The sequence below is a fragment of the Serratia nevei genome (assembly GCF_024160145.1).
Lineage (GTDB): Bacteria > Pseudomonadota > Gammaproteobacteria > Enterobacterales > Enterobacteriaceae > Serratia > Serratia nevei_A.
Genome location: NZ_JAMYWQ010000009.1, coordinates 1 through 56,316, shown reverse-complemented (window position 1 = coordinate 56,316; position 56,316 = coordinate 1). Strand labels below are relative to the sequence as shown.

Sequence of the window (56,316 nt, the reverse complement as noted above, 5' to 3'; positions counted from 1 at the left end):
ATCTGTTCGACGAATTCGCCGGCAAGCATAAAGAACACCTCGGCACCGGTGACGTGAAATATCACCAGGGCTTCTCCTCCGACGTGGAAACCGAAGGCGGCATGGTTCACCTGGCGCTGGCGTTCAACCCGTCGCACCTGGAGATCGTCAGCCCGGTGGTCATGGGCTCGGTTCGCGCCCGTCGCGATCGTCTGGACGAAGCGCGCAGCAACATGGTGCTGCCGATCACCATCCACGGCGACGCCGCCATCACCGGCCAGGGCGTGGTTCAGGAAACCCTGAACATGTCTCAGGCTCGCGGTTACGAAGTGGGCGGCACCGTGCGTATCGTCATCAACAACCAGGTTGGTTTCACCACCTCCAACCCGCTGGATGCGCGCTCTACCGAATACTGCACCGACATCGCCAAAATGGTTCAGTCGCCGATCTTCCACGTTAACGCGGACGATCCGGAGGCCGTGGCCTTCGTCACCCGCCTGGCGTTGGATTTCCGTAACACCTTTAAGCGTGACGTAATGATCGATCTGGTCTGCTACCGTCGCCATGGGCACAACGAGGCCGACGAGCCGAGCGCCACCCAGCCGGTGATGTATCAGAAGATCAAGAAACACCCTACGCCGCGCAAAATCTACGCTGACGTTCTGACCGAGCAGAAAGTGGCCAGCCTGGAAGATGCCACGGAAATGGTCAACCTGTACCGCGACGCGCTCGACCGCGGCGATTGCGTGGTTGAAGAATGGCGTCCGATGAACCTGCACTCCTTCACCTGGTCACCGTACCTGAACCACGAGTGGGACGAAGAGTACCCGAGCAAGGTTGAGATGAAGCGCCTGCAGGAACTGGGCCGCCGCATCAGCACCGTGCCGGAAGCGATCGAAATGCAGTCGCGCGTGGCGAAAATCTACGCGGATCGCGCCGAGATGGCGGCGGGCAACAAGCCGTTCGACTGGGGCGCCGCCGAAACGCTGGCCTACGCCACCATGGCGGATGAAGGCATTCCAATCCGCATCTCCGGCGAAGACGCCGGCCGCGGTACCTTCTTCCACCGTCACGCGGTGGTGCACAACCAGAAAAACGGTTCGGTCTACGTCCCGCTGGCGAACATCCACAGCGGCCAGGGCGAATTCAAGGTCTGGGACTCCGTGCTGTCCGAAGAAGCGGTGCTGGCGTTCGAATACGGCTACGCGACGGCGGAACCGCGCACGCTGACCATCTGGGAAGCGCAGTTCGGCGACTTCGCCAACGGCGCGCAGGTCGTTATCGACCAGTTCATCAGCTCCGGCGAGCAAAAATGGGGCCGTATGTGCGGCCTGGTGATGCTGCTGCCGCACGGCTATGAAGGCCAGGGCCCAGAGCACTCTTCCGCGCGTCTGGAACGCTATCTGCAGCTGTGCGCAGAGCAGAACATGCAGGTGTGCGTCCCGTCCACGCCGGCGCAGGTTTACCATATGCTGCGTCGTCAGGCGCTGCGCGGTATGCGCCGCCCGCTGGTGGTGATGTCGCCGAAGTCGCTGCTGCGTCACCCGCTGGCAATTTCTTCGCTGGACGAACTGGCCAACGGCACCTTCCTGCCGGCGATCGGCGAGATCGACGACTTGGATCCGAAAGCGGTCAAGCGCGTCGTGCTGTGCTCCGGCAAGGTCTACTACGACCTGCTGGAACAGCGTCGCAAGAACGAGCAGAAAGACGTGGCCATCGTGCGTATCGAGCAGCTGTATCCGTTCCCGCATCAGGCCGTGCAGGCCGTGCTGGAGCAATACTCGCACGTGCATGATTTCGTCTGGTGTCAGGAAGAGCCGCTGAACCAGGGCGCCTGGTACTGCAGCCAACACAACTTCCGTGAAGTGGTGCCGTTTGGGGCTTCTTTACGTTACGCAGGACGTCCGGCCTCCGCTTCTCCGGCGGTGGGCTATATGTCCGTACACCAGAAGCAGCAGCAGGCTCTGGTGAACGACGCGCTGAATATTGACTAATGTTCGCTCGCTTGCCGGCCGAGGGGCCGGCAAGCAGATGATAAAAAACTTAAGGGAAAGCTAAATGAGTAGCGTAGATATTCTGGTTCCTGACCTTCCTGAATCGGTTGCCGATGCGACCGTAGCCACCTGGCACAAAAAACCGGGCGACAGCGTGCAGCGTGATGAAGTTCTGGTTGAAATCGAAACCGACAAAGTCGTGTTGGAAGTACCGGCCAGTGAAGCGGGCATTCTCGATGCCATCGTGGAGGAAGAGGGCGCGACCGTGCTGTCTCGCCAGCTGCTCGGCCGCATCCGTCCGGGCGACAGCTCCGGCAAGCCGACCGCTGAGAAGAGCCAGGAGAAAGAAGCCACGCCTGCGCAGCGCGCTACCGCGAGCCTGGAAGAAGAAAGCAATGACGCGCTCAGCCCGGCGATTCGCCGCCTGATTGCCGAACACGATCTCGATGCCGGCGCTATCAAAGGCACCGGCGTGGGTGGCCGCATCACGCGTGAAGACGTGGAAGCGCACCTGGCCAAAGGCGGCGCCGCTGCCAAACCGGCCGCCGCCGCTGAAGCCGCACCGCAGCCTGCTCTGGCCGGCCGCAGCGAAAAACGCGTGCCGATGACCCGCCTGCGCAAACGCGTCGCCGAGCGTCTGCTGGAAGCGAAGAACAGCACCGCGATGCTGACCACCTTCAACGAAATCAACATGCAGCCGATCATGGACCTGCGCAAGCAGTACGGCGAAGCCTTCGAGAAGCGCCACGGCGTGCGTCTGGGCTTCATGTCCTTCTACATCAAGGCAGTGGTTGAAGCGCTGAAGCGCTTCCCGGAAGTGAATGCGTCGATCGACGGTTCCGACGTGGTTTACCACAACTACTTCGACATCAGCATCGCGGTTTCTACCCCGCGTGGCCTGGTGACGCCGGTACTGCGCGATGTAGACGCCATGAGCATGGCTGACATCGAGAAGAAAATCAAAGAGCTGGCCGTTAAGGGCCGCGACGGCAAACTGACCGTGGAAGAGCTGACCGGCGGTAACTTCACCATTACCAACGGCGGCGTATTCGGCTCCCTGATGTCCACCCCGATCATCAACCCGCCGCAGAGCGCCATCCTGGGCATGCACGCCATCAAAGATCGCCCAATGGCGGTCAATGGTCAGGTGGTGATCCAGCCGATGATGTATCTGGCGCTGTCTTATGACCACCGCCTGATCGACGGTAAAGAATCCGTCGGTTATCTGGTGACGGTCAAAGAGATGCTGGAAGATCCGGCTCGTCTGCTGCTGGACGTCTAGTAACCCTTGCCGGGCGCGGCATGCCGCGCCCGCACTCTGTGCTATGTGGCCGGAAAACCATGCGGTTTGCCGCGTAATAATGGTCCGGCTAAAAACCTTCAGAACTGAATGGATAGAACATCATGAATTTACACGAATATCAGGCAAAACAGCTGTTTGCTCGGTATGGCATGCCGGCACCAACCGGTTACGCCTGTACCACTCCGCGTGAAGCAGAAGAAGCCGCATCCAAAATCGGCTCCGGCCCGTGGGTGGTGAAATGTCAGGTTCATGCTGGCGGCCGCGGTAAAGCGGGCGGCGTTAAAGTCGTCAACAGCAAAGAAGATATCCGTGCTTTCGCGGAAGCCTGGTTGGGCAAACGTCTGGTGACTTACCAGACTGACGCGCTGGGCCAGCCGGTTAACCAGATCCTGGTTGAAGCGGCGACCGACATCGATAAAGAACTGTACCTGGGCGCCGTCGTAGACCGCGCGACCCGTCGCATCGTGTTCATGGCGTCTACCGAAGGCGGCGTGGAAATCGAGAAAGTGGCGGAAGAAACCCCTGAACTGATCCACAAAATGACCATCGATCCGCTGGCGGGTCCACAGCCTTATCAGGGCCGTGAGCTGGCCTTCAAACTGGGCCTGACCGGTAAGCAAGTCAGCCAGTTCGCCAAGATCTTCATGGGCCTGGCGACGCTGTTCCTGGAGCGTGACCTGGCGATGGTTGAGATCAACCCGCTGGTGATCACCAAGCAGGGCGATCTGGTATGCCTGGACGGCAAACTGGGCGCCGACGGCAACGCCCTGTTCCGCCAGCCGGAACTGCGTGAAATGCGTGACCCTTCCCAGGAAGACGAGCGCGAATCCCGTGCGGCTCAGTGGGAGCTGAACTACGTTGCCCTCGACGGCAACATCGGCTGCATGGTTAACGGCGCCGGCCTGGCGATGGGCACCATGGACATCGTTAAACTGCACGGCGGCGAACCGGCCAACTTCCTGGACGTAGGCGGCGGCGCGACCAAAGAGCGCGTGACCGAAGCGTTCAAAATCATCCTGTCCGACGACAAGGTGAAAGCGGTTCTGGTTAACATCTTCGGTGGTATCGTACGTTGCGATCTGATCGCCGACGGCATCATCGGCGCAGTGGCCGAAGTGGGCGTTAACGTCCCGGTGGTGGTGCGTTTGGAAGGGAACAACGCCGAACTGGGCGCCAAGAAACTGGCGGACAGCGGCCTGAATATCATTGCTGCGACCAGCCTGACTGATGCGGCTCAGCAAGTTGTTGCAGCAGTGGAGGGTAAATAATGTCCATTTTAATCGATAAGAACACCAAAGTAATTTGCCAGGGCTTCACCGGTAGCCAGGGGACTTTCCACTCCGAACAAGCTATCGCTTACGGCACCAAAATGGTTGGCGGCGTAACCCCGGGCAAAGGCGGCACTCAGCACCTGGGCCTGCCGGTGTTCAACACCGTGCGCGAAGCGGTTGAAGCGACTGGCGCGACGGCCTCCGTGATCTACGTTCCAGCACCGTTCTGCAAAGACTCCATCCTGGAAGCGATCGATGCCGGCATCAAACTGATCATCACCATCACCGAAGGCATCCCGACCCTGGACATGCTGACCGTGAAAGTGAAGCTGGACGAAGCCGGCGTGCGCATGATCGGGCCGAACTGCCCAGGCGTGATCACCCCGGGCGAGTGCAAAATCGGCATCATGCCTGGCCACATCCACCTGCCGGGCAAAGTGGGCATCGTTTCCCGCTCCGGTACCCTGACCTATGAAGCGGTGAAACAAACCACCGATGCCGGTCTGGGCCAGTCCACCTGCGTGGGCATCGGCGGCGACCCGATCCCGGGCTCCAACTTCATCGATATCCTGAAGATGTTCCAGCAGGATCCGCAGACCGAAGCGATCGTGATGATCGGTGAGATCGGCGGCAGCGCTGAAGAAGAAGCGGCAGCTTACATCAAAGAACACGTCACCAAACCGGTTGTCGGCTATATCGCCGGCGTGACCGCGCCGAAAGGCAAGCGTATGGGCCACGCGGGCGCCATCATCGCCGGCGGCAAAGGCACGGCGGACGAGAAGTTTGCTGCGCTGGAAGCGGCGGGCGTGAAAACCGTTCGCAGCCTGGCGGACATCGGCGACGCGGTAAAAGCGGTGCTGAAGCGCTAAGAATTTAGTACGAAATAACAATATCTCGACATGTTTGGCCACCCATTGGGTGGCCTTTTTTATGGGTGAAGATCAGAAGTTGTTGAGCGCCTTGATCAAGGCGATCCGATCCTGCAGCCGGCGCTGTTGCACCGGATCCGCAGCGGCTTGCCGCTGCTGCTCCAGCGAGGTGAGGGCGGCGCGGTAATCGTCGGTGCTGCGGAACAGCGCGTCTTTGACATTGATCGACGCGATGTTGGTGTAGCGGCCGTCGTCGGTGGTCGGCACCTGGATAACGCCCTCATTGAGCAGCCGTTTGACGATCGCCCGCTGCGGTTCGTAACCCTCCATGCCGATCAGCTTCCAGCGCTGCGGCGGCACGCCCTGATAGTGGCCGTGTTTCACCTCCGTCAGGTAGCGCAGGGTCAGATGGCGAATAGTGCCTTCTTCTTCACCGTATTGCGCTTTGCTGTCGAACAGCACCGGGAAGGATTGCCCCGCCAGCGCGCCACCCTTTTGCGTCAGGTGGCCCATGCGGTAACTGTTCATGCCCAGGCGGATCGGCATATCGTCGGTGACCGGCGTGCCGTCCGTCAGACGCAGAGCGACGATGCGCGAGCCGGCAGGTTGGCGCAGGTCGATGGTGTAAGTGACGCCGTCGAAGAAATCGTTGGTGGAATATTTGGACGAACGCCGCGCCGGGTTAAAACTGTAGGTGACGTCGCCCGGATGCAGCTGATTGAAGTAGCCGGCGGACCACTCCATGTAGCGTTTAAGCGCTTTGCCGTTGAGCTGATACACGGTGATCTCGCCGCCGGCGTATTGGTAGTTAAAGGCGATGTCCTTGGCCTTGATGTCGCCGACGTCCAGCTTGGCGCGATCGTTGTCGATCTGCAGGGCGATCACCTGCGCCAGCGGCGCATAGTGGCGGGCGGCCTGCTGGAACAGCGCGCTGATGCCGGTGTCCTGCACGTGCACCTGGGGAATGCCGCGAAATTCGTCGGCGGGTACCAGATCGCTGCCGCTCAGCTTCGCCACGACCCGGTTGGCGTTGGCGCGCAAAATGTCATGGTACGGCTGGTAGAGCGCTTGCATGGCGCTGTCCGGCGACAGCCCTGTGATCGGGTAGGTGTAGCTGTTTTTGTCGATCAGTGTGAATTTGCCGTCGCGGCGTTCAAACTGCAGATCGATGCGCGACAGCGCGCGGCCGTATTTATCCGGCTCGGTGATGATGACGCCGTTAACCACCGCTTTGTCGATCTTCACATGCATATGGCCGGCGACGATCGCCGCCAGCTCCGGGTTGGCGTTGGCGATGTCGGCCACGCCGGTGCCCGGGCGCTGATTTTCGTTGTCGATACCCATATGCGCCACCAGCACGATGGCGTCGACCTGGCCGTCGATTTGCCGGATGACCTGTTTCACCGCCTGCACCGGATCGGTGAAGTTCAGCCCTTTGATGCGATCGGTGCCCTTGGCGAATTCTGCGGTCATCGGCGTGTCCATGCCGATAATGCCGATCTTCACGCCCTGACGCTCGACGATGGTGTAGGCGGGCAGATAGGGGTTGCCGTTGTCCCAGACGATATTGCCCGCCAGCGCCGCGCCCTTGAACTGCTTGAGCGAGGTGGCCAGCACCGGCAGGCCGAAGTCGAACTCGTGGTTGCCCATCACCCAGACGTCGTAATTGAGCGCGTTGAGGCCCAGCATCATCGGGCTGACGGCCTCATGCTTGAAGGTTTCGACGAAGTTGCCCTGAATGGTGTCGCCGGCGTCCACCAGGATCAGGTTAGGCTGCTCGGCCCGCACCGTTTTGACCTGGGTGGCTATCTGGCTCAGGCTGCCCGCCAGATTTTCCGTGTCGCCGGCATAGTCCCAGGGCACGAAGGTGCCGTGCAGATCGGAGGTGCCCAGCAGGGTGATATTTACCGTTTCGGCGGCCATGACGTTTCCCGAGAGTCCCAAGACAGAGGCAAAGATGATTTTTTTCATAAGTTATTGTCGCTCAATGAAATTTTAACATAAGTGGTCATTTTGCTACAAAATCGTAACCTTTACGATCCCATCGCGAGAAATAGACTAATATTGGAGAGAGATTTGTTGTTTTGTGACTGCTGTCACTGTCACGGCTTATTGGAAATAAAAGGTTAATTATGTCGCATAATAAGCGCGTAATAATACAATGGCGGTTCTTTTAAATTACATTTATTTAACACAAAAATATCATTAAAAAACAATTAAACCATTGCGCAACATGACCCTAAGAAAATTATGCGAAATGTGCTGATGAATATGGAAATAAGATGCGGATAGGCTTAAATTGTCTCAGATCAAATTAGCCCGAAGTACCTCTTTCGGCTAAGATTTGACCTGTAACCAAAAGTCTAACCCACGTCACGTAAAAACCTATTTATTGTGTGGGATTGGGCGAGTATCATCCATATTGTGATTATGGATGGTTGATCTTGTTGCATTTGTTACCCGTTGTCGGTTTTCAGTGGCGTGCTTGTCGGCGGCCCGAGGGGCTATTGGCCGAGTGTGCGGTTGAAAGCGGAGAAGCTGGATCAAATTTGTTGTGTTTAAGGGCATTCACTGCGGGGCGTTACTGGCGGCTTTGAAAGAAGCGTGCCGATAACCGCGTGTCGGAGTCTTCCTGCGAGGAGCAAGGAGTCAAGATGTTTGATATTGTCGAACTGTCGCGCTTACAGTTTGCTTTAACGGCGATGTACCATTTCTTATTTGTCCCATTAACGCTCGGTATGGCGTTCTTGCTGGCAATTATGGAAACGGTATATGTCCTGTCTGGCAAACAAATCTATAAAGACATGACCAAATTCTGGGGAAAGTTATTTGCGATTAACTTTGCTCTGGGTGTGGCCACCGGTTTGACCATGGAGTTCCAGTTCGGGACTAACTGGTCGTATTTCTCTCACTACGTCGGCGATATCTTCGGGGCCCCTCTGGCTATCGAAGGTTTGATGGCGTTCTTCCTTGAATCGACGCTGGTCGGCCTGTTCTTCTTCGGCTGGGATCGTCTGAGCAAGGTGCAGCACATGGCGGTAACCTGGTTCGTGGCCCTCGGCTCCAACCTGTCCGCGCTGTGGATCCTGGTCGCCAACGGCTGGATGCAGAACCCGATCGCGTCGGATTTCAACTTCGAAACCATGCGCATGGAGATGGTCAGCTTCTCCGAACTGGTGCTTAACCCGGTTGCGCAGGTGAAATTCGTTCACACCGTGGCGGCCGGCTACACCACCGGCGCGATGTTCGTGCTGGGCATCAGCGCTTACTACCTGTTGAAAGGCCGCGACATCGCCTTCGCCAAGCGCTCCTTCGCCATCGCCGCCAGCTTCGGTATGGCTGCGGTACTGTCGGTGATCGTGCTGGGTGACGAATCCGGTTACGAAATGGGCGACGTGCAGAAAACCAAACTGGCTGCCATCGAAGCGGAATGGGATACCCAGCCGGCACCGGCGTCCTTCACCCTGTTCGGCATTCCCGATCAGGACAAGATGGAAAACTCCTTCTCTATTCAGATCCCGTATGCGCTTGGTTTGATCGCCACCCGCTCCACGGACACTCAGGTCACCGGCCTGAAAGATCTGATGGCGCAGCATGAAGTGCGTATCCGCAACGGCATGAAAGCCTACCAGCTGCTGGAAGAGCTGCGCGGCGGCAACACCGATCCTGCGGTGCGCGCCGAATTCAACAAAACCAAGCAAGATCTGGGCTACGGCATGCTGCTGAAGCGCTATACCCCGAACGTCAGCGACGCGACGGAAGCGCAGATCCAGCAGGCGACCAAGGACTCCATTCCACGCGTGGCGCCGCTGTACTTCGCCTTCCGCATCATGGTGGCCTGTGGCGTGCTGATGCTGTTGATTATCGGCCTGTCGTTCCTGAGCGTGGTGCGCGGTCGCATCGGCCAGAAAAAATGGCTGCTGCGCGCGGCGCTGTATGGCCTGCCACTGCCGTGGATCGCGGTGGAAGCCGGCTGGTTTGTAGCGGAGTACGGCCGTCAACCGTGGGCGATTGGTGAAGTGCTGCCGACGGCGGTCGCCAACTCTTCGCTGACCGCGGGCGACATTCTGTTCTCGATGGGGCTGATCTGCGGCTTGTACACCCTGTTCCTGGTGGCTGAAATGTACCTGATGTTCAAGTTTGCGCGTCTGGGTCCAAGCAGCCTGAAAACCGGCCGCTACCACTTTGAACAACCGACTGCCGCCGTGCAGGAAGCGCGCTAAACAGGAGTCCACGTATGTTTGACTATGAAGTACTGCGATTTATCTGGTGGGTGCTGGTTGGCGTACTGCTGATCGGCTTCGCCGTCACCGACGGTTTCGACATGGGCGTCGGTATCCTGGTGCGCATCATCGGTAAAACCGATACCGAACGCCGGGTGATGATCAACTCCATCGCCCCGCACTGGGACGGTAACCAGGTGTGGCTGATCACCGCCGGCGGCGCGCTGTTTGCCGCCTGGCCGATGGTGTACGCAGCGGCCTTCTCCGGCTTCTACGTCGCCATGATCCTGGTGTTGGCCGCCTTGTTCTTCCGCCCGGTCGGTTTCGATTACCGTTCCAAGCTGGAGAGCAGCCGTTGGCGCAACATGTGGGACTGGGGCATCTTTATCGGCTCCTTCGTGCCGGCAGTGGTGTTCGGCGTGGCGTTCGGCAACCTGCTGCAGGGCGTGCCGTTCCACGTGGACGAGTACCTGCGCCTGTTCTACACCGGCAACTTCTTCCAGCTGCTGAACCCGTTCGGCCTGTTGGCGGGCGTGGTCAGCCTGACCATGCTGGTCACCCAGGGCGCGACCTATCTGCAGATGCGCACCACCGGCGAGATCCACCTGCGTTCACGCGCCGCGGCGCAGATCGCGACGCTGATCATGGCGGTGTGCTTCCTGCTGGCGGGCGTGTGGCTGGTAAAAGGTATCGACGGCTACGTCATCACTTCGGCGCTGAATACCCTGGCGGAATCCAACCCGCTGCGTAAAGAAGTGGCGCATCAGGCCGGCGCCTGGCTGATCAACTTCAACAAGTATCCGCTGCTGTGGGCGTTGCCTGCGTTGGGCGTGGTGCTGCCGTTGTTCACCATTCTGTTCTCGCGTCTGGAGAAAGGCGCGCTGGCGTTCGTCACCTCGTCGCTGACCATCGCCTGCGTCATCCTCACCGCCGGGGTCACCATGTTCCCGTTCGTGATGCCGTCCAGCACCGTGCCTAACGTCAGCCTGACCATGTGGGACGCGACGTCGAGCCTGTTGACGCTGAAAGTGATGACCGTCGTGGCGGCGATCTTCGTGCCTATCGTTTTGGCGTACACCAGCTGGTCGTACTACAAAATGTTCGGTCGCCTCGACAAGAACTACATCGAAAACAACAAGCATTCGCTGTACTAAGGATAAGGAGCTAAACCATGTGGTATTTTGCCTGGATTCTCGGAACGCTTCTTGCCTGCGCCTTCGGCATCATCACGGCGCTGGCGCTTGAGCAGAGCGAAGCGACCAAAGCTCAGCAAGACGGCAAGTGATGAGCTCGTCCGTGATTGACAAGCTGTACGCTGTCACCGACAAGGGCCCGATCCGGGCCCTTTCCCTGGTGCTGGCGTTGATTTTGGCGGGATGCGTGTTCTGGGATCCGACGCGTTTCGCCGCCAAAACCAGCTCGCTGGAGATTTGGGAAGGGCTGTTGCTGATTTGGGCGGTGTGCGCCGGGGTGATCCACGGTTTCGGATTCCGCCCGCAGCGCAGCCTCTGGCGCGCCTTTTTCGCGCCGCTTCCCGCAATTGTGATCCTGTGCGCAGGATTACTTTACGTTTCTTTATAATCTCCCCGATGTCCCCACGTTATGGGCCCTCACGGCCCATAATTATTTTCATTCCCATCTTGTAACCCATTCCCAACCCGATCCGTCTTGCGTATAGTAGCAGCGTTAAATTGCATTGCTGGGAAGTAGAGTGAGTAATACGTTGTTTCGATGGCCGGTTCGCGTTTACTACGAGGATACCGATGCCAGTGGTGTGGTCTATCACGCCCGCTACGTCGCCTTTTTTGAAAGAGCGCGCACAGAGATGCTGCGTCAGCACAACTTTCATCAACAGCAGCTGCTCAGTGAACAAGTCGCTTTTGTCGTCCGGCGCATGACGGTGGATTATCTGGCTCCGGCTCGTCTCGACGAGCAACTGGAGGTCCAGAGCGAAATCACCTGTCTGCGCGGGGCTTCTCTCACGTTTGCTCAACGCATTGTCAATTCTGACGGGGCCCTACTGAGCCAGGCAGATGTCCTGATTGCCTGTATTGATCCACACCAAATGAAGCCAAGAGCGCTTCCTAAGTCTATTGTCGCGGAGTTTAAGCAGTGACTGACATGAACATCCTAGATTTATTCTTGAAGGCGAGCCTGCTGGTTAAGCTTATCATGTTGATTTTGATATGCTTCTCGGTAGCCTCCTGGGCGATCATCATTCAGCGCACCCGCATCCTCAATGCGGCGACGCGTGACGCCGAAGCCTTTGAAGACAAATTCTGGTCCGGTATCGAGCTTTCCCGTCTGTATCAGGAAAGTCAGGCGCGTCGCGATAGCCTGACCGGTTCCGAGCAGATCTTCCATTCCGGGTTCAAAGAGTTCGCCCGCCTGCACCGCGCCAACAACCATGCGCCGGAGTCGGTGATCGAAGGGGCGTCGCGCGCGATGCGCATTTCGATGAACCGCGAGCTGGAAACGCTGGAAACCCATATTCCGTTCCTCGGCACCGTCGGTTCGATCAGCCCGTATATCGGCCTGTTCGGCACCGTGTGGGGGATCATGCACGCCTTTATCGCGCTGGGCGCGGTGAAGCAAGCCACGCTGCAGATGGTGGCGCCGGGTATCGCCGAAGCGCTGATCGCCACCGCGATCGGTCTGTTCGCCGCCATCCCGGCGGTAATGGCCTATAACCGTCTCAACCAGCGCGTCAACAAGCTTGAGCAGAATTACGACAACTTTATGGAAGAGTTCACCGCTATTCTGCATCGTCAGGCCTTCTCCAGCGACAGCAAATAAGTAGGAGGTAGCATGGCGAGAGTACGTGGACGTAGTCGGCGCGAGCTGAAGTCCGAAATTAACATCGTTCCGCTGCTCGACGTGTTGCTGGTGCTGCTGCTGATCTTTATGGCAACCGCGCCAATCATCACGCAGAGCGTGGAGGTTGACCTGCCGGACGCCACCGATTCCAAAACGGTGTCCAGCGATGACAATCCGCCGGTGATCCTCGAGGTTTCCGGCGTAGGTCAATACACCCTGGTGGTGGATCACAACCGTATGGAGCTGCTGCCGCCTGAGCAAGTCGCGGCCGAAGCCAAGTCGCGTTTGGCGGCTAACCCGAAAACGGTCTTTTTGATCGGCGGTGCGAAGGAAGTCCCTTACGATGAGATTATCAAGGCATTGAATATTCTCCATCAGGCGGGCGTGGCTTCCGTGGGGCTGATGACCCAGCCGATCTGACCGTAAGGCGAACGGCAACCCGGTTCCTGCGCTGCGGCCCAGGAACCCCGTATAAGCAACACCAGTTTTTGGGAATCTATTTTGGTAAAGGCAACTGAGCAAAACGATAAGCTGAACCGCGCCGTTATTGTTTCGGTCGTTCTGCACTTCATATTGATTGCCCTGCTGATTTGGGGATCGCTGCAGGAAAAGGTCGACATGGGCGCCGGCGGTGGCGGCGATGGCACCGTGGTGGGCGCAGTGATGGTCGATCCTGGCGCGGTGGTGGAGCAATACAACCGCCAGCAGCAGCAGAGCAACGATGCGCAGCGTGCCGAGAAGCAGCGCCAGAAAAAGGCGGAGCAACAGGCCGAAGAGCTTCAGCAGAAGCAGGCGGAGCAACAGCAGCGCCTGAAAGAGCTGGAGAAAGAGCGTTTGGCGGCGCAGGAGAAAGCTGCGCAGGACGCCAAGGCGCAGGCTGAGCAACAGCAGAAGGCAGCGGAGCAGCAGAAACAGGCCGCCGAGCAGCAAAAAGCGGCGGAAGCCGCCGCAGCCAAGGCTAAAGAGCAACAGAAGGTCGCCGAAGCCGCCGCCGCCAAGGCGAAGGCCGAAGCGGAAAAGGTCGCCAAGGCGCAGGCGGACGCGCAGAAGAAAGCCGAAGCGGAAGCCAAGAAAGAAGCGGCCGCCGCTGCCGCCGCCAAGAAACAGGCGGAAGAGGCGAAGAAAGCCGCGGCGGCTGCCGCAGAGCAAAAAGCCGCAGAAGCCGCGGAGAAGAAAGCGGCCGCTGAAGCCGAGAAGAAAGCCGCAGCGGAAGCCGAGAAGAAGGCTGCCGCCGAGGCAGAGAAGAAAGCGGCCGCCGCTGAGAAAGCTGCGGCAGCCAAGAAAGCCGCAGCGGACGCCAAGAAGAAGGCCGCCGCTGAGGCTGCGAAACAATCGGATGAAGTTAGCGAGCTGTTTGGCGGCCTGGCGGACGGCAAGAACGCGCCGAAAGGCGGCGGTGCTAAATCGAAAGGTGATGGTAAACCGGCCGGGCAGGGCAATGCCAAGGCGGCTGGGGCCAGCGGGGCGGATTTGGCCAGCTACGGTAACCAGATAAAAATTGCGGTGCAGAACAAGTTCTATGATTGGGACTCATACAAGGGACGTACTTGTACGTTGAGAATCAATATGGCCCCTGATGGTCTCGTGATTGGTGTGAAAGTGGAGGGTGGCGATCCTGCACTTTGCCAAGCAGCTGCAGCGGCAGCTCGGCAGGCGAAAATGCCTAAACCACCAAGTAAAGAGGTTTACGAGGTATTTAAAAATGCACCAATTGATTTTAATCCTCGGTAACGACTTCTCTGGCGGTGTATGAGGTGTTTAAGAATGCTCCCCTTACGTTCAAGCCGCAATAATGGTTGTTTGAGCTGAGTAAGATCACAGGGATGTACTAAGGTAACCAACAGGGATTATGTAGTTTTACGTAAGTTGGTTTGTTAAAATTCTGCTAATTTATCGCAGGCATCCCGCCTGGATAAGGGAGATGAGATGAAGCAGGCATTTCGAGTAGCGCTAGGTTTTTTAATTCTGTGGGCGTCCGTGCTGCACGCGGAAGTTCGCATTGAAATCACCCAAGGGGTCGACTCCGCTCGTCCGATTGGCGTGGTGCCGTTTAAATGGGCGGGCCCAGGCACGCCGCCGGAAGATATCGGCAAGATTGTCGGCGCGGATCTGCGCAACAGCGGCAAATTCAACCCGATCGACGTGGCGCGCATGCCGCAGCAACCGACCTCCGCGTCTGAAGTGACGCCGGCGGCCTGGACTGCGCTGGGTATCGACGCCGTGGTTGTCGGCCAGGTTCAACCTGGCGCCGACGGCAGCTACCTGATCTCCTACCAGCTGGTGGACACCTCGGGTTCGCCGGGCACCGTATTGGCGCAGAACCAGTATAAAGTGACCAAACAATGGTTGCGTTATTCTGCGCATACCGCCAGCGACGAAGTGTTCGAGAAGCTGACCGGCATCAAGGGCGCGTTCCGTACCCGTATCGCCTACGTCGTGCAGACCAACGGCGGGAAATTCCCGTATGAGCTGCGCGTAGCGGATTACGACGGTTACAACCAATTCACGGTGCACCGTTCGCCTGAGCCGCTGATGTCGCCGGCCTGGTCGCCGGACGGCAGCAAACTGGCTTACGTGACCTTCGAGAGCGGCCGTTCCGCGCTGGTGGTACAGACCCTGGCTAACGGCGCAATCCGCCAGATCGCCTCGTTCCCGCGCCACAACGGTGCGCCGGCGTTCTCGCCGGACGGCAGCAGGCTGGCCTTCGCGCTGTCCAAGAGCGGCAGCCTGAACCTGTACGTGATGAACCTCGGCTCCGGCCAGATCACGCAGCTGACCGACGGCCGCAACAACAACACCGAACCGGCCTGGTTCCCGGATGGTCAGTCTCTGGCATTTACCTCCGACCAGGGCGGGCGTCCGCAAATTTATAAAATCAGCGCCAGCGGCGGTGCCGCACAGCGTCTGACGTGGGAAGGCTCTCAGAACCAGGATTCTGAAGTCAGCTCCGATGGCAAATTCCTGGTGATGGTGAGCACCAACAGTGGTGCACAACACATCGCCAAACAAGATCTTGGATCGGGCGCCGTTCAGGTTTTGACCGGCACCTTCCTGGATGAAACGCCTAGTATTGCGCCAAACGGCACCATGGTGATCTATAGCTCCACGCAAGGTATGGGCTCCGTGTTGCAGTTGGTGTCAACTGATGGGCGTTTCAAAGCGCGTCTTCCGGCAACTGATGGACAGGTCAAATTCCCTGCCTGGTCGCCGTATCTGTGATGCATGTGTAAATATGTATGGCAAACTATAAAAGGATCAAAGAAATGCAACTGAACAAAGTGCTGAAAGGGCTTCTGCTGGCACTGCCAGTTCTGGCTGTAGCAGCTTGTAGTTCTAACAAAAGCGCAAACAACGACCAATCTGGTATGGGCGCTGGCACTGGTATGGAAAACGGCAGCAGCAACCTGTCTTCCGAAGAACAAGCTCGTCTGCAGATGCAAGAACTGCAGAAGAACAACATCGTTTACTTCGGCCTGGACAAGTATGACGTAAGCTCCGAATTCGCTCAGATGCTGGACGCGCACGCTGCATTCCTGCGTAACAACCCGTCTTACAAAGTGACCGTTGAAGGCCACGCTGACGAACGCGGCACGCCGGAATACAACATCGCTCTGGGTGAGCGCCGTGCTAACGCCGTTAAAATGTACCTGCAGGGTAAAGGCGTTTCCGCTGACCAGATCTCTATCGTTTCTTACGGTAAAGAAAAACCAGCAGTACTGGGCCACGACGAAGCGGCTTATGCTAAAAACCGTCGTGCCGTTCTGGTTTACTAAGAGAATCGCATGAACAGTAACTTCAGACGTCACCTGTTGAGTCTGTCGTTACTGGTTGGCGTAGCGGCCCCCTGGGCCGCTACTGCCCAAGCGCCAATCAGTAATGTCGGCTCCGGCTCGGTCGAAGACCGCGTCACCTCACTTGAGCGCATCAGCAATGCTCAAGGCCAACTTTTAAACCAACTCCAGCAACAACTCTCTGACAACCAACGCGACATTGATTCTCTCCGTGGGCAAATCCAGGAAAGCCAGTATCAGTTGAATCAGGTGGTTGAACGCCAGAAGCAAATCTATCAGCAGATGGATAGCCTCAGCCAGGGCGGCGCTCAAAGCGCTTCTGCGGCCGCGGGCGCTGCCGGCGGGGCAGCCGCAGGCGCATCTTCCGATGCGGGCGGCAGCGCACCTGCAGCCGCTTCTGCCACGCCGAGCGGTGGTGATGAGAACAGCGACTACAACGCCGCTGTTTCTCTGGCGCTGGAAAAAAAACAGTATGACCAGGCGATTTCCGCCTTTCAGTCCTTCGTAAAACAGTACCCGAAGTCTACCTATCAGCCCAACGCCAACTATTGGCTGGGCCAGTTGTTCTACAACAAGGGTAAAAAAGACGACGCGGCCTACTATTTTGCGGTGGTGGTGAAGAATTACGCTAAATCACCGAAGGCGCCGGACGCCATGTACAAGGTGGGTATCATCATGCAGGAAAAAGGGCAGGCCGATAAAGCCAAAGCCGTGTTCCAGCAGGTGATTAAACAGTACCCAACCAGTGCGGCGGCCAAACAGGCGAAAAGTCGCGTAGGCGGTTAACAGTCAGAAAAATGAGCCCAGAAGTTAGTCGATTTGACCGATTTCTGGGCTCATTCGCGTGAAGAACAAGCAGTTGAACGCATCAGTAAAAAATTTAGGTTGCGCTGCCAAGATAAATTAGTAATATATGCCGCCGTTGCCAAGACATCTTGCAAGATGTTAAAGCGGCAGGGAAATTGGGTCGTTAGCTCAGTTGGTAGAGCAGTTGACTTTTAATCAATTGGTCGCAGGTTCGAATCCTGCACGACCCACCAATTTTGAAGCAAGAAATGAAGTGGAATCGGGAAGGATAACATCACGAAGTGATGGCCCGTCAGGGCGAGGCCAAAGGCCGAGTCATCCTGCACGACCCACCAATTTCTGAAGTAGCAGTAACCACAACAGTGGGTGATTAGCTCAGTTGGTAGAGCATCTCCTTTACACGGAGGGGGTCGGCGGTTCGAGCCCGTCATCACCCACCACTGTTATGGGTCGTTAGCTCAGTTGGTAGAGCAGTTGACTTTTAATCAATTGGTCGCAGGTTCGAATCCTGCACGACCCACCATTCTTTAAGAATGGTTGCGATAGAGAATCGTAAAGGATGAGAACCGTAAAGGTTCGAGTCTCGCGAAGCGAGACAACATCACTCCGGTGATGGCCGCAAGGGCGAGGCCAAAGGCCGAGTTATCCTGCACGACCCACCATTCTTTAAGAATGGCAGCTTCAGAATCGGTTTGATGTGGCAAAGTAAAGGTCCGAGTCGAGTACCCGTCGAGTTGTCCTGAACATCCCCATCCTTGTTTTCCGCGAGTCGGTTCCAATAGCCTATTCGCCATCAGCAGTAAACCACATCAGTGGGTCGTTAGCTCAGTTGGTAGAGCAGTTGACTTTTAATCAATTGGTCGCAGGTTCGAATCCTGCACGACCCACCACGCTTTAATAGAGCAAGGTGTTAAATCGTCAGGATGAGAACCGTAAAGGTTCGAGTCTCGCAAAGCGAGACAACATCACTCCGGTGATGGCCCGAAGGGCGAGGCCAAAGGCCGAGTTATCCTGCACGACCCACCACGCTTTGATCGAGCAAGGTGTGAAAAATAGCAGTACCACAGCAGTGGGTGATTAGCTCAGTTGGTAGAGCATCTCCTTTACACGGAGGGGGTCGGCGGTTCGAGCCCGTCATCACCCACCACACTGCGGGTCGTTAGCTCAGTTGGTAGAGCAGTTGACTTTTAATCAATTGGTCGCAGGTTCGAATCCTGCACGACCCACCAATTCAGAAAAAAGCGCCTTTTGGCGCTTTTTTCGCATCTGCGCCACCTAAACCCTACTTAATCTTCTTGCCGACAGAGTTCACCGAGTCGTGCAGGATGAAGAACCGTAGAGGTTCGAGCATCGCGCAGCGATACGACAACGCGCAGCGTTGCCCGCAGGGTGAGGCCACAGGCCGAATCAATCCTGCACGACCCACCATTCTTTAAGAATGGTTGTGATAGAGAATCGTAAAGGATGAGAACCGTAAAGGTTCGAGTCTCGCGAAGCGAGACAACATCACTCCGGTGATGGCCCGCAAGGGCGAGGCCAAAGGCCGAGTTATCCTGCACGACCCACCAATTCAGAAAAAAGCGCCTTTTGGCGCTTTTTTCGCATCTGCAGCACCTTAACCTACATTACCTACATTCGTGCTTTCTCGTTTCAACACCGCCCCGTCGGGATCTGGACTCTTCCCTGAGCGTTATACGCCCTCGCCAAGCCATTATTCGCTGTTAGCTACGTCGCCAATGTCTGTATTTTTAATCTATTAAACAATAGGTGCGCAAATATGAAAATATCAGCGGACTTTTCGCGCGGTTTTAGGTATTTTGTTTAGTATATAAAACGAAGGGCGTTGCGGCAGGCGATACTCATGCGGCAGGCGCCCAGCCTAGCATGAGATTGCAGCGATGAGTGAAATGTTTGATGTCAACGCGGCGGTGTATCCCTTCCCGCCCAAACCGGTGCCGCTGGACGCAGCGGAAAAAGCCTTTTATCGCGAGAAGATCAAAACCCTGCTCAAGCAGCGCAATGCGGTGATGGTCGCCCACTATTATACCGATCCGGAAATCCAGGCGCTGGCGGAAGAAACCGGCGGCTGCGTGGCGGATTCGCTGGAAATGGCGCGCTTCGGCAGCGCCCATCCAGCCTCCACGCTATTGGTGGCCGGCGTGCGTTTCATGGGGGAAACCGCCAAGATCCTCAGCCCGGAAAAGCAGGTGCTGATGCCGACGCTGTTTGCCGAATGTTCGCTGGATCTGGGCTGCCCGGAAGAGGAATTCCATGCATTTTGCGACAGCCATCCCGATCGCACCGTGGTGGTCTATGCGAACACCTCGGCGGCGGTCAAAGCGCGCGCCGACTGGGTGGTCACTTCCAGCATCGCCGTTGAACTGATTGAACACCTGGATAGTCTGGGCGAGAAGATCATCTGGGCGCCGGATCGCCATCTTGGCAACTATGTGCAGAAACAGACCGGCGCCGACGTGCTGTGTTGGCAAGGGGCCTGCATTGTCCATGACGAGTTCAAGACCCAGGCGCTGCGGCGCATGAAGGCGCTTTATCCGCAGGCGGCCATCCTGGTGCATCCCGAATCGCCTCAGGCAGTGGTCGAGCTGGCGGATGCGGTGGGGTCTACCAGCCAACTGATTCAGGCGGCGAAAACATTGCCGCATCAACAGCTGATCGTCGCCACCGATCGCGGTATCTTTTACAAGATGCAGCAGGCCTGCCCGGACAAGGAGCTGTTCGAAGCGCCGACCGCCGGGGAAGGGGCGACCTGCCGCAGCTGCGCGCATTGCCCGTGGATGGCGATGAATGGCCTGAAGGCGATTGCCGAAGGGCTGGAGCAGGGGGGCGCACAGCATGAGATCCACGTGGACGCCGCGCTGCGCGAGAAGGCGCTGGTGCCGCTGAACCGCATGCTGGATTTCGCCGCTCAGCTTAAGATGCAGGTTAAAGGCAACGCTTAACCGTTTAAAAGGATGACCTCATGAGCTTCTTCAGTACCAGCAATATTCTGGTGCATATTCCGCTTGGCGCGGGCGGTTACGATCTGTCGTGGATCGAAGCCATCGGCACGCTGTTCGGGTTGCTGTGCATCTGGTACGCCAGCAAGGAAAAAATCATCAACTACCTGTTCGGCCTGATCAACGTCACGCTGTTCGCGGTGATTTTCTTTCAGATCCAGCTGTATGCCAGCCTGCTGCTGCAGCTGTTCTTCTTCGGCGCCAACATTTACGGTTGGTATGCCTGGAGCCGCCAAACCCAGGATAATCAGGCTGAGCTGCAGATCCGCTGGCTGCCGCTGCCGAAAGTGTTGGCCTGGGCGGCGGTTTGCGTCATCGGCATCGGCCTGATGACCTTCAATATCGACCGCGTGTTCGCCTGGCTGACGCAGATCGCGGTAGCGGTGATGCAAGGGCTGGGGCTGAACGTGCAGCTGCCTGAGCTGCAGCCGGACGCGTTCCCGTTCTGGGATTCGGCGATGATGGTGCTCTCCATCGTGGCGATGATCCTGATGACGCGCAAGTACGTGGAAAACTGGCTGCTGTGGGTGGTTATCGATGTCATCAGCGTGGCGATCTTCGCCTACCAGGGGGTGTACGCGATGGCGCTGGAGTATGTCATTCTGACGCTGATCGCCCTGAACGGCTCCTGGCTGTGGATCAAGAGCGCCGGGCGCAACCATTCCAACCCGCTCTCTTCCGCACCGTAACAACGCAGAGGGCGCCGTGATGGCGCCCTCTTGGCTTAGTGACGATGTCCCAGGTGGGAGTGCGCTTCGGCATGTGAGTGTTCACTCGGCTCCGGCGCCCGGTTGATACCACAGTCCGGCGTCTCGCAGTGCTGGTACTCCATCTGAATGGTCACGTGGCCAATCCTGTAGTGTTCCAACAGATAAGCCTGAATGCGTTGCAACAGCCCATCGTGGTCATGAGGCGGGATCACCTGTGCATGCAGCGTCATCAGTTTCTGTTCGCCGATCTGCCAGACATGCACATGATGGATGTTGCGCACTTCCGGGATATTCAGGCACAGATCTTTTTGCAGCTTGGCGATATCGACCTCCTGCGGCGTGCCTTCCAGTAACTCGTGGAAGCTCTCTTTCAGCAGCCGCCAGGCGCTGCGCAGCACCAGACAGGAGACCAGCACCGACAGGATCGGGTCAATCGGCGTCCAGCCGGTGGCAAGAATGACGATGGCGGCGACGATGGCGCCCACCGAACCGAGCAGGTCACCCAGCACATGCAGCGCGGCGGCGCGCACGTTGATATTTTTCTCTTCGCTGCCGCGATGCAGCAACCAGAAGGCGAACAGGTTCGCCAGCAGCCCCGCTACGGCGATGATCAGCATCGGGGTACCCATCACCGGCTGCGGTTCGAAGAAACGCCGTATCGCCTCCCACAGGATGAATACCACGATCACCAGCAGCGCCGCGGCGTTGAGGAAGGCCGCCAGAGTAGTCAGGCGCAGATAGCCGAAGGTGTGGCGTGCGTTGGGTTTGCGCTGGGAGAAGTGCACCGCCATCAGCGCCACCAGCAGCGCGGCGGCATCGGTCAACATATGCCCGGCGTCGGCCAACAGCGCCAGCGAGCCGGACCACAGGCCGCCGACCACTTCGGCCACCATGAAGACGGCGGTGACTAAAAAAGCGGTCAGTAGGCGTTTACTATTACTGTCTTTCGGCAGGTGTACGTGTGGTGTGTCCGACATTATTCATCCTTATGCATAGCGAAAGAGGGGGCGGTGGCGAGCAGAGCGTCCAGCTCCGGTTCTATCTGCGCCACTAACGCCTTTAATTTAGTATAAGCGGCGGCGGCAAGCTCGCCCCGACGTGCGGTCTCCACCAGCTGCTGGCACAGCTGCGCGGCTGCCGGCAGCTGCAGCATCAGCAGGCTGCCCTTGATACGGTGTGCCGCCTGCTCCAGGCGCGGCCAGTCGTGCGCGGCGACGGCGTCCGCCAGCCGTTGCCGGTCTTGCCGCAGCGTATCGCCGAGCGTCTGCGCCAGCCTGTGCAGCATGGCGCGATCGCCACCCGCCATTTCGGCCAGCGTTTGCCTCAGGTCAGTAAGGACTGACTTTTCTTCCTGATTCTGCGGTTGCTGAGCCAATACCTGGCCGATCGCCGCCAGCGAAATCGGTTTGGTCAGGAAGTGGTCGATCGCCACCAGCCCCGGCGGGATGCGGGTAAACTCCTGCACGTCTGCTGAGCAAAGCACGATGCGGCAAGGCGGGCGTTGCCGCCGTTGTTCGTCGCGGCGGATCAGCCTGGCCAGCGTCAGGCCGTCCGGGCGCGGCATGTTATAGTCGATAAACAGCAGATCGAACGGTTGCCGGCGCTGGGCCTTCAACAGCGCATAGCCGTGTTCAAAGCGGGCAGGCTGTAGCCCGAAGTGGCGCAGCTGGCGTTCCAGCAACAACAAATTGGTGGGGTGATCGTCGATCAGCGCGGTACGCAAGGTGGAAGATGGCAGAGCAAAGGTGTGCTCCTCCGGGGCGACAACCGGCGCCGCCCCACTCAGCTCGACCGGTATCGCGATCTCGACGCGGGTGCCGATGCCCGGCTGCGAGTGCAGCTCGATGCGGCCGCCCATCTGCTCGACGATCTCTTTGCAGATAGACAGCCCCAAACCGGTGCCTTGCACCGAGATGCGTTGCGCGCCGCGCGCGCGGTAAAACGGTTGGAACAGCTTGCCTATCTCATCGGCGGCGATACCGCAGCCGCTGTCGTTCACCGTCAGATGCAATTCCCCCTGCCGCTCATCCTGCGCGCGCCAGCCGATCTCGACCTGAATGGCGCCGCGCGGCGTGAACTTTATCGCGTTGTTTATCAGGTTGTTAGCCACCTGAAGTAAACGCTCACCATCAATAATCACCGCCTCCGGCAGCGCCGGATCCGCCACCACGCTCAGCGTCAACGGCCGTTCGCCGATCAGCGGCCGGTAAAGGGCGTCGATGCGCGCTACCCAGGGGCGCAACGCTACCGGTTTCGGTGCCAGCGTCAGCGAACCGGTTTCCAGCCGGGCGTGATCCTGCAGGTCGTTGAGCAGGTTGAGCAGCGAAGAGGCCGAACTGTAGATCACCGGCAGGCCTTCCGGCGCGGGCTGGCGTTTGAGTTCCAGCTCCAGCAGGCCAAGGATGGCGTGCATCGGCGTGCGTAGCTCGTGGCTGACGGTGGCGAGGAATTTGCTCTTCATGCGGTTTTCCGCTTCGGCGCGGCGGCGGGCATGCTCGAGCTCTTCGCGTTCGCGTTTTTCACGGCGCTGCAGCATGAAACGGCGCAGCGTCAGCGCCAGCAGCAGCACGGTGGCGGCACCGAGCAGCGCCAGCAGCCAGGTGGTCTGCGGCGGCATGCGGTTGTCGTTCACCGCATCGATCAGGTTGCTGCGATCGACGATCCACTCGTCGCGCAGCGATTGCAGAGTGTCCGCCGGGATCTGCATCAGGTTCTTATCGAGGATCGCCAACAGAAGAGGTTGATCGCGGCGCACGCCGAAGGCCACCGGATAGGGGATGTTGTTGGCGGCGAAGGCCAGCTTGATGGCGCCGGAATAGCGCGACAGCGCCAAAAAGTTGGCGGAGATGACGTTATCCACCAGCGCATCCAACTGGCCGTTGGCCAGCGCGTCGTACAGGGATTTACTGTCGGCGAAGCTGATGGTTTGTTCCTGCTCCGGCACCAGCCCCTGTGCCAAATCGCCCTGTAGCACGCCGATGCGCTTACCGGCCAAATCGCTCCAGGTCGAGATGCCGTTGGCGTACTGGCCGACGTAAACGCCCCACAGCGAACGGTGGATCGGCATGCTGGCGCTGTAGCGCACCTTGACGCCGCGCGCCAGCGGCAGGGCGGCGCGGAAGCTGGCCTGGCCGGACTGCACCAGCCGATCGGCCTGCTCGGCGTTGCGCGCCCACAGCGGTGCGAAACGCAGCCCGGTGTTTTGCGCGATGATGTTGAGAATGTCGATGGCGTAGCCACGCGGCTGGCCGTCGGAGCCGCGGTAGGCGAACGGAAAGTTGTTTTCGATGGCGGCGTAGTAAACCACGCGGTGGCTCGCCACCCAATTCTTCTCCATCGTCGTCAGATCGGCATTGCCGGTGTCGAGGTAGCTGGGGATCTTTTTGCTCCAGCGGCTCTGCAGGGCATTCATCAGCTCCATCGGCGCATTGGTGATGGCGGTGTCCAGCGTGTCGATCAGCCGCGAGTCGGCGGCGGCGAACACGAAGGAGAGGTTGCCCAGGTTCTCGTTGCTTTCAATCTGATAGAGCTGGCCGAGCTGCAACTGGTCGATAATAAAGCTGGCGCTGGCCTCGTCGGCGATAAAGTAGTCGCTGCTGCCGTTGAGCAGCGAGTAAACCGCCTGCAGGTTGTTGTCATAGCGCTGGATCTGTGACGCCACGGCCTGCAGCGCGCCGCCGGACTGCATGTCGGTCAGCGCGCCGATCGCGACGCGGGCGTTGGCGGAATTGAGCATCACCGGCCGATCGTTGCTGCGATCGCGCAACACGCGCAGGTTACTGACGTAGTAGGGCTGAGAGATCGCCAAGCCGTGCAGCGCTTCACTCTGCGGGATGCCGTACAGCAGATCGATCTTGCCGTCGTGCAGCGCCTGCTCCAGCTGCGTCAGGTCGGCAAAGCCGTATATGGCGAAGCGAATGCCGGTCACCTGCTGGATATAGCCGAGGTAGTCGGCGTTCAGTCCATACAGATCGTCGTCCACGATGATGTTGTACGGGCTGGTGTTCTCACTGATGATGCCGACGCGCAGCGTGCGGTCGCGCCAGGGATTTTTTTCGCCGACGATCAGCATGTTCTCGGGGGTATTCAGGTTGCTGACCAGCTGATAGCGCACCGGCTCCCCCGCCTGCGCCAGACCGCACCATAGGATCAGCAGCAGCAGGGCGCGGCGCATCATGGCGCCAGCTCTTTAAACACCGCCACCAGCTCCAGCAGGTTGCCGGCGCCGGTTTTGCGCTGGATGTTTTTCTTGTGCGTGCTGACGGTCTTGTTGCTGATGTGCAGCCGATCGGCGATCTGCAGATTGGACAGCCCCTGGCTCAGCAAGCCCAGCACCTCGAGTTCCTTGGGCGTGAGCAATCCGCCGTCCGCGGCCGGCGCCTCTTCGGCCAGCGCGGCGGCGGGGAAGCTGGTTTCACCGTCCAGCACCTGCTCGATCGCCTGCACCAGCTGCGCCAGCGAGCTGCCTTTATTGACGAAACCGTTGGCGCCGGCGGCATGGGCCATGCGCGCATAGACCTCGGCCTCCTGCGCGGTATAGATCAGGATCGGCTGCTGCGGGTAGCGGCGGCGGATTTTTTTCAACAGCTGCAGCCCGTCGACCTGCGGCAGGCCGATATCCAGGATCACCAGGCCGAAAGCGGCCTCGGCCAGCCGGGCCAGCGCCTGAACGTCGTCCTGTGCCGCCTGCAGGCGGTAGGCGCGTGAGGATTTCATTAGCGCCGCTTCCAGTGCGACATGAACCACCGGGTGGTCATCAACTAATAACAAAGAGGGCATGTTCAACTCGGGTCGCTTTATATTCCGAACGCTAGCATAGCGAAAAAGGAGGCTCTGTGCTCCCCTGATGAAACAGCACAATCTGCTGTTAATTTGGCGGTTCCAGCGGAGGGGGGCAAAGGTGATTTACAGCGCCATCCCCACAGGCTAGATTGTTGGGATCTACACCGTTACGCACTGCGAAATACCCCTCGATACCGAATGGAAAAGCTATGAATTACCAAAACGACGATTTACGCATTAATGATATTAAGGAACTCCTGCCGCCGGTGGCTTTGCTGGAGAAATACCCGGCCACTGAACGTGCGGCAAAGACGGTGTCTCAGGCCCGCAGCGCAATTCACAATATCCTCCGCGGCAGCGACGATCGCCTGCTGGTGGTGATTGGCCCTTGTTCTATCCACGATACCCAAGCCGCTAAAGAGTACGCGGGGCGCCTGCTGGCGCTGCGTGAAGAACTGAAGGGCGAGCTGGAAGTGGTGATGCGCGTGTACTTCGAGAAACCGCGCACCACCGTGGGCTGGAAAGGCCTGATCAACGATCCGCAGATGGACAACAGCTTCAACATCAACGACGGCCTGCGCCTGGCGCGCAAGCTGCTGGTAGAGATCAACGACAGCGGCCTGCCGGCCGCCGGCGAATTCCTCGACATGATTACGCCGCAGTACCTGGCGGATCTGATGAGCTGGGGCGCCATCGGCGCGCGCACCACGGAATCGCAGGTGCACCGCGAGCTGGCCTCCGGTCTTTCTTGCCCGGTCGGTTTCAAAAACGGTACCGACGGCACCATCAAGGTGGCGATCGACGCCATCAACGCCGCCGGCGCGCCGCACTGTTTCCTGTCGGTAACCAAGTGGGGCCACTCGGCGATCGTGAACACCAGCGGCAACGGCGACTGTCACATTATTCTGCGCGGCGGCAAAGAGCCGAACTACAGCGCGGCGCACGTGAAGGACGTCAAAGCCGGCCTGAGCAAAGCCGGGCTGCCGGCGCAGGTGATGATCGACTTCAGCCATGCCAACAGCAGCAAACAGTTCAAAAAGCAGATGGACGTGAGCGCTGACGTTTGCGGGCAGATTAGCGGCGGTGAAAAAGCGATCATCGGCGTGATGATCGAAAGCCACCTGGTAGAAGGCAACCAGAACCTCGAAAGCGGCGAACCGCTGGTTTACGGCAAGAGCGTGACCGACGGTTGCATCGGCTGGCAGGACACCGAAACCGTGCTGCGCGATCTGGCGGCGGCGGTGAAAGCGCGACGCGGTTAATCGCGAAAATGACAAGGGCCCGGCAGCGGGCCTTTTTTTATCTTGATCATCATAATTCTATATATCCCGCTAATTTAAGGCCTACAATTGATAAGCTAATTAAATCATTAGGCGACTCCCTTCGCATTATTCCTATTTAATAAAAGAATAATTGTCACTGCTCATGGCATTGTGCTTATATAAGGCGATTTTTTATTCCACAAACCCCGCATGACAAATAAGCGGGGAGTGGTATGGCCTATTACTTTCAGGAAGAAAGAATGATGACAAGCAATACCTCGCAGCCGCTGGGGCTGCACCGGCTTAAATTCCACGGGAAAGGTGGCGAGTACTTCGCTATTTGGTTGGTCAACGCATTATTGACCATCGTGACCCTGGGCATCTATTCCGCCTGGGCGACGGTGCGTCGGCGTCGTTATTTTTACGGCAACACGGAATTGGACGGCGATCGTTTCGATTACCATGCGCAACCGCTGCAAATTCTGAAAGGGCGACTGTTGGTGATCGGCAGCATCATCGTGTTTTATCTCCTGCTGGCGATGGTACCCATGCTGGGGCTGATGGTCTTATTGGTGTTGCTTGCCCTGCTGCCGTGGGTGGTGATTCGCAGCTGGCGCTACAATGCGATTATGTCGAGCTATCGCGGCGTGCGTTTTAATTATGTTTGCCGCACCGGGCGCGCCTATTGGGCGCTACTGTTCTGCCCGCTATTACTGATTATCGGGCTTTATGTCGGTTTAATCATTTTGCTCAGTATTGGCAGCGGCTTTGACAGCATTAACGCCATCGGCCTGATGCTGGTGTTGACGCTGCTGTTGGCCGTGCCGGCATTCGCCGCCGTCAACGGTATTATTAGCGCGCTGCAGCACGATCTGTACGTTAATAATCTGTTCTTCGGCCGCACGCCGTTTATTGCCGAGCTGAAAAAGTCGGCCTTTATCAAATTTGCCTTGATCGGCCTGCTCATTTTCCTGCCGTTTATGTTGGCGGCGCTGGTGTGTATGGGGTCGTTCATGCTGTCGCTGTACCAGATGGTATTGATGGGCATACTGACGGATGAAACCGCCGACTTGCTGGTGCTGGAGAATATTGGCAGCCTGCTGTTGATGATGGTGGTATTGCTGGTTGGCGCTTTGATCGCCGGCAGCTACCAGATTGTTGCCCAACGCAACTATCTGTTCAACCAGGCGACGCTGAACGGCAACGTTAAACTGCGCTCTTCGATGCAAACGCTGCCGTACATGGGGCTGTTGATCACCAATACTCTGATCACGCTGTTCTCGCTCGGCTTTGCTGCGCCGGTGGCGGAAGTGCGTCACGCCCGCTATCTGGCGGAGTGCACGGCGGTTGAAGGCGATCTGGCGTTGCTGGACATCGCGGCGCATCAGGAAACCGCCAACAGCGCGATGGCTGAAGAAGCGGTGCAGGCGCTGGATCTGGGTGGCAGCTTCTGAGGCGCCAATGATCCTGGAGGGCACCTACCAGTTGCCGGGGCGGGCCGCACGTGAGGCGGCTCGCCTGCTGGTGAACGACAGCGGCGAGGGCGTGACGCTGCAGCGGCAGGATGAGCAACGTTATATCCCCTTGGCGGACATCACCGTCTCTGCGGCGCTGGGCAATATTCCACTGACGCTGACCTTTAAGGACGGTGCGCGCTTTGTGCCGGACGACGATGCGGCCTTTCGCCGCTGGTTCTATCAGCGCCGTTCGCCGGGCTGGGTGCATCGTCTGGAACGCCATAAACGCGGCGTCGCCCTGGCGCTGCTGATGACGTTGCTGGCGGTGGTGGCCTATGTTTACGTGGTATTGCCGTGGGCGAGCAACGAGATCGCCATGCGTATCCCGACCTCGATGGAACAGACGCTGGGCGCGCACACGCAGACGTTTTTGCGCCAGAGCGGTTTCGCGCCCTCGGCATTGCCGGCCGAGCGGCAGCAGGCGTTGCAGCAGCTGTTCCGGCAGGTGATGCCGGCCGAGATGCGTCAGGAGCGTACGCCACTGTCGCTGAAGCTGATGGCGGTGCCCGGTGCGCCGAATGCCTTTATGTTGCCGGACGGCACGCTGGTGCTCAGCGATGGTCTGGTTGCCCTGGCGAAAAACGACGATGGTCTGGCGGCGGTGATGCTGCACGAAATGGGGCATCACGCGCATCGCCACCCGATGCGCATGCTGGTGCGTTCGTCATTGGTGGCATTGACGCTGATGTGGATGACCGGCGACGTCAGCGGTATCGGCGATACGCTGCTGCAGTCTGCGTCCTTGGTGCATGAGATGCAGTTCTCGCGCGGGATGGAGCGCGAGGCGGATGCGTTCGCGATAGCGGAAATGCAGCGCCAAGGGCGTTCGCTGGTGCAAATGGCGGCGATCTACCGCGCGTTGGCGCAGGCGCCTGAACGAGAACAGGCCGATGACTGGGCGCTGCCGGCCTGGCTCAGCACCCACCCGGCGATGCAGGAAAGGCTGGAGGCGGTGGACGAAGCGATGGCGCAGCGGCCGCGACAGTAATAAAAAAGCCCCCGGTTTCCACCGGGGGCTTTTTGGTTAACGGGCAAAATTACTTCGCTTTACCCTGGTTAGCCACGGCGGCCGCTTTGGCAGCGATCTCGTCGGCGTTACCCAGGTAGTAACGTTTGATTGGCTTGAAGTTCTCGTCGAACTCATACACCAACGGCACGCCGGTTGGGATGTTCAGCTCGAGGATTTCGTCTTCGCTCAGGTTATCCAGGTATTTCACCAGCGCGCGCAGCGAGTTGCCATGCGCCGCAACGATCACGCGCTCGCCGCTCTTGATGCGTGGCAGGATCTCTTCGTCCCAGTAAGGGATGACGCGATCGATGGTCAGCGCCAGGCTTTCGGTCAGCGGCAGCTCTTGCTCGGTCAGCGAGGCGTAGCGCGGATCGTGGCCAGGGTAACGTTCGTCTTCTTTGGTCAGCTCTGGTGGGGTCACCGCGAAGCCGCGACGCCATTGTTTCACCTGCTCGTCGCCATATTTTTCAGCGGTTTCCGCTTTGTTCAGACCCTGCAGCGCGCCGTAGTGACGTTCGTTCAGCTTCCAGGATTTTTCGGTCGGCAACCAGGCCTGATCCAGCTCGTCGAGGATGTTCCACAGGGTGTGGATCGCGCGCTTCAGTACGGAGGTGTAAGCGAAATCGAAGGTGAAACCCTCATCTTTCAACAGCTTGCCTGCTGCCTTCGCTTCGGTGCGGCCTTTGTCGGACAGATCGACATCATACCAACCGGTGAAGCGGTTTTCTTGGTTCCACTGGCTTTCGCCGTGACGCACCAGAACCAGCTTAGTTACAGCCATAGCTTAACTCCTTAATAATCTGACATTTCAATGATAACGAAAATCATTATATTGCCGCGGGCCGGGGCTCGGCAATCGATAGTGTCTCACCATAGCCAATTTCTTGCCGCAAAGTAAGGGCTGGCGAAGGGAAAAAGCTGAATCGTTCAGGCTGGCACAGCAGGGGGGAGAAACGGCGCGCCGAAATCACTTCGGCCGCGCCGTGGCGTGGGGCAAATCAGGCCGATTTTTTCAGGCAGTTGCTCATAAAGGTTTTACGCGCGTCGCCCTTCAGATTCTTGGTCTTGGCGTCGGCGTTGCAGGTTTTCATTTTCTGCTGCTGCGGCGTCAGGGTTTTGCCCGACGCGGCGGTGCCTTCGGATTTCAGGCAGGTGCTCATAAAGGTGGAGCGATCCGCGCCTTTGAGCGACTTGGTGGAGGCCTGCTGGTTGCAATCGGTCATGCGTTTCTGTTGGGCCGCCTGCGCCGGAGAAGGCGTTTTCGTCGCCGTCGTGGTGTCGGCCGCCATCAGATTGGTGCTCAGCATTAAGCCCGCCAGCAATGGAAGTGCAGTAATCAGACGCATAGGTGTTCCTTCAGCTATTGATTGGCCGCCATCGGCCGAAAATTGTGACGTTGCACAAGGCGTTGTGCTTATCACGGTAGCCTGAGTGTAGTGCGCGCTTTGGAATAAGGAAAGGTGGGCGCCGATGGGGGGAGAGCGTTAAACGGTAAGTATTTATAACAAATTGCCCCCGGCCGCGCGGCGAGGGGCGTAGCGGGTCAGATAGGATAAAACTGATAATGCGTGGCGCTGCGGTAGCGGCTGCCCGGTTGCAGCCAGCAGCTCGGCTGCGGCCACTCCGGATGGTGCGGGCTGTCCGGCAAAAACTCGCTTTCCAGCGCCACACCGGCATGGTTGGCATAGCTGCCGCCATCGCGCGCCGGCGTGCCGGCCAGATAATTGCCGCTGTAGAGTTGCAACGCGGGGGCATCGGTGAACACGCTCATCTGTACCTGCCCGTCGGCGGACCACAAATGGGCCGCCGGGCTCTCCAGCGCGCCGCAGGTGCGGTGCAGCAGAAAAGCGTGATCGTAGCCTTTGACCCGCTGCTGGTCACGGTCGCGCAGGAAATCCTGCAGCAGCGCTTTCGGCTGACGAAAATCCATGCCGCTGCCGTCCACCGGCGTCAGCTCGGCGCAGGGAATGCCCTCGGCGTCGACGGGCAGATAGCGATCGGCGAACAGCTGCAGCCGCTGGGCGCGGGCGTCGGTGCCGGCGCCGTCCAGATTGAAATAGGCGTGGTTGGTCAGGTTGACCGGGCAGGGGCGATCGACCTGCGCCAGGTAGCTGATTTCCACGCGATTGTCGGGGGTCAGACGGTAGCAGACCTGTACCTCGAGATTGCCCGGGAAACCCTGATCGCCCTCCGCTGAATGCAACGCATAGCAGACCTGCTGCGCATCGTGCTGGACCCGGCGCCAGCGGCGGGCATGGAAACCGTCGGGGCCGCCGTGCAGCTGGTGGGCACCCTGATTGGCGGCCAGCGCATGGGGTTTCCCGTCGATGGGCAGACTGGCGTTGGCGATGCGGTTGGCGTAACGGCCGACGGTGGCGCCCAGATAGGCACCCTGGCGTTGATAGTCCGCCGGGCTGCGGCAGCCGAGCAGCAGCTCGCGCTTTTCACCGGATTTGAGCGGCAAGACGGCGGACAGCCAGGTGGCGCCCCAGTCCATCAGCGTCACCGTCATGCCACCGGCATTTTGCAGCTGCGTCAGCTGGTAAGGCTGCCCATCGGGGGCGACTGCCGTGGTTGCCGTCAGCATAGGCCGGCGCCTTGCGAAGCCTGGCAGACATAGAAGGTTTCCCTCAATCCGCCGGTTTGCAGCGGATATTCGTGCGCCACGGCGGCACGCGCCGTCTCCACGAGATCCTGCGGCATCAGCGCGACGATGCAGCCGCCAAAGCCGCCGCCGGTCATGCGCACGCCGCCGCGTGGGCCGATCGTCGCTTTGACGATCTCGACCAGCCTATCGATCGGCGACACGGTGATTTCAAAGTCGTCGCGCATCGAGGCGTGCGACTCCGCCATCAGCCGGCCCATGCGTTGCAGATCGCCGGCCGCCAGCGCGTCGGCCGCCGCCAGCGTGCGGGCGTTCTCGCTGATCACATGGCGCGCGCGTTTGGCCACTAACGGATCGAGCTGGTGTTGACGCGCCGCAAACTGTTCGGGGCTGACATCGCGCAGCGCCTTGACGCCGAAGAACCGCGCCGCTTCTTCGCACTGTTTGCGGCGGGTGTTGTATTCGCTGTCCACCAGCCCGCGTTGCACATTGGAGTTGACGATCACCACCGCAACGTTGTCCGGCATCGGTACCGCACGGGTTTCCAGCGAGCGGCAGTCGATCAGCAGAGCGCTGTCGCGTCGGCCGAGCGCGGAGATCAGCTGATCCATGATGCCGCAGTTGCAGCCGACGAATTGGTTCTCCGCCTCCTGGCCGTTCAGCGCCAGCGCTACGCCGTCCAGCGGCAGCTGATAGAGCGCCTGCAGCGCCTGGCCCACCGCCACTTCCAGCGCGGCGGAGGAGCTGAGCCCCGCCCCTTGCGGCACATTGCCGGCGATCACCAGATCCGCGCCGCCAAAATCGGCATTGCGGCGCTGAAGGTGCTTCACCACGCCGCGCACATAGTCGGACCAGCGCTGATCGGGATGGCTGACGATCGGATCGTCGAGCGAGAAGTGATCCTGCTGATTCTGATAATCGGCGGCGAGTACGCGGATCTGGCGGTCGTCGCGCTTGGCGCAGGCGATGACGGTTTGATAATCGATGGCGCAGGGCAGCACGAAGCCGTCGTTGTAATCGGTGTGCTCGCCGATCAGGTTCACCCGCCCCGGCGCCTGGATGGTCAACGCCGGCGCGTAGCCGAAGTGTTCGGTAAACAGGGAATGGGTAAGCGGTTTCAGGCTCATGCTTGGGCTCCGGCTTCACGGTAATGAATATCGCTGACGGCGCGCAGACGCGCTGCGGCCTGTTCGGCGGTCAGGTCGCGCTGGGTTTCCGCCAGCATCTCGTAACCGACCATAAATTTGCGCACGCTGGCTGAACGCAGCAGCGGCGGATAAAAATGGGCGTGCAGCTGCCAGTGTCGGTTGTCGGCACCGTTGAACGGCGCACCGTGCCATCCCATCGAATAGGGGAAGGAGCACTGGAACAGGTTGTCGTAGCGGCTGGTCAGCTTCTTCAGCGCCAGCGCCAGATCTTGGCTTTGCGCCGCGCTGAGATCGGTAATGCGCTGCACTGCCGCTTTCGGCAGCAGTAGCGTTTCAAACGGCCAGGCGGCCCAGTAGGGCACCACCGCCAACCAGTGTTCGGTGTTCACCACGATGCGTTCGCCGGCGGCCAGCTCGCGCTGCGCATAGTCCAGCAGCAGCGGGGAGGCGTGCTGCCGAAAATACTCGTGCTGCAGGCGATCTTCGCGCTCGGCCTCGTTCGGCAGGAAACTGTTGGCCCAGACCTGCCCGTGCGGGTGCGGGTTGGAGCAGCCCATCGCCGCCCCTTTGTTTTCGAACAGCTGCACCCAGGGGTACTGTTTGCCCAGCTCATCGGTTTGCGCCTGCCAGGCGGCGACCACCTGCTCCAGCGCCGGCAGCGTCAGTTCGGGCAGGGTCTTGCTGTGATCGGGAGAAAAACAGATCACCCGGCTGACGCCGCGCGCGCTCTGGCTGCGCATCAGCGGATCCTGGCTGTCGGGCGCCGGCGGCGTATCGCTCATCAGCGCGGCGAAATCGTTGGCGAAGACGTAGGTGCCGCGATAATCCGGATTGCGATCGCCGGTGACGCGCGCGTTGCCCGGGCACAGGAAACAGTCGGGATCGTGCGCCGGCAGCGTTTCCGTGGGGACGGCCTCTTGTTGGCCCTGCCAGGGGCGCTTGGCGCGGTGCGGTGAAACCAGCACCCACTGGCCGCTCAGCGGGTTGTAGCGGCGGTGTGGATGGTCGATAGGGTTAAATGCCGTCATACGGTTCCTTTCTTGGCGTGACGAGGTGTAATCGCTTTCAGTTGCCGTCTTGATACGCCCGTTGCTGAACAGGGAGAGAACATTGCGCAAAAAGATAGCATGCTCGCGGCGACAAAAAGGTGATCTAACGCTGAAAATGGAATCGTTTACACTTCGGTGAAAAGCTCTGCGCGGGCAAGAAGACGCTGACTGCGAAATGATTCGCGGCGTTGCGGTGCGGTATTGGTGATAGCGTTTTCACCCCGGCCAACCGGCAGAGAGAGGCTCTCTGCCGGCGTCAGCCGTCAGGGGTGCTGATACAGCGGATAGGTGAAGAACAGCAGATGGGTCAGGTTAAGCCCGAAATGGAACAGAATCGGCACCCACAGGCGGCCGCTCCACATCCATGCCAGGCCGTAGATCACGCCGGCCAGTGTCGCGAAGATCACCATCAGCATGCCGCCGGCCAAATGCGCGGCGCCGAACACCAGGGCGGCGACGATCAGCGCCGGCCAGGCCCCCAGCCACTGGCTGAGGCGCTGTTGCAGGTAGCCGCGAAACAGCGCTTCTTCGGCCATGCAGACGAAGAACAGATTCGCCATCACGAATGGCAGGATCCAGGCGGGTGCATGCAGCTCGATTTTTAAGCCGCCCAGCGCCACGGCCAGCAGCAACAGCGCCGGCACGGCCAGCAACAGCGCAATCCAACCCGCCTTGCCGGCGTTGCCGCCGCGTTCGGCGGAGAAGAGCGTGGGCAAGCAGGCGAACAGCAGGAAGGGCACCATCGCCTTGTCGAAGTTGTAATACATGGTGAACGGTGCGCTGAGCGGGCCGGCTTTGCCGCCGTCGATCATCAGCTGGTTGTGGATGCCTGGCACCAGATGCAAGAACAGCGCCACGCAGCCGGCGACCACCAACCCTTCGAGCGCGATCGCCAAATTGCGCCGCTCGCGAAAATGGTGACGCAGCCCCGCCAGCGCCACGATGGCCAACAGGCAACCGAGGCTGAGTGGCGTCAGTACCCCATGATAAAGCCCCATGCCCGCCGAAGCGGCCAGGATCACCCAGGCTATCAGCCGGTTAAACGGCAAGAAAAATAACGAAGCAGCCAGTACGCCCCACATAATATGTCCCTTTAAATATGTACACGGCGCTCAGCGCCTTTGCGGCGTGCGATGATGGCGAAATTGAGCGCTAAAGCGGATAGTAGCACACCCGAATGACGCTAAAGGTCGGGGCAGTGACGGATCCGTGCATTGTGCCGGCCCACAGGACCGGCGGTAAGACGTTCAGCCTTTCATCCAGGCCTGCGAGCGGGTGATTTCGGCCAGGTTTTGCAGAGTATCGAGGCTTTGCTGGTGGATCTCCTGCGTGGGGGCCGCGCACAGATCGTGCAGCACGGTCACCTGGAAGCCGGCGTCGTGCGCCTGGCGTGCGGTGCTCTCGATCGCCAGCGGCGTGCTGACGCCCGCCAACAGCAAATGGTGGCAATGATGTTGCCGCAGCCAGGCTAACAAATTGTTACCGGAGAAGGCACTAACCGCCGTTTTTTCAAACAGCAGATCGGACTCTTCCTGATGCAGTTCGGGAATCCAGCGGCAGCCCGGGCTGTTAAGTCGCAGCGCGCCTATCTGTTTCAAATGGTTGAACAGCGGCGAGTGGGGCGGGATATCATGATAATCGTCGGCGAATCCCACCCGTACCCAAATCACCGGAATCTTTCGCACCCGGGCATAGGCCGTGGCGGCATTGACGTTGGCGAGCAGGTGGTTTGCCACCACCTGTTCGCGGCAGTGGTTGGCGCGCCCTTTGGGCCCGATCAGATCCTCGATCAGGTCGATAACAATCAACGCAGCGGACATGGCGTCTCCAGAAAATGGCCTTCTTTCTTTCTATGATAAAAGGCCAAATGTGATGTGCTGCGGTGAAGTGTTGCCGGATATGTTTACACTGCGTTTCAGGCGGATGCCGCTTCCAGCCGCTGGTGTTGGTAGCCGTAGCCGCCCTCGCCGTCGGGCACGAAGCTGAGGCGGTGAGTGATGCACTGCGGCGCGTCTTCGGCATGATGCGAGACGAACAGCAGCTGAGTGGCGCCCTGGCCGATCAGCACGTCGATGAAGCGGCGCACCAGCTGGCGATTGAGCGGATCCAGCCCTTGCAGCGGCTCGTCGAGGATCAGCAGCGCCGGGTGTTTCACCAGCGCCCGGGCGATCAGCGCCAGCCGCTGCTGCCCCCAGGAAAGGCTGTGGAACGGGGCGTCGCCGCGCGCGCCGTCGAGCCCGAGCAGCGCCAGCCATTGTTCGGTCAGCTGCCGCTGACGATCCGAGACCGCCTGATAAATGCCAATCGAATCGAAGAACCCCGACAGCACCACGTTGCGCACGCTGGTGTTGACGCGATAATCCAGATGCAGGCTGCTGCTGACGTAGCCGATATGGCGCTTGATTTCCCAGATGGTTTCTCCGCTGCCGCGGCGGCGGCCGAACAGCGTCAGATCGTTGCTGTAGCCCTGCGGATGATCGCCGGTGATCAAACTGAGCAGCGTGGATTTGCCGGCGCCGTTCGGGCCGACGATCTGCCAATGTTCACCGGGGTTAACTTGCCAGTCGAGATGATTGAGGATCGGCCGATCGTTATAGCTGACCACGCCGTCGCGCAGGACGATCAGCGGACGATCCGCCGGCAGGACTCCCTTTTGCGTCGGATCCTCGGTCTGCGGCAGCGCCAGCCCGCTGAGGTTTTCGCTGTGCGCCAGCTGCGCCACCAGCGCGTCCGCCATCACCTGGCTGCGCGGCCCGCGGCTGGTCAGGGTGCAGTCCGCCAGCACGCCCACCTGCCGGACAAAATCCGGTATTTCGTCGAACCGGTTGAGCACCAGCACCACGGTCTGGCCCTGGGCGGAAAGCTCGCTCAGCAGCGCGGCAAGCTGCGTGCGCGAGTGAACGTCCAGCCCGTCGAAGGGCTCGTCGAGGATCAGCAGGTCAGGCTCGGGCATCAGCGCCCGGCACAGCAGGGTTTTGCGCGTTTCGCCGGTGGAGAGGTATTTGAAGCGGCGCGTCAGCAGGGCGGTAATGCCGAACTGCGCGGCCAGCCGCTCACAGCGCGCGGCGTCTGTTACCTCTTCCTGAATGATCTCCGCTGCGGTGCGGCCGGTGTCGTCCTCGTCAGCGCTGAGCAGGTCGGTGTTGTTGCGTTGCCATTCGTCGCTGACCATTTTTTGCAGCTGTTCGAAGGAGATGCGCACCGCGTGCTGAAAATCGCTGCGGCGTTCACCGCTCAGCAGCAGGAGTTCGTCGGCCAGCGCGCGCGCCAGGGCGGATTTGCCGCTGCCGTTGGCGCCGACGAAGGCCCAGCTGTCGCCGGCCTGGATCGCCAGCGCGTCCAGCGTCAGGGTGCGGGTATCGCTTAAGCGGAATGAACCTTGCGAAATATGCAACGACGACATCACCTGTTCCTTTTTTTGCAATTATTTGCCTTAGAAATAGGCGCATTGCAGGGGGATGTCAATCAACAAAAACGCAACGTCACGTTGCGCTTAACACAACGTGGCGACAATCACGCGATCGGCGTTGAACAGGGCGTGTACGGCGGCGCCGACGCTGAGCTGCAGACGCTGCAACTCCGCCGTCGTCAGGGTGGCGCACAGGGTTTCGCCGCCCGCCAGCGTCACCAGCACCTCGCTGTGTTCAGTGCCCGGCTGAATGCCGGCCACCACGCCCGCCAGCGCGTTATCCGCGCCGACATGTTCCGCCATATCGACGCTTAACTGCACCCAGGGCGCCTTGATCAGCGCCAGCACCTCTTTGCCCGGCGTCAGCTGCAGCCGGTCGGCGCTTTGCTGGGTAATGGCCGCCGTCAGGCGAGTGGTGCCGTCGTTCAACAAAATCGCCAGGTGCTGCTGCACCTGCTGATGATCGCGCTCGATCACGGTACCGAAAAACTGATTGCGCGCGCTGGTTTGCAGCGAGAAGCGCGAGATGGCCGCCAGCAGGCTGTCGAGTGGCAGATCGTCCTGCTGCAACACGTCGAAGGCTTTTTGCTGCACCTGGCCCAGCAGGTCATACAGCTGGATCAGGCGTTGGCCGTAGTGCGTCAGCTGCGCGCCGCCACCGCCTTTACCGCCGGTGGCGCGTTCCACCACCGTTTGTTCCGCCAGTTGGTTCATCTCATTGATGGCGTCCCAGGCGCTTTTGTAACTGATGCCCGCCAGTTTGGCGCCCTGGCTGATGGAGCCGGTGTGCCGTACCTGTTTCAGCAGCGCGATGCGGCGCGGATCGGCGAACAGCTTTTGCTGGAGTTTAAGAGTCAGAAGAATTTCGGCCTGCATAGCGCATCCTGTCGGCGGCAAAAATCCTATTGTCGCCGATTTGGCGGCAAAGCGCCAAGCGCAGCGCGGTGGAGTGCGGGGCAATAAAGACTGGCATTGCTTTATTGTTATAATATAACATAACAGAAAAAAGAGAAGGCTTTACGCCGGCTGCGGCCGGTTTTTATTTCACCACAGGGATGCTCCACATGAGTACGACACGCCGGCGTCTTGCCACGCCCAGAAAATCTTTATGCCTTGCCGCCTGGATCGGCGGTGCACTGACGGCACCGTTGGCCTACGCCGCCGACTGCGATAAAGCCCGCAACGCCACGGGATGCGAAGAACAGCTCACCGTAGAGGCGGCGGCCCCCGCCGGGCGCTACGATGCGTTGAACGCCGTGAGCCGCAGCGCGTCGCAGCTCGGGCTGACGACTCAGGAGACGCCGCGCAGCGTCGATATCATCAGCGCAAGGGCGATCCAGCAGCGGGGCGATCGCTCGCTGGCCGCCGCCGTCGAGCACGCCGCCGGTCTGTCCGGCGTCGCTTCGCCAACGTTATCCAACAACTTTTCCGCGCGCGGTTTCCGGCCGATCGCCTGGCTGTATAACGGCGTGGAGATGCCCGGCAGCACGCTGCAGCTGGGCGATCCGGCGCATTACGACAGCATCGAGGTGCTGCGCGGGCCGGGGTCGGCCTTGAACGGCCTGAGCGCCGCAGGCGGCAGCGTCAACCTGATCTCGCGGCGGCCCACCTTTAGCCGCCAGCCGTTCGAGCTCGATTATGGCTTCGGCAGCTACCGCAGCCAGCGGTTGCATCTGGGGGCCGGCGGCGCGCTGGTGGACGATGCGGTGGCGTACCGGTTGGACGTCAGCGGCAACGACAGCGGCAGCAACGTGCAGGACGAACGCGATCGGCAGAAGCGGGTTTCCGGCTCGCTGCTGTTTAAACTGACGGACGATGCATTGTTGACGCTGAGCCTGGATCGCATGCTCAACCGCACCAACAACCCGTACTACGGCACGCCGCTGCTGGATGGGCGCATTGCCGGCGAGCTGCGCGACATCAATTACAACAACCTCACCGACAGCCGCATCCAGAGCAACGCCACCGCCTTTCAGGCCAATCTGGACTGGTTCGTGGCGCCCGAAGTGGAATGGCATAACCAATTCTATTACTACAGCGGCTTTCGCGAATGGCGCAACGTCGAGCGTTTCCGCGTCGCGGCGGCGGTCCGGCCCGGCGATGTCAACCGTGACTCCTTCGGTGCCCTGGCGCACGATGACGATCTGATCGGCAACCGCAGTTCGCTGGTGTTCGACCGCGCCGTCGCCGGGTTCGATAACCGGTTGCTGGTCGGCTTCGATCTGAGCAAACGGTATTTTCAGTATTACTCCAACGGCTTCCCTGGCTCAGAAGACGTGCCGCTCTGGGCGCCGCCCAGAGAGCCGTTCGCCCAGGGCACCGACCACCAAGGCGCGCCGGTGCGCCACGTTACCCAGAACCAGTGCGCCGCCTTTCTCGAGGATCGTTTCAGCCTGACCGAGCGCTTAGCGTTGTTGGGCCAGCTGCGCTACAACCATATGAACATGGACTGGCGCTTCCAGGGGCCGCAGGAAGAGAGCCGCACGCACACCTACGTTTTCAGCACCTGGAGCTTCGGCCCCAGCTATGCGTTCACCGATAACCTCACGCTCTACGCCAACTACACCACTGGCCAGGAGCCGGGTAACGATCTGTTCTTCCTCAGCCCGGCGCAGACCGATCTGCCGCTGACGCGAGCGCGCCAGTGGGAGGCCGGTGCCAAAGGGCAGTTCTGGGGTAACAAGGGCGAGGCGACGCTGGCGCTGTACGAACTGCGCAAGGACAACCTGTTTGTGCCCGACGCGCAGCGGCCGGATGCGTTGAACGCGGTAGGCAGGCAGACGTCGCGCGGCATCGAGCTTGGCGTGGTGCTGCGTCCCGACGAACGCTGGGAGCTGGCCGGCAACGCCGCCTACACGCATGCCCGCTACGACGACTATCGCGGCGGTAGCCCGCTGCGCAGTTACAACGGCAATCGCCCGGCCTATATCCCGGACTGGACCGCCAACCTCAGCGTGCATTATCAGGCGACGGCGCGCCTGGGGCTGGCTACTTCGCTGCGCTACGTCGGCAGCAGTTACAACGACGACGCCAACCGGCGCAAGATGCGCGCGTACACCACGCTCGATCTGGCGGCGGACTATCAGCTGACGCCGATCGTCGATGTCGGTTTTCGCATTCGCAACGCCACCAACCAGCTGTATGCCTATCAGCGCACCTACCCGGACCAGGCGCTGATCGCGCCGCCGCGCAGCTATGAAACCTTCGTGTCGGTCAGGTTCTGACGGCGTGAAACGCTGGCTTGCCCTGCTCTTGTGCGCCCTGGGATTGGGCGGAAGCGTGCCGCTGCGTGCCGATGCCGTCAGCCTGCAAAATTGCGGGGCAACGCGCGATTACCCGCAGGCACCGCAGCGGGTGCTGGTTTACGCCAATCCGGCGCTGGAAAACCTGCTGGCGCTGGGGCTGGCCGCCCGTGCGATCGGCGTGGTCGGGTATGACCGCGCGCGCGATCCTGCGCCGACGGCGCCGGTCGATGCGCTGCGGGCGCCCACCAGCCCGGCGCCGCCCACGGCGGAAGCGTTGCTGCTGATGCGGCCGGATTTTGTCTATTCGGCCAGCTATTACTGGCTGCACAGCCCGGAAACGCCCGATCGGGCGCGGCTGGCGGAATGGGGCATCGGCAGCTACCTCTCTCCCGGCGCCTGCAGCGGCCAGCAAAGCGCGATCGCCGCCGCGCTGACGTTCGAAGACATTTTCACCGAGCTGCGGGAGCTGGCGCGCATTTTTAACATCAGCCGCGCCGGTGAAACGCTGATCGAACGGCTGCGCGGGCAACTGAGGGCGCTTGAGGCGCAGCGCCCTCAGCTGCCGCATTTGCGTCTGCTGTGGTGGTATGCCGGCACGCAAACGCCCTATGTGGCGGGCTGCTGCGGCGCGCCAGGCTTGCTGAGCCGTAGCGTCGGCAGCGAGAACCTGTTCGGCGATCGGCCCGAGCTGTGGCCGACGGTGTCCTGGGAAACCATCGCCGCTCGCGATCCGGATGCGATCGTGCTCGGCTCTCTGCCGCGCGGCGGCCTTGGCGACAGCGCGGCCGACAAGATCGCCTTTCTGGAGCATCACCCGCTGACCGCGACGCTGCGCGCCGTGCGTCAGCGGCGCTACGTGATCCTCCCCGGTTACGACATGGACCCTTCTGCCCGCACCGTGGCGGCGCTGGGCCGTTTGATTCGGGGCCTGGCGGCCTTGCCGCCGCCGGCTCCGGCTTTTGCCAACAAGGAACCTTGATATGACTGCCGTTTCATTCGCTTCGCTGCTGGACTCCTGGGATCGCCAGCAGGCGGCCTACATCGCCGAACGGGAAGCGCGTTTTAACGCCCTGCTGGACGTGCTGGCGCTGGCCGCCGGCCAGGATTTTCACGTGGTGGATCTGGCCTGCGGCCCGGGCTCGCTGAGCCTGCGCATTTTGCAGCGTTTTCCGCAGGCCAGGGTGACCGCCATCGATCTCGATCCGCTGCTGCTGGCGGTGGCGCGCGGCGCGCTGGCGGCGTACGGCGATCGGATCCGCATTCTGCAGGCCGATCTGGCGGATCCGGCCTGTTTCTCTGCGCTGCCCGGCCCCGCGCCGCAGGCGGCGGTGTCCAGCACGGCGCTGCACTGGCTGATGCCCGAGCAGCAGCTGGCGCTGTACCGCAACCTCGCCGGGCTGCTGGCCGACGGCGGCGTGTTCCTCAACGCCGATCATCAGCGCTATGACCAGCGTCAGCCGCGGCTGAAAGCGTTGGCGGAGCGGCATGACGCGCAGACCCAACAGCGCGCCTGGGACAACGGCGTAGAGGATTGGGATCGCTGGTTTGCGGGCGCGCTGCAATCGCCGGCGCTGGCCGCTTATCAGGCCGAGCGTGAAGCGCTGTTCGCCGGCCGCCCGGTGCCGCCGCCGACGCCGGTGGATTTCCAGCTCGCGGCCCTCAGGCAAGCCGGTTTCAGCGAGGCGGGCGCGGTGTGGCAGCTGTTGGACGACTATGTGATCGCAGGCTGGAAATAGCATGATCCGGCGGTTACTGCCCGGCCGTGAGGCCGGCTGGCTGCTGTTGCTGGCGGCGGCGCTGCCGCTGGCCCTGCTGGGCGCCACCCTGTCGGGGCCTGCGCCGATCGCGTGGCACGACGCCTGGCGCATCGTATTCGGCGTTAGCGGCAGCGCGACGACCGACGCCGAGGTGTATCAGCGCATCATCTGGTCGCTGCGGATGCCGCGCGCGCTGTTGGCGGCGCTGGCCGGCGCCGGGCTGGCGTTGGCGGGCGCCGTGCTGCAGTCGCTGACCCGCAACCCGCTGGCCGATCCCTGGGTGCTGGGGATCTCCTCCGGCGCGGGCGTGGGTGCGGTCACGGTGCTGGTATTGGGGCTGGGGGGCGGCCTGCTGTCGGTGTCCGGCGGCGCGTTTATCGGCGCGCTGGGGGCGTTTGCGTTGGTGATGCTGCTGGCCGGGCGTTCGCTGCAGGGGGAGTCCACGCTGTTTATTCTGGCCGGGGTGGCGGTGACGCAGCTGCTTTCTGCGCTGACTTCGCTGATCACCCTCTGGCAGGCGGATGCCAACGCCACGCGCGGCGTGATGTTCTGGCTGCTGGGATCGTTCAGCGACGCGCGCTGGCCGCAGGTCGGGCTGTGCGGGCTGGCGCTGGCGGCGGCGTTGCTGCTTTGTTGGCTGCGGGCGGGTGAGCTGGACGCGCTGGCGTTCGGCGGCGTGACCGCCGCTTCGCTGGGGGTGTCGGTGGCTCCGCTGAAGCTGCTGCTGTATATGGTGACCACCGCGCTGACGGCGGCGATCGTCGCGTTCAGCGGCGCGGTGGGATTTATCGGGCTGACGGTGCCGCACGTCGCCCGGCGGCTGGTCGGCTCGCGGCATCGGCTGCTGTTGCCGGCCAGCGCGCTGTGCGGCGCGCTGTTCGCTGTGGCTGCGGACACCCTGGCCAGAACGCTGTTTGCCCCGCGCGAGCTGCCGGTCGGCGTGCTGACCGCGCTGCTGGGGGTGCCGGTATTCTTGCTGTTGCTGTATCGGAAGGTCAATGCATGACGGTTGAAAAAATGCGCTCCGGCCTGTACGCCGAGGCGGTGAGCTGGCGAGCCGGCGCACGCACGGTGCTGGAAAATCTCAGTTTCTGCGCCTTGCCCGGTGAGGTCACCGGCGTGCTCGGTGTCAACGGCAGCGGTAAATCCACGTTACTCAAGCTGCTGGCCGGATTGCAGCCTGCCGCCGGGGGCCGTGTTTGGTTGGAAGGGCGTGAAATTACTGCGTTTTCCGGGCGGGAGCGCGCCAGGCGCATCGCCTTTCTCGAGCAATCCGCCCCCGGCACCTTCGCGCTGCCGGTGAAGGAGGCGGTGCTGCTGGGGCGCCTGGCCCATGCCGGCCGCTGGCGTGGTTTCGGCCCCGAAGATCGTCGCCTCGCCGGGCGGGCGATGGAGCAAGTGGGCATCAGCCACCTGGCCGATCGCGATTGGCAGCGGCTGTCCGGCGGCGAACGGCAGCGGGTGCACCTGGCGCGCGCGTTGGCGCAGCAAACGCCGTGGCTGCTGCTGGATGAGCCCGCCAACCATCTGGATATCGCCCATCAGCAGCAGTTTATGGCCCTGCTGCGGCGGCTGAAGCTCAGCGTGGTGGTGACGCTGCACGATCTGAATCTGGCGGCCTGTTATTGCGATCGGGTGGCGCTGCTGCAGCGGGGCGGAGTCTGTGCGGCGGGTGCGCCGCGGCAGGCGCTGACGCCGGAGAACATTCGCGCGGTGTACGGGGTGGAGGCCCGGCTGGCGGCGCCCGCCGGCTATGCGCCGCCGCTGATCTATTACCCCGCCCCGACATGATATCGGTGGAAAGGGCACGTTTGGCCGATCACAAATTGGCCGCGCTGACTAAAATAACTCCGGTTTTGCCGATTTTTTTGGGGTAGAATAACCCTTATGCGGTGAAAGGCATTTGCCGCTCAATGGGCAGTTAAGCGAGGCTATCATGTTGGAATTATTGAAAAGTCTGTTGTTTGCCGTGGTGATGGTGCCGGTGGTCATGGCGATCATTCTCGGCCTGATCTACGGTTTTGGCGAAGTGTTCAACGTTTTCTCCAAAGTGGGGCGTTCGAAAGAAAACCGCACCCAGCACTGACCGTTCCCCATCCCGATATCCGCCGGCATCGTCCGGCGGGCATTCCTCAAGTTATCTCACGCTTTGCCGATAAACCGCATGACAAGCTTTCGCGCCACGTTATATTATTTTTTATATAACGAAGAGTGATAATGCACGTTAACTTGCGGAGAAAAACAATGAAACAGCAATGGACCAAATGGGTTGGCGGGATCGTGTTGGCATCGGGCCTGGTGGCACAGGCCTCGGCGGCGGAAAAGATCACCGTGTTCGCCGCCGCGTCGCTGACCAACGCGCTGCAGGACATCGCCACCCAGTATCAAAAAGGCAAGGATGTGCAGGTGGTTTCCTCCTTTGCGTCCTCTTCGACGCTGGCGCGCCAAATTGAGCAGGGCGCCCCGGCCGATCTGTTTATCTCCGCCGATCAACAGTGGATGGATTACGCCATCGACAAGCAGCAGATGGTGAAAGACACCCGCTACACGCTGCTGGGCAACGAACTGGTGCTGATCGCCGCCAAGAGCGATAAGCAAGACAAGATCGCCATCGACAAGCAGACCGATTGGGCCAAGCTGCTCAGCGGCGGCCGCCTGGCGGTGGGCGATCCGGATCACGTGCCGGCCGGCATCTACGCCAAAGAGGCGCTGGAACACCTGGGCGCCTGGAGCGCGCTGGAGCCGAAACTGGCGCGCGCCAACAACGTGCGCAGCGCGATGGCGCTGGTGGAGCGTGGTGAAGCGCCGCTCGGCATCGTTTACGGCTCCGATGCGGTCGCCAGCGACAAGGTGAAAGTGGTGGGCGTGTTCCCGGAAGACAGCCACAAACCGGTTGAATATCCGATGGCCATTGTGAAAGATCGGCAAAACCCGACGGTCAGCGCTTTCTATACCTATCTGAAGAGCCCGGAAGCGGCCGCTATTTTTGAACATTATGGATTCACCCCGCGTAAATGATTCTGAGTGAGTACGAGTGGCAGGCGGTTGAGCTGAGCCTGAAAGTCTCCGGCTTGGCGGTGGTCTGCAGCCTGCCGTTCGGCATTCTGATGGCCTGGGTGCTGGTGCGCTGCCGTTTTCCCGGCAAGGCGCTGCTGGACGGCATTATTCACCTGCCGCTGGTGCTGCCGCCGGTGGTGGTCGGCTATTTGCTGCTGATCGCCATGGGGCGGCGCGGCGTCATCGGCGAGTGGCTGTACGACTGGTTCGGCTTCAGCTTCAGCTTTAGCTGGCGCGGCGCCGCGCTGGCGTCGGCGGTGGTGGCGTTTCCGCTGATGGTGCGTGCCATCCGGCTGGCGCTGGAGGCGGTGGACACTCGGCTGGAGCAGGCGGCGCGTACGCTGGGCGCCAACCCGTGGCGGGTGTTTTTCACCATCACGCTGCCGCTGTCGCTGCCCGGCGTCATTGTCGGCGTGGTGCTGGCCTTCGCCCGCTCGCTGGGGGAGTTCGGCGCCACCATCACCTTCGTCTCCAACATTCCCGGTGAAACCCGCACCATTCCGCTGGCGATGTATACGCTGATCGAAACGCCGGGAGCGGAAGCCGCCGCCGCGCGCCTGTGCGCGATCGCCATCGTGCTGTCGCTGGCTTCGCTGATGGTGTCCGAATGGCTGGCCCGCTGGGGCCGCAAACGGATGGGGGTGTAAATGCTGGAGCTGGATTTCTCGCAGCAGCTGGGCGACCTTAATCTCAACGTCCGCGCCGATTTGCCGGCGCAGGGCATCACCGCGATTTTCGGCCTGTCCGGCGCGGGCAAAACTTCCCTGATCAACGCCATCGGCGGCCTGACCCGTTTGCAGCAGGGGCGCATCGCGCTCAATGGCCGCACGCTGGTGGATACCGCCGCGGGCCTTTGCCTGCCGCCGGAAAAGCGCCGTATCGGCTACGTGTTTCAGGATGCACGGCTGTTCCCGCACTATCGGGTGCGCGGCAACCTGCAGTACGGCATGGCGGCCGGCATGCGCGCACAGTTCAACACCATCGTCGAGTTGCTGGGCATCGGGCCGTTGCTCAATCGGTTGCCGCTGACGCTCTCCGGCGGTGAAAAACAGCGGGTGGCGATCGGCCGCGCGCTGCTGACCGCGCCGGAACTGCTGCTGATGGACGAGCCGCTGGCCTCGCTCGATCTGCCGCGTAAGCGCGAGCTGCTGCCGTATCTGGAGCGGTTGGCGCAGGACGTCAACATCCCCATCCTCTACGTCAGCCACAGCCTGGACGAGATCCTGCGCCTGGCCGAACAGGTGATGGTACTGGATCGCGGCGAGGTGCGCGCGTTCGGCGGGCTGGAAGCCGTCTGGGCCAGCAGCGCGCTGCGGCCGTGGCTGCAGCGTGAAGATCAGAGCAGCGTGCTGCGCGTCAGCGTGATTGAGCATCATCAACGCTATGCCATGACCGCGCTGGCGCTCGGCGATCAGCGGCTGTGGGTCAGCGGCATCGACGCCGAACTGGGCACCCAGCTGCGCATTCGCATCAACGCTGCCGACGTCTCGCTGGTGCTGCAGCCGCCGGTCAACAGCAGCATTCGCAACGTGTTGCCGGCCAAGGTGAGCGAGTGTCTGGACGTGGACGGGCAGGTGGAAGTGAAGCTGGCGGTCGGGGAGCACGTGCTGTGGGCGCGGATCACGCCGTGGGCGCGCGATGAACTGGCGATCCGCCCCGGGCAGTGGCTGTACGCGCAGGTAAAGAGCGTGTCGATCAGCCGCGAGAGCCGCTAAGACAGGCCCTCCCGGCGGGAGGGCGAAAAAACTAGAGTACGCGGGTGCGGATCACCTCGGCGATGCCCGGCTGTAGGTTATCGGCGATCACCAGATCGGCGCGTTCCTTGATCGCGTCATCGGCGTTGCCCATCGCCACGCCCAACCCGACCGCTTCCAGCATGCTGATGTCGTTGTAGTTGTCGCCGAACGCCACCACCTGATCCATGCTCAGCCCCTGCGACGCCACCCATTGGCGCAGGCGCTTGCCCTTACTGTTGCCGCCTTTGGCGATATCCACCTGATCGTGCCAGGACCATTCGCACGCCAGCCCCAGCTCTTTTTCCACCGTGTCGGCAAACTCGCGCAGCGCCAGGGTATCGGCGTGCGAGGTGGCGAATTTCCAGATCGCCTGCGCGTCGTCGGCCGCCTGCGCCAGACTGCCGACCTGCAACAGCGTCGGGCGCTGCGCCGCCGGCAGGGTTTCGGCCCAGGCCAGCGAGCGGGTCACGTGGCCGCTCGGCTCCTGGTACAGCATGGCGTCGTCAACGTACATCAGCCCGTGAATGTCGGTCTGTTTGAGCATCTGCAGCACCTGCTTGGCCTGCTCTTTCGCCAGCGGATCGGCGGCCAGCACCTTTTTCTGCTGAAAATCATACAGGTAGGTACCGTTGCAGCAGATGGCCGGGGTGTCTATCTGCAGCGCCTGGTAGAACGGATGGATGGCGACGTGGTGGCGGCCGGTGACCACCACCACCTGGATGCCGGCGGCGCGCGCCTGCGCCAGCGCTTCCAGCGATTGCGGTAAGATGCGTTTTTGGTTGTCCAGCAGGGTGCCGTCAAGATCGAGGGCGATGACGCGGTAGCTCATAGGGTTCTCGTTATCGTTAGCCATGAAATTAATCCGATGGTACACCGGATAGCCAACGGAGAAAACCGCGTGAGCTTCCGGTGCTAAGCGGGGTTGCCATGCGACGGATGTGCGGTAAGCTAGGGGCAATCGAACGGCCTGAAACCGGTTCCTCTTTATACCCTTTGCAAGGAGAACACATGAAGCAAATCGTTTATGTCGCCAGCCCGGAGAGCCAGCAGATCCACGTCTGGCAGTTGGACGACGCCGGCGCGCTGGCGCTGCTGCAAACCGTTGACGTGCCGGGCCAGGTGCAGCCGATGACCCTTCATCCGGACAAGACCCACCTGTACGTCGGCGTACGTCCGGCGTTCGGCATCGTCAGCTACCGCATCGAGGCGGACGGCACGCTGCAGCAGGCCGGCATGGCGCCGCTGCCGGGCAGCCCGACCCATATCTCCACCGATTTGCAAGGGCGTTACCTGTTCTCCGCCTCTTACAGCGGCAACTGCGCCAGCATCAGCCCGATCGGCCACGACGGCGTAGTGACGGCGCCTATTCAGCAGATCGACGGCCTGACCGCGCCGCACTCGGCGAACATCGATCCGACCAACCAACTGGTGCTGGTGCCGTGCCTGAAAGAAGACCGCATCCGCCTGTTCAACCTGAGCCTGGCGGGCCAGCTGACGCCGCACGCGCAGGAAGCGGTGGCGACCGCCGCCGGCGCCGGGCCGCGTCATATGGCGTTCCACCACAACGACAAGTTCGCCTACTGCGTCAATGAGCTGGACGGTACGGTGGACGTGCTGGCCATCTCGGAAAACGGCGGCCACTACACGGTGACGCAGACGCTGGACATCATGCCGGCCGACTTCGACGGTACCCGCTGGGCGGCGGACATCCATATCACGCCGAACGGCCGCTTCCTGTATACCAGCGATCGCACCGCCAGCATTCTGACTATCTTCAGCGTTTCCGAAGACGGTGGCACGCTGAGCGTGGTCGGCTATCACCCGACCGAAGCGCAGCCGCGCGGTTTCAATATCGATCACAGCGGCCGCTTCGTGATTTCGTCCGGCCAGAAGTCCGATCACATCGCGGTGCATGAGATTGATCAGCGCAGCGGCGAGCTGACCACGCTGGCGCGTTATCCGGTGGGCAAAGGCCCGATGTGGGTGAGCGTGCTGGCGAAGTAATTCGGCGGTCAGATGAGTATGGAAAAAGCGCGGTTCGGTGGAACCGCGCTTTTTTATTGGCGGGGGATCAGTTGAACGTCACCGTCAGCGTGGCGCTGCCGAGGCGGTGGAAATGGACGTTGAAGCCCACCAGCGCGCCGCTGGATCCCTCATCCACCTCGATACGCTCCACGTCCAGCGCATGCACGGTGAACTGGTAGCGGTGGCTTTCGCCCTCTGGCGGCGCCGCGCCGCCGTAGCCGGCCGAGCCAAAATCAGTGCGGGTCTGCAGTGCGCCGGCGGGCAGCGGGGCTTTGCCGGAGCCCGCGCCCTGCGGCAGCTCGCGCACATCGGCGGGAATGTTGGCCACCACCCAGTGCCACCAGCCGGAGCCGGTCGGGGCATCGGGATCGTAAACGGCGATTACGAAGCTCTTGGTGCCGGCCGGCACGCCGTCCCAGGCCAGGTGCGGCGACAGGTTATCGCCGTGGTAGCCCATGCCGTTGAAGACCTGCGCCTGCGGCAGCTTGCCGCCGTCTTGCAGATCGTTGCTGTACAAACGAAAAGCCATAGTGACTCCCAGTTGTCGGTAAACGCGGACCCTTAAGCTAGATCGTTTCGCCGTGACAATACAAGTGGGATTGCCATTCGCCAACGGCGGCGCGGATCGGTTACCATGGCCGCATCTTCCTTTCTACAGACCGCCGGATAGTCCAACAACGCCACCATGATTTCACTGAAAAAACGCACGCCGTGGTTCGGCTGGCTGCGCCGTTGGGCCAAAAGCATCAAGCGCGATATTTACGCGCTGTGGCTGGCCGCCCGTGATAAGCGCACCCCGTGGTACGCCAAACTGATCGCGCTGCTGGTGGCCGGCTATGCGATCTCGCCGATCGATCTGATCCCGGACTTCATTCCGGTGCTGGGCTATCTGGATGACGTAATCATCGTGCCGTTGGGCATCATCCTGGCGGTGCGCCTGATCCCCAGGCCGCTGATGGCCGAGCTGCGCGAGAAGGCGCAAAAGCGCGTCGACAACCCCACCGGCCGCATGGCGGCGGCGATGATCATTTTACTTTGGCTGCTGTGTCTGGGATTGCTGGCCCGCTATCTGGACCAGCATTGGTAAGCCATTAACGCGCGGCGGCGGTGACGGCGGCGGTCAGGCGACTGAGCTGTTCCGCTGCGATGATGTAAGGCGGCATCAGGTAAATCAGCTTGCCGAACGGCCGGATCCACACCCCGCGTTCGACGAATTCGCGCTGCAGCTCGGCGACGTCCACCGGTTCTCGCATCTCCACCACCCCAATCGCGCCCAGCACCCGCACGTCCGCCACCTTCGGCAGCGCCGCGAGCGGCAGCAGTTCCTGTTTCAGCTGAGCTTCGATGGCGCTCACCTGCGCCTGCCAGCGATTTTCCGCCAGCAGCGCCAGGCTGGCGTCCGCCACCGCGCAGGCCAGCGGGTTGCCCATAAAGGTTGGGCCGTGCATAAAGCAGCCGGCTGCGCCGTTGCTGATGGTCTCCGCCACGTGGCGGGTGGTCAGGGTGGCGGACAGCGTCATGTAGCCGCCGGTCAGCGCCTTGCCCAGGCAGAGAATGTCCGGCACCACCTGTGCGTGCTCGCAGGCGAACAGCTTGCCGGTGCGGCCGAAGCCGGTAGCGATCTCGTCGGCGATCAGCAGCACCTGATGGCGATCGCACAGCTCGCGCACCCGCTTGAGGTAGGTCGGGTGGTAGATACGCATGCCGCCGGCGCCTTGCACCACCGGTTCCAGGATCACCGCCGCCACTTCACCGGCGTGCTGCTCCAGCAGCGCGGCGAACGGTGCGATGTCCTCTTCACGCCATTCCTCGTCGAAGCGGCACTGCGGCGCGGTGGCGAACAGGTGCGGCGCCAGGTAGCCCTGATAGAGGCTGTGCATCGAGTTGTCCGGATCGCAGACCGACATCGCGCCGAAGGTATCGCCGTGATAGCCGTGGCGCAGCGTCAGGATGCGCTGCCGCCGCTCGCCGCGCGCCTGCCAGTACTGCAGCGCCATCTTCAGCGACACTTCCACCGCCACCGAACCGGAATCTGCCAGAAACACGCACTGCAGCGCTTCCGGCGTCATCTCCACCAGCCGACGGCACAGCGAGATGGCGGCCGGATGGGTAATACCGCCGAACATCACGTGCGACATCTTCTCCAGCTGCTGGCCGGCAGCCTGATTCAGGCGCGGATGGTTGTAACCGTGGATCGCCGCCCACCAGGAGGACATACCGTCCACCAGACGCCGGCCGTCCGCCAGCTGCAGCTCGACGCCGCTGGCCGACTCGATCGGGTAACAGGGTAACGGGCGGCTCATGGAGGTGTAGGGGTGCCAGATATGACGTTGGTCAAACGCCAGGTCGGAAGCGGTGACAGACATACTCGTAAACCAAATTGAATTAAGATTGGTTGACAGTATATCCACAATATTTAAACTGGCGACACTTTTTCGTTTTGGAGACGCCATGATGGCCGACCGCATTCACTGGACAGTAGGGCAAGCCCAGGCCCTGTTTGATAAACCGTTGCTCGAACTGCTGTTCGAAGCGCAAACCGTACACCGCCAGCACTTCGACCCGCGTCAGGTGCAGGTCAGCACGCTGCTGTCGATCAAGACCGGCGCTTGCCCGGAAGACTGCAAATACTGCCCGCAGAGCTCGCGCTACAAGACCGGCCTGGAGTCGGAGCGGCTGATGCAGGTCGAGCAGGTGCTGGAATCGGCGCGCAAGGCCAAGGCGAACGGCTCGACCCGTTTTTGCATGGGCGCGGCGTGGAAGAACCCGCACGAGCGCGATATGCCTTATCTGCAGCAGATGGTGCAGGGCGTGAAAGCGATGGGCATGGAAACCTGCATGACGCTGGGCACGCTTGACGGCACGCAGGCCGAGCGCCTGGCGGAAGCCGGGCTGGATTACTACAACCATAACCTCGACACCTCGCCGGAATTCTACGGCAGCATCATCACCACCCGCAGCTACCAGGAACGCCTGGATACGCTCGACAAAGTGCGCGACGCCGGCATCAAAGTGTGCTCCGGCGGCATCGTCGGGCTGGGTGAAACGGTGCGCGACCGCGCCGGGCTGCTGGTGCAACTGGCCAACCTGCCGAAGCCGCCGGAGAGCGTGCCGATCAACATGCTGGTGAAGGTAAAAGGCACGCCGCTGGCGGATAACGACGACGTCGATCCGTTTGACTTCATCCGCACCATCGCGGTGGCGCGCATCATGATGCCGTCCTCTTATGTCCGCCTCTCTGCCGGCCGTGAACAGATGAACGAACAGACGCAGGCGATGTGCTTTATGGCCGGCGCCAACTCGATCTTCTACGGCTGCAAGCTGCTGACCACGCCGAATCCGGAAGAAGACAAGGATCTGCAGCTGTTCCGCAAGCTGGGGCTGAATCCGCAGCAGACCGCTACCGAACACGGCGACAACCAGCAACAGCAGGTGCTGGCCAAGCAGCTGCTGAATGCCGATACCGCCGAGTTTTACAACGCGGCGCTGTGATGAGCTGGTCACAACGCATCGAGCAGGCGCTGGCAGAACGGCGCCTGAACGCCGCCTACCGCCGGCGCCAGACCACCGAGGGCGGCAACGGCCGCCAGATCCGGCTCGGCGATCGTCTCTACCTGAATTTCTCCGGTAACGACTACCTGGGGCTGAGCCAGGATGCGCGGGTGATCGCCGCCTGGCAGCAAGGCGCGCAGCGTTACGGCGTCGGCAGCGGCGGTTCGGGCCACGTCACCGGTTTTTGCGCGGCGCATCAGGCGCTGGAGGCGCAGCTGGCGGACTGGCTCGGCTACCCGCGCGCGCTGCTGTTCATCTCCGGTTACGCCGCCAACCAGGCGGTGCTGGCGGCGCTGATGCAGAAGGGCGATCGCATTTTGGCCGATCGTCTCAGCCACGCCTCGCTGCTGGAGGCGGCGGCGCAGTCGCCGGCCGAGCTGCGCCGCTTCCAGCACAATCAGCCGCAGGCGCTGGCGGATCTGCTGGCCAAACCCTGTGAAGGGCAGCGGCTGGCGGTGACCGAAGGGGTGTTCAGCATGGACGGCGACGGTGCACCGTTGGCGGAACTGCATCGCTTAACCCGCGCGGCAGGCGCCTGGCTGATGGTGGACGATGCCCACGGCGTCGGCGTGCGCGGCGAGCAAGGCCGCGGCAGCTGCTGGCAGCAGGGCGTGCGCCCTGAACTGCTGGTGGCGACCTTCGGCAAGGCGTTCGGCGTCAGCGGCGCGGCGGTGCTGTGCGATGAGGCGACCGCCGAGTATCTGCTGCAGTTCGCCCGTCATCTGATCTACAGCACCGCGATGCCACCGGCGCAGGCCTGTGCGCTGCAGGCGGCGCTGGCCTGCATTCGAGAGGGCGATGAACTGCGCGCCCGGCTGCAGGAAAACATTCGGCGTTTCCGCCAGGGCGCGGCGCCGCTGGCGCTGACCCTGACGGACTCCGATACCGCCATCCAGCCGCTGCTGGTGGGGGACAATCAACGCGCGCTCGATCTGGCGACCCGCCTGCGCGAGCGCGGGCTGTGGGTGAGCGCCATCCGTCCACCGACGGTGCCGCCGGGCGGCGCGCGGCTGCGCATCACCCTGACGGCGGCGCATCAGCCGCAGGATATCGATCGTCTGCTGGAGGTATTGCATGACGTCAGCCAATGACGCGGTGAACAAACGGGCGGTTGCTTCGGCCTTCAGCCGCGCCGCCGGCAGCTACGACGCCGCCGCCGCGCTGCAGCGAGACGTTGGCGAGCGCTTACTGGGGATGGGGAGTGCCCATCCGGGCGAACGGCTGCTGGATGCCGGCTGCGGCACCGGCTATTTCAGCCGCCTGTGGCGCGAGCGCGGCATGCAGGTAACCGCGCTCGATCTGGCACCGGGCATGCTGGACGTCGCCCGTCAACGGCAGGCGGCGCACCATTATCTGCTGGGCGACATCGAACAGGTGCCGCTGCCCGATGCGGCGATGGACATCTGTTTCAGCAGCCTGGTGGTGCAGTGGTGCAGCGATCTGTCCGCCGCGCTGGCGGAACTGTATCGCGTGACCCGGCCCGGCGGCGCGATCCTGTTTTCCACGCTGGCGGCGGGATCGCTGCAGGAATTGGGAGACGCCTGGCAACAGGTGGACGGCGAGCGCCACGTGAACGCCTTCCTGCCGCTGGCGCAGATCCGCGCCGCCTGTGCTGACTATCGACACGAGCTGGTGACGGAGCTGCGCACCCTGAACTACCCGGATGTGATGACGCTGATGCGCTCGCTCAAGGGCATCGGGGCGACGCATCTGCATCAGGGGCGTGAGGGCGGCCTGATGTCGCGCGGCCGTCTCGCTGCGCTACAGGCGGCTTACCCGTGCCGGCAGGGGCAGTTCCCGCTCAGTTATCATCTGGCTTATGGAGTGATTTATCGTGATTAAACGTTGGTTCGTGACCGGCACCGATACCGAAGTCGGAAAAACCGTCGCCAGCAGCGCCTTGCTGCAGGCCGCCAACCGGGCAGGCTACCGCAGCGCCGGTTATAAGCCGGTGGCTTCCGGCAGCGAGATGACCGCCGAGGGGCTGCGCAACGGCGACGCGCTGGCGCTGCAGGCCAACAGCGGTCTGGCGCTCCGCTACGACGAAGTGAACTCTTACGTTTTTGCCGAACCGACCTCGCCGCATATCGTCAGCGCCGATGAAGGCCGGCCGATCGAGGCGGCGCGGCTGTCCGACGGCCTGCGCCGGTTGGAGCAGCGCGCCGACTGGGTGCTGGTCGAGGGTGCGGGCGGGTGGTTTACCCCGCTGTCGGCGCAGTACACCTTCGCCGACTGGGTGCAGCAGGAGCAGCTGCCGGTGATCCTGGTGGTGGGCATTAAACTGGGCTGCATCAACCACGCGGTGCTGACGGCGCAGGCGGTACAACAGGCGGGGCTGACGCTGGCCGGTTGGATCGCCAACGATGTGACGCCGCCGGGGCGGCGGCATCAGGAATACCTGGCCACGCTGCGCCGCATGCTGCCGGCGCCGCTGCTGGGGGAAATCCCGCACCTGCCGCAGGCCGAGCGGGCGCCGCTGGGGCAGTATCTGGATATCAGCCTGTTATAAACCCTCCATGAGGGAGGCTTTCTCCCTCATTCTCCTTCCTGGCGCGCCAGCCCGGTGCCGATCAACGCCTCATCCAGCTGTGCCAGTGCGCCGTGCGCCACCGTGCGCCCGCTGTCCAACAGGCAGAAACGATCCGCTACCCGGCGCACGAACGGCAGCTGATGCTCCACCAATAAAATGGTCATGCCCAGTTCGCGGTTAAGCCGGCGGATCACGTTGCCGATGTCGGCGGCGATCGAGGGCGGCACGCCCGCCGTCGGTTCGTCGAGGATCAGCAGCGCCGGCTCCTGGGCCAGCGCACGACCGATCGCCAGCTGGCGCTGGGCGCCCGCGCACAGATCGCCGGCGCGGCGCGCGCGCATCTGGCGCAAATGGGGAAACAGGCTGTAGATCAGCGGCGGAATATGGCGAGGGGCGCCGCGCCCCTGTCTCTTGATCAGATCTCTTGCTCGAGAGACTTGGCCAGCAGATAACCCTCAAGGATGGTTTGCAGTTTGAACCATCCTTCCCATAATCTCTCCCATCCCACTCGACCCGTGCGTTTACTGTCGTTCCAACCCGCTAATTTCCCCAGACTTAGGTAAGCCCAGGATAAACTCGGCGCTGTTTTCGGCAACCCCTGATTTTCTCGCTTTAACCACAACAACTTCCATGCCAAAGGGCTCAGGATACATTCGCAACTTTGCTTTTCCCCTACCGCCTTCTGCAACCCCAGATAACGCAGTTGCTGGATGCGCACAGCGATAAAAGCCAGCACCACAACCATACGTTCCAGATTACCACGGCTCTGCATCCGCAGGCTTTCCACCTGTGCCCCGCCGCTTTTCCAGGCTTTATGAAAGTCTTCTATCAGCCAGCGCCTTTCATAATAAT

General features: G+C 61.2%; 52 protein-coding genes, 6 tRNA genes, 4 other RNA genes and 1 pseudogene (1 of these 63 only partly in view). 45 read left to right on the top strand and 18 right to left on the bottom strand.

Annotated elements, in window-relative coordinates:
* From sucA to sucD, 4 genes are all read left to right on the top strand, one after another.
* A protein-coding gene (gene sucA / locus M6G53_RS08935; RefSeq protein ID WP_004939884.1) for a 2-oxoglutarate dehydrogenase E1 component crosses the window boundary here: on the top strand, positions 1–1,973 show its 3' portion. It extends 835 nt beyond the left edge of the window; 1,973 of the gene's 2,808 nt are visible here — the last part of the coding sequence; its start codon lies beyond the left edge, outside the window; its stop codon occupies positions 1,971–1,973.
* A gap of 64 nt (positions 1,974–2,037) precedes the next feature.
* Positions 2,038–3,255, top strand: coding sequence for a 2-oxoglutarate dehydrogenase complex dihydrolipoyllysine-residue succinyltransferase (gene odhB / locus M6G53_RS08930; protein ID WP_033637469.1), 1,218 nt, complete (start codon positions 2,038–2,040; stop codon positions 3,253–3,255).
* Positions 3,256–3,377: 122 nt separating this feature from the next.
* Positions 3,378–4,544 (top strand): ADP-forming succinate--CoA ligase subunit beta, encoded by a 1,167-nt coding sequence (gene sucC, locus M6G53_RS08925; protein WP_015376978.1) that lies wholly within the window; start codon positions 3,378–3,380, stop codon positions 4,542–4,544.
* Positions 4,544–5,416 (top strand): succinate--CoA ligase subunit alpha, encoded by an 873-nt coding sequence (gene sucD, locus M6G53_RS08920; RefSeq protein WP_004939878.1) that lies wholly within the window; start codon positions 4,544–4,546, stop codon positions 5,414–5,416. The genes sucC and sucD overlap by 1 nt, the downstream gene beginning before the upstream one ends.
* 72 nt (positions 5,417–5,488) lie before the next feature.
* On the opposite strand, the gene M6G53_RS08915 is transcribed toward sucD, so the two are convergent.
* Complete coding sequence (locus M6G53_RS08915) at positions 5,489–7,387, bottom strand: bifunctional metallophosphatase/5'-nucleotidase (protein WP_253330606.1); 1,899 nt, start codon at positions 7,385–7,387, stop codon at positions 5,489–5,491.
* Between the two features lie 683 nt (positions 7,388–8,070).
* Here M6G53_RS08915 and cydA point away from each other — a divergent pair.
* From cydA to pnuC, 23 genes are all read left to right on the top strand, one after another.
* A complete protein-coding gene (cydA, locus tag M6G53_RS08910) occupies positions 8,071–9,639 on the top strand; it encodes a cytochrome ubiquinol oxidase subunit I (protein ID WP_074055145.1) in 1,569 nt (522 codons plus the stop codon).
* Between the two features lie 14 nt (positions 9,640–9,653).
* A complete protein-coding gene (gene cydB, locus M6G53_RS08905; RefSeq protein ID WP_253330604.1) occupies positions 9,654–10,793 on the top strand; it encodes a cytochrome d ubiquinol oxidase subunit II in 1,140 nt (379 codons plus the stop codon).
* 17 nt (positions 10,794–10,810) lie between these two features.
* Complete coding sequence (gene cydX / locus M6G53_RS08900; protein ID WP_004939868.1) at positions 10,811–10,924, top strand: cytochrome bd-I oxidase subunit CydX; 114 nt, start codon at positions 10,811–10,813, stop codon at positions 10,922–10,924.
* Positions 10,924–11,220 (top strand): cyd operon protein YbgE, encoded by a 297-nt coding sequence (gene ybgE / locus M6G53_RS08895; RefSeq protein WP_048232940.1) that lies wholly within the window; start codon positions 10,924–10,926, stop codon positions 11,218–11,220. Before cydX ends, ybgE begins: the two co-directional genes overlap by 1 nt.
* A gap of 130 nt (positions 11,221–11,350) precedes the next feature.
* Positions 11,351–11,755, top strand: a complete 405-nt coding sequence (gene ybgC / locus M6G53_RS08890; RefSeq protein ID WP_025160034.1) for a tol-pal system-associated acyl-CoA thioesterase — start codon at positions 11,351–11,353, stop codon at positions 11,753–11,755.
* A complete protein-coding gene (gene tolQ, locus M6G53_RS08885) occupies positions 11,752–12,435 on the top strand; it encodes a Tol-Pal system protein TolQ (protein ID WP_004939862.1) in 684 nt (227 codons plus the stop codon). The genes ybgC and tolQ overlap by 4 nt, the downstream gene beginning before the upstream one ends.
* 12 nt (positions 12,436–12,447) lie before the next feature.
* A complete protein-coding gene (gene tolR, locus M6G53_RS08880) occupies positions 12,448–12,876 on the top strand; it encodes a colicin uptake protein TolR (protein WP_004939859.1) in 429 nt (142 codons plus the stop codon).
* Positions 12,877–12,957: 81 nt separating this feature from the next.
* Positions 12,958–14,187 (top strand): cell envelope integrity protein TolA, encoded by a 1,230-nt coding sequence (gene tolA, locus M6G53_RS08875; protein WP_253330602.1) that lies wholly within the window; start codon positions 12,958–12,960, stop codon positions 14,185–14,187.
* A 195-nt stretch (positions 14,188–14,382) separates the two neighbouring features.
* On the top strand, positions 14,383–15,675 hold the full coding sequence (gene tolB, locus M6G53_RS08870) for a Tol-Pal system beta propeller repeat protein TolB (protein ID WP_253330598.1): 1,293 nt from the start codon (positions 14,383–14,385) through the stop codon (positions 15,673–15,675).
* 44 nt (positions 15,676–15,719) lie between these two features.
* Complete coding sequence (gene pal, locus M6G53_RS08865) at positions 15,720–16,229, top strand: peptidoglycan-associated lipoprotein Pal (RefSeq protein ID WP_025160033.1); 510 nt, start codon at positions 15,720–15,722, stop codon at positions 16,227–16,229.
* A gap of 9 nt (positions 16,230–16,238) precedes the next feature.
* Positions 16,239–17,033, top strand: coding sequence for a cell division protein CpoB (cpoB, locus tag M6G53_RS08860; RefSeq protein WP_033647153.1), 795 nt, complete (start codon positions 16,239–16,241; stop codon positions 17,031–17,033).
* A gap of 178 nt (positions 17,034–17,211) precedes the next feature.
* A tRNA-Lys gene (locus M6G53_RS08855) sits at positions 17,212–17,287 on the top strand.
* A gap of 131 nt (positions 17,288–17,418) precedes the next feature.
* Positions 17,419–17,494, top strand: a tRNA-Val gene (locus M6G53_RS08850).
* A 7-nt stretch (positions 17,495–17,501) separates the two neighbouring features.
* Positions 17,502–17,577: transfer RNA gene (locus M6G53_RS08845), tRNA-Lys, on the top strand.
* Positions 17,578–17,592: 15 nt separating this feature from the next.
* A non-coding RNA gene (locus tag M6G53_RS08840) (RtT sRNA) lies at positions 17,593–17,716 on the top strand.
* Between the two features lie 152 nt (positions 17,717–17,868).
* A tRNA-Lys gene (locus M6G53_RS08835) sits at positions 17,869–17,944 on the top strand.
* Positions 17,945–17,957: 13 nt separating this feature from the next.
* Positions 17,958–18,080: non-coding RNA, RtT sRNA (locus tag M6G53_RS08830), on the top strand.
* Between the two features lie 45 nt (positions 18,081–18,125).
* A tRNA-Val gene (locus M6G53_RS08825) sits at positions 18,126–18,201 on the top strand.
* Between the two features lie 6 nt (positions 18,202–18,207).
* Positions 18,208–18,283, top strand: a tRNA-Lys gene (locus M6G53_RS08820).
* A gap of 75 nt (positions 18,284–18,358) precedes the next feature.
* Positions 18,359–18,482: non-coding RNA, RtT sRNA (locus M6G53_RS08815), on the top strand.
* A gap of 15 nt (positions 18,483–18,497) precedes the next feature.
* Positions 18,498–18,622, top strand: a non-coding RNA gene (locus M6G53_RS08810) — RtT sRNA.
* A gap of 330 nt (positions 18,623–18,952) precedes the next feature.
* Entirely contained in the window at positions 18,953–20,014 is a 1,062-nt protein-coding gene (nadA, locus tag M6G53_RS08805) for a quinolinate synthase NadA (protein WP_253330596.1), read from the top strand.
* A gap of 20 nt (positions 20,015–20,034) precedes the next feature.
* Entirely contained in the window at positions 20,035–20,760 is a 726-nt protein-coding gene (pnuC, locus tag M6G53_RS08800; protein ID WP_253330593.1) for a nicotinamide riboside transporter PnuC, read from the top strand.
* A gap of 35 nt (positions 20,761–20,795) precedes the next feature.
* On the opposite strand, the gene zitB is transcribed toward pnuC, so the two are convergent.
* The 3 genes from zitB to M6G53_RS08785 are packed head-to-tail and all read right to left on the bottom strand — an operon-like array spanning position 20,796 to position 25,560.
* Complete coding sequence (zitB, locus tag M6G53_RS08795) at positions 20,796–21,758, bottom strand: CDF family zinc transporter ZitB (RefSeq protein ID WP_253330591.1); 963 nt, start codon at positions 21,756–21,758, stop codon at positions 20,796–20,798.
* Positions 21,758–24,958 carry an ATP-binding protein gene (locus M6G53_RS08790; RefSeq protein WP_253330589.1) on the bottom strand — a complete coding sequence of 1,067 codons (3,201 nt, stop codon included), beginning with the start codon at positions 24,956–24,958 and terminating at the stop codon, positions 21,758–21,760. Before M6G53_RS08790 ends, zitB begins: the two co-directional genes overlap by 1 nt.
* Positions 24,955–25,560 (bottom strand): response regulator, encoded by a 606-nt coding sequence (locus tag M6G53_RS08785; RefSeq protein ID WP_253330587.1) that lies wholly within the window; start codon positions 25,558–25,560, stop codon positions 24,955–24,957. The genes M6G53_RS08790 and M6G53_RS08785 overlap by 4 nt, the downstream gene beginning before the upstream one ends.
* 212 nt (positions 25,561–25,772) lie before the next feature.
* Between M6G53_RS08785 and aroG the strand changes: the two genes are divergently transcribed.
* The 3 genes from aroG to M6G53_RS08770 all read left to right on the top strand — a co-directional run bounded on the left by aroG (position 25,773) and on the right by M6G53_RS08770 (position 29,330).
* Entirely contained in the window at positions 25,773–26,825 is a 1,053-nt protein-coding gene (gene aroG / locus M6G53_RS08780; protein WP_253330585.1) for a 3-deoxy-7-phosphoheptulonate synthase AroG, read from the top strand.
* 263 nt (positions 26,826–27,088) lie between these two features.
* On the top strand, positions 27,089–28,279 hold the full coding sequence (locus M6G53_RS08775; protein ID WP_253330728.1) for a YjgN family protein: 1,191 nt from the start codon (positions 27,089–27,091) through the stop codon (positions 28,277–28,279).
* 7 nt (positions 28,280–28,286) lie between these two features.
* Positions 28,287–29,330 carry a M48 family metallopeptidase gene (locus tag M6G53_RS08770; RefSeq protein ID WP_253330726.1) on the top strand — a complete coding sequence of 348 codons (1,044 nt, stop codon included), beginning with the start codon at positions 28,287–28,289 and terminating at the stop codon, positions 29,328–29,330.
* Positions 29,331–29,379: 49 nt separating this feature from the next.
* On the opposite strand, the gene gpmA is transcribed toward M6G53_RS08770, so the two are convergent.
* The 9 genes from gpmA to modE form a co-directional block, all read right to left on the bottom strand.
* A complete protein-coding gene (gpmA, locus tag M6G53_RS08765) occupies positions 29,380–30,132 on the bottom strand; it encodes a 2,3-diphosphoglycerate-dependent phosphoglycerate mutase (RefSeq protein WP_019454020.1) in 753 nt (250 codons plus the stop codon).
* Between the two features lie 217 nt (positions 30,133–30,349).
* Entirely contained in the window at positions 30,350–30,697 is a 348-nt protein-coding gene (locus M6G53_RS08760) for a PsiF family protein (RefSeq protein WP_253330583.1), read from the bottom strand.
* Between the two features lie 197 nt (positions 30,698–30,894).
* Positions 30,895–31,938: a galactose-1-epimerase gene (gene galM, locus M6G53_RS08755; protein ID WP_253330581.1), complete on the bottom strand. Its 1,044-nt coding sequence runs from the start codon at positions 31,936–31,938 to the stop codon at positions 30,895–30,897.
* Positions 31,932–33,083, bottom strand: coding sequence for a galactokinase (galK, locus tag M6G53_RS08750; protein WP_253330579.1), 1,152 nt, complete (start codon positions 33,081–33,083; stop codon positions 31,932–31,934). The genes galM and galK overlap by 7 nt, the downstream gene beginning before the upstream one ends.
* The gene (galT, locus tag M6G53_RS08745) at positions 33,080–34,132 is read right to left on the bottom strand and encodes a galactose-1-phosphate uridylyltransferase (RefSeq protein WP_253330577.1); all 1,053 of its coding nucleotides are present in this window, start codon (positions 34,130–34,132) and stop codon (positions 33,080–33,082) included. Before galT ends, galK begins: the two co-directional genes overlap by 4 nt.
* A 284-nt stretch (positions 34,133–34,416) precedes the next feature.
* A complete protein-coding gene (locus M6G53_RS08740) occupies positions 34,417–35,235 on the bottom strand; it encodes a CPBP family intramembrane glutamic endopeptidase (RefSeq protein WP_253330575.1) in 819 nt (272 codons plus the stop codon).
* Positions 35,236–35,400: 165 nt separating this feature from the next.
* Positions 35,401–35,973 carry a cysteine hydrolase family protein gene (locus M6G53_RS08735; RefSeq protein ID WP_253330573.1) on the bottom strand — a complete coding sequence of 191 codons (573 nt, stop codon included), beginning with the start codon at positions 35,971–35,973 and terminating at the stop codon, positions 35,401–35,403.
* A 95-nt stretch (positions 35,974–36,068) separates the two neighbouring features.
* Positions 36,069–37,556 (bottom strand): molybdate ABC transporter ATP-binding protein ModF, encoded by a 1,488-nt coding sequence (gene modF / locus M6G53_RS08730; RefSeq protein ID WP_253330571.1) that lies wholly within the window; start codon positions 37,554–37,556, stop codon positions 36,069–36,071.
* Positions 37,557–37,646: 90 nt separating this feature from the next.
* Positions 37,647–38,438 carry a molybdenum-dependent transcriptional regulator gene (gene modE, locus M6G53_RS08725; protein WP_253330569.1) on the bottom strand — a complete coding sequence of 264 codons (792 nt, stop codon included), beginning with the start codon at positions 38,436–38,438 and terminating at the stop codon, positions 37,647–37,649.
* Positions 38,439–38,626: 188 nt separating this feature from the next.
* Between modE and M6G53_RS08720 the strand changes: the two genes are divergently transcribed.
* The 9 genes from M6G53_RS08720 (at position 38,627) to modC (ending at position 47,336) form a co-directional block, all read left to right on the top strand.
* Positions 38,627–40,786: a TonB-dependent receptor gene (locus tag M6G53_RS08720; RefSeq protein WP_253330567.1), complete on the top strand. Its 2,160-nt coding sequence runs from the start codon at positions 38,627–38,629 to the stop codon at positions 40,784–40,786.
* 4 nt (positions 40,787–40,790) lie between these two features.
* Positions 40,791–41,786 (top strand): ABC transporter substrate-binding protein, encoded by a 996-nt coding sequence (locus M6G53_RS08715; RefSeq protein ID WP_253330565.1) that lies wholly within the window; start codon positions 40,791–40,793, stop codon positions 41,784–41,786.
* Between the two features lies 1 nt (position 41,787).
* Complete coding sequence (locus tag M6G53_RS08710) at positions 41,788–42,543, top strand: class I SAM-dependent methyltransferase (protein ID WP_253330563.1); 756 nt, start codon at positions 41,788–41,790, stop codon at positions 42,541–42,543.
* Position 42,544: 1 nt separating this feature from the next.
* Complete coding sequence (locus tag M6G53_RS08705; RefSeq protein ID WP_253330560.1) at positions 42,545–43,570, top strand: FecCD family ABC transporter permease; 1,026 nt, start codon at positions 42,545–42,547, stop codon at positions 43,568–43,570.
* Positions 43,567–44,355, top strand: a complete 789-nt coding sequence (locus M6G53_RS08700; RefSeq protein WP_253330559.1) for an ABC transporter ATP-binding protein — start codon at positions 43,567–43,569, stop codon at positions 44,353–44,355. Before M6G53_RS08705 ends, M6G53_RS08700 begins: the two co-directional genes overlap by 4 nt.
* 145 nt (positions 44,356–44,500) lie before the next feature.
* Positions 44,501–44,650, top strand: coding sequence for an AcrZ family multidrug efflux pump-associated protein (locus M6G53_RS08695; protein WP_141970326.1), 150 nt, complete (start codon positions 44,501–44,503; stop codon positions 44,648–44,650).
* A 158-nt stretch (positions 44,651–44,808) separates the two neighbouring features.
* Complete coding sequence (gene modA, locus M6G53_RS08690; protein ID WP_253330557.1) at positions 44,809–45,582, top strand: molybdate ABC transporter substrate-binding protein; 774 nt, start codon at positions 44,809–44,811, stop codon at positions 45,580–45,582.
* Positions 45,579–46,268 carry a molybdate ABC transporter permease subunit gene (gene modB / locus M6G53_RS08685; protein ID WP_038870954.1) on the top strand — a complete coding sequence of 230 codons (690 nt, stop codon included), beginning with the start codon at positions 45,579–45,581 and terminating at the stop codon, positions 46,266–46,268. Before modA ends, modB begins: the two co-directional genes overlap by 4 nt.
* Entirely contained in the window at positions 46,269–47,336 is a 1,068-nt protein-coding gene (gene modC / locus M6G53_RS08680) for a molybdenum ABC transporter ATP-binding protein ModC (RefSeq protein WP_016928697.1), read from the top strand.
* 31 nt (positions 47,337–47,367) lie between these two features.
* On the opposite strand, the gene M6G53_RS08675 is transcribed toward modC, so the two are convergent.
* A complete protein-coding gene (locus tag M6G53_RS08675; protein ID WP_253330724.1) occupies positions 47,368–48,186 on the bottom strand; it encodes a pyridoxal phosphatase in 819 nt (272 codons plus the stop codon).
* 179 nt (positions 48,187–48,365) lie between these two features.
* Between M6G53_RS08675 and pgl the strand changes: the two genes are divergently transcribed.
* Positions 48,366–49,361: a 6-phosphogluconolactonase gene (pgl, locus tag M6G53_RS08670; RefSeq protein ID WP_060423698.1), complete on the top strand. Its 996-nt coding sequence runs from the start codon at positions 48,366–48,368 to the stop codon at positions 49,359–49,361.
* A gap of 67 nt (positions 49,362–49,428) precedes the next feature.
* Here pgl and M6G53_RS08665 read toward each other — a convergent pair whose 3' ends face one another.
* Positions 49,429–49,911 (bottom strand): kinase inhibitor, encoded by a 483-nt coding sequence (locus M6G53_RS08665; RefSeq protein WP_253330555.1) that lies wholly within the window; start codon positions 49,909–49,911, stop codon positions 49,429–49,431.
* Between the two features lie 156 nt (positions 49,912–50,067).
* Between M6G53_RS08665 and M6G53_RS08660 the strand changes: the two genes are divergently transcribed.
* Complete coding sequence (locus M6G53_RS08660; protein WP_253330553.1) at positions 50,068–50,469, top strand: YkvA family protein; 402 nt, start codon at positions 50,068–50,070, stop codon at positions 50,467–50,469.
* Between the two features lie 4 nt (positions 50,470–50,473).
* Here the strand turns inward: M6G53_RS08660 and bioA are convergent, their stop codons facing one another.
* Complete coding sequence (gene bioA, locus M6G53_RS08655; RefSeq protein WP_253330551.1) at positions 50,474–51,748, bottom strand: adenosylmethionine--8-amino-7-oxononanoate transaminase; 1,275 nt, start codon at positions 51,746–51,748, stop codon at positions 50,474–50,476.
* Between the two features lie 88 nt (positions 51,749–51,836).
* Here bioA and bioB point away from each other — a divergent pair, with 88 nt between their 5' ends.
* From bioB to bioD, 4 genes are read left to right on the top strand one after another with little or no spacing between them, the layout of a single operon-like run.
* The gene (gene bioB, locus M6G53_RS08650) at positions 51,837–52,874 is read left to right on the top strand and encodes a biotin synthase BioB (protein ID WP_025301918.1); all 1,038 of its coding nucleotides are present in this window, start codon (positions 51,837–51,839) and stop codon (positions 52,872–52,874) included.
* Positions 52,874–54,025, top strand: coding sequence for an 8-amino-7-oxononanoate synthase (gene bioF / locus M6G53_RS08645; protein WP_253330549.1), 1,152 nt, complete (start codon positions 52,874–52,876; stop codon positions 54,023–54,025). Before bioB ends, bioF begins: the two co-directional genes overlap by 1 nt.
* Entirely contained in the window at positions 54,009–54,776 is a 768-nt protein-coding gene (gene bioC / locus M6G53_RS08640; RefSeq protein ID WP_253330544.1) for a malonyl-ACP O-methyltransferase BioC, read from the top strand. The genes bioF and bioC overlap by 17 nt, the downstream gene beginning before the upstream one ends.
* Positions 54,769–55,443 carry a dethiobiotin synthase gene (gene bioD / locus M6G53_RS08635; RefSeq protein ID WP_253330542.1) on the top strand — a complete coding sequence of 225 codons (675 nt, stop codon included), beginning with the start codon at positions 54,769–54,771 and terminating at the stop codon, positions 55,441–55,443. Before bioC ends, bioD begins: the two co-directional genes overlap by 8 nt.
* Positions 55,444–55,469: 26 nt before the next feature.
* On the opposite strand, the pseudogene M6G53_RS08630 reads toward bioD, so the two are convergent.
* Both M6G53_RS08630 and M6G53_RS08625 read right to left on the bottom strand, forming a co-directional pair.
* A pseudogene (locus tag M6G53_RS08630) lies at positions 55,470–55,865 on the bottom strand (ATP-binding cassette domain-containing protein); the annotation flags it as partial.
* Positions 55,866–55,879: 14 nt separating this feature from the next.
* The coding region (locus M6G53_RS08625; RefSeq protein WP_253330538.1) for an IS4 family transposase at positions 55,880–56,316 on the bottom strand (437 nt) is incomplete at its 5' end.

Excerpts from the sequence above, each read along its gene's own strand:
- odhB (WP_033637469.1), top strand. The coding sequence starts at position 2,038 with ATGAGTAGCGTAGATATTCTGGTTCCTGACCTTCCTGAATCGGTTGCC.
- sucC (WP_015376978.1), top strand. The coding sequence starts at position 3,378 with ATGAATTTACACGAATATCAGGCAAAACAGCTGTTTGCTCGGTATGGC.
- sucD (WP_004939878.1), top strand. The coding sequence starts at position 4,544 with ATGTCCATTTTAATCGATAAGAACACCAAAGTAATTTGCCAGGGCTTC.
- M6G53_RS08915 (WP_253330606.1), bottom strand. The coding sequence starts at position 7,387 with ATGAAAAAAATCATCTTTGCCTCTGTCTTGGGACTCTCGGGAAACGTC.
- cydA (WP_074055145.1), top strand. The coding sequence starts at position 8,071 with ATGTTTGATATTGTCGAACTGTCGCGCTTACAGTTTGCTTTAACGGCG.
- cydB (WP_253330604.1), top strand. The coding sequence starts at position 9,654 with ATGTTTGACTATGAAGTACTGCGATTTATCTGGTGGGTGCTGGTTGGC.
- cydX (WP_004939868.1), top strand. The coding sequence starts at position 10,811 with ATGTGGTATTTTGCCTGGATTCTCGGAACGCTTCTTGCCTGCGCCTTC.
- ybgE (WP_048232940.1), top strand. The coding sequence starts at position 10,924 with ATGAGCTCGTCCGTGATTGACAAGCTGTACGCTGTCACCGACAAGGGC.
- tolR (WP_004939859.1), top strand. The coding sequence starts at position 12,448 with ATGGCGAGAGTACGTGGACGTAGTCGGCGCGAGCTGAAGTCCGAAATT.
- tolB (WP_253330598.1), top strand. The coding sequence starts at position 14,383 with ATGAAGCAGGCATTTCGAGTAGCGCTAGGTTTTTTAATTCTGTGGGCG.
- pal (WP_025160033.1), top strand. The coding sequence starts at position 15,720 with ATGCAACTGAACAAAGTGCTGAAAGGGCTTCTGCTGGCACTGCCAGTT.
- cpoB (WP_033647153.1), top strand. The coding sequence starts at position 16,239 with ATGAACAGTAACTTCAGACGTCACCTGTTGAGTCTGTCGTTACTGGTT.
- nadA (WP_253330596.1), top strand. The coding sequence starts at position 18,953 with ATGAGTGAAATGTTTGATGTCAACGCGGCGGTGTATCCCTTCCCGCCC.
- pnuC (WP_253330593.1), top strand. The coding sequence starts at position 20,035 with ATGAGCTTCTTCAGTACCAGCAATATTCTGGTGCATATTCCGCTTGGC.
- zitB (WP_253330591.1), bottom strand. The coding sequence starts at position 21,758 with ATGTCGGACACACCACACGTACACCTGCCGAAAGACAGTAATAGTAAA.
- M6G53_RS08790 (WP_253330589.1), bottom strand. The coding sequence starts at position 24,958 with ATGATGCGCCGCGCCCTGCTGCTGCTGATCCTATGGTGCGGTCTGGCG.
- M6G53_RS08785 (WP_253330587.1), bottom strand. The coding sequence starts at position 25,560 with ATGCCCTCTTTGTTATTAGTTGATGACCACCCGGTGGTTCATGTCGCA.
- aroG (WP_253330585.1), top strand. The coding sequence starts at position 25,773 with ATGAATTACCAAAACGACGATTTACGCATTAATGATATTAAGGAACTC.
- M6G53_RS08775 (WP_253330728.1), top strand. The coding sequence starts at position 27,089 with ATGACAAGCAATACCTCGCAGCCGCTGGGGCTGCACCGGCTTAAATTC.
- M6G53_RS08770 (WP_253330726.1), top strand. The coding sequence starts at position 28,287 with ATGATCCTGGAGGGCACCTACCAGTTGCCGGGGCGGGCCGCACGTGAG.
- gpmA (WP_019454020.1), bottom strand. The coding sequence starts at position 30,132 with ATGGCTGTAACTAAGCTGGTTCTGGTGCGTCACGGCGAAAGCCAGTGG.
- M6G53_RS08760 (WP_253330583.1), bottom strand. The coding sequence starts at position 30,697 with ATGCGTCTGATTACTGCACTTCCATTGCTGGCGGGCTTAATGCTGAGC.
- galM (WP_253330581.1), bottom strand. The coding sequence starts at position 31,938 with ATGCTGACGGCAACCACGGCAGTCGCCCCCGATGGGCAGCCTTACCAG.
- galK (WP_253330579.1), bottom strand. The coding sequence starts at position 33,083 with ATGAGCCTGAAACCGCTTACCCATTCCCTGTTTACCGAACACTTCGGC.
- galT (WP_253330577.1), bottom strand. The coding sequence starts at position 34,132 with ATGACGGCATTTAACCCTATCGACCATCCACACCGCCGCTACAACCCG.
- M6G53_RS08740 (WP_253330575.1), bottom strand. The coding sequence starts at position 35,235 with ATGTGGGGCGTACTGGCTGCTTCGTTATTTTTCTTGCCGTTTAACCGG.
- M6G53_RS08735 (WP_253330573.1), bottom strand. The coding sequence starts at position 35,973 with ATGTCCGCTGCGTTGATTGTTATCGACCTGATCGAGGATCTGATCGGG.
- modF (WP_253330571.1), bottom strand. The coding sequence starts at position 37,556 with ATGTCGTCGTTGCATATTTCGCAAGGTTCATTCCGCTTAAGCGATACC.
- modE (WP_253330569.1), bottom strand. The coding sequence starts at position 38,438 with ATGCAGGCCGAAATTCTTCTGACTCTTAAACTCCAGCAAAAGCTGTTC.
- M6G53_RS08720 (WP_253330567.1), top strand. The coding sequence starts at position 38,627 with ATGAGTACGACACGCCGGCGTCTTGCCACGCCCAGAAAATCTTTATGC.
- M6G53_RS08710 (WP_253330563.1), top strand. The coding sequence starts at position 41,788 with ATGACTGCCGTTTCATTCGCTTCGCTGCTGGACTCCTGGGATCGCCAG.
- M6G53_RS08705 (WP_253330560.1), top strand. The coding sequence starts at position 42,545 with ATGATCCGGCGGTTACTGCCCGGCCGTGAGGCCGGCTGGCTGCTGTTG.
- M6G53_RS08700 (WP_253330559.1), top strand. The coding sequence starts at position 43,567 with ATGACGGTTGAAAAAATGCGCTCCGGCCTGTACGCCGAGGCGGTGAGC.
- M6G53_RS08695 (WP_141970326.1), top strand. The coding sequence starts at position 44,501 with ATGTTGGAATTATTGAAAAGTCTGTTGTTTGCCGTGGTGATGGTGCCG.
- modA (WP_253330557.1), top strand. The coding sequence starts at position 44,809 with ATGAAACAGCAATGGACCAAATGGGTTGGCGGGATCGTGTTGGCATCG.
- modB (WP_038870954.1), top strand. The coding sequence starts at position 45,579 with ATGATTCTGAGTGAGTACGAGTGGCAGGCGGTTGAGCTGAGCCTGAAA.
- modC (WP_016928697.1), top strand. The coding sequence starts at position 46,269 with ATGCTGGAGCTGGATTTCTCGCAGCAGCTGGGCGACCTTAATCTCAAC.
- M6G53_RS08675 (WP_253330724.1), bottom strand. The coding sequence starts at position 48,186 with ATGAGCTACCGCGTCATCGCCCTCGATCTTGACGGCACCCTGCTGGAC.
- pgl (WP_060423698.1), top strand. The coding sequence starts at position 48,366 with ATGAAGCAAATCGTTTATGTCGCCAGCCCGGAGAGCCAGCAGATCCAC.
- M6G53_RS08665 (WP_253330555.1), bottom strand. The coding sequence starts at position 49,911 with ATGGCTTTTCGTTTGTACAGCAACGATCTGCAAGACGGCGGCAAGCTG.
- M6G53_RS08660 (WP_253330553.1), top strand. The coding sequence starts at position 50,068 with ATGATTTCACTGAAAAAACGCACGCCGTGGTTCGGCTGGCTGCGCCGT.
- bioA (WP_253330551.1), bottom strand. The coding sequence starts at position 51,748 with ATGTCTGTCACCGCTTCCGACCTGGCGTTTGACCAACGTCATATCTGG.
- bioB (WP_025301918.1), top strand. The coding sequence starts at position 51,837 with ATGGCCGACCGCATTCACTGGACAGTAGGGCAAGCCCAGGCCCTGTTT.
- bioF (WP_253330549.1), top strand. The coding sequence starts at position 52,874 with ATGAGCTGGTCACAACGCATCGAGCAGGCGCTGGCAGAACGGCGCCTG.
- bioC (WP_253330544.1), top strand. The coding sequence starts at position 54,009 with ATGACGTCAGCCAATGACGCGGTGAACAAACGGGCGGTTGCTTCGGCC.